Annotated in this window: 60 protein-coding genes and 1 tRNA gene (2 of these 61 running past the window's edge); 38 read left to right on the forward strand and 23 right to left on the reverse strand. The window is 63.0% G+C overall.

The genetic code is table 11. The features are described 5' to 3' along the window. The 5 genes from NKH43_RS16785 to cyoA form a co-directional block, all read right to left on the reverse strand. Nucleotides 1-143: the start of a DUF3182 family protein gene (locus tag NKH43_RS16785; RefSeq protein ID WP_352859075.1), read on the reverse strand. It extends 1129 nt beyond the left edge of the window; the window shows 143 of its 1272 coding nt (coding positions 1-143); its start codon is at nt 141-143; its stop codon lies off the left edge, out of view. A 201-nt stretch (nt 144-344) separates the two neighbouring features. Beyond that, nucleotides 345-773, reverse strand: coding sequence for a cytochrome o ubiquinol oxidase subunit IV (gene cyoD, locus NKH43_RS16790; protein WP_352859076.1), 429 nt, complete (start codon nt 771-773; stop codon nt 345-347). Beyond that, nucleotides 770-1423: a cytochrome o ubiquinol oxidase subunit III gene (gene cyoC, locus NKH43_RS16795; protein WP_352640329.1), complete on the reverse strand. Its 654-nt coding sequence runs from the start codon at nt 1421-1423 to the stop codon at nt 770-772. The genes cyoD and cyoC overlap by 4 nt, the downstream gene beginning before the upstream one ends. Further along, the gene (gene cyoB / locus NKH43_RS16800) at nt 1420-3426 is read right to left on the reverse strand and encodes a cytochrome o ubiquinol oxidase subunit I (protein WP_352859077.1); all 2007 of its coding nucleotides are present in this window, start codon (nt 3424-3426) and stop codon (nt 1420-1422) included. The genes cyoC and cyoB overlap by 4 nt, the downstream gene beginning before the upstream one ends. A 2-nt stretch (nt 3427-3428) precedes the next feature. Then, nucleotides 3429-4352 (reverse strand): ubiquinol oxidase subunit II, encoded by a 924-nt coding sequence (gene cyoA / locus NKH43_RS16805; protein WP_352859079.1) that lies wholly within the window; start codon nt 4350-4352, stop codon nt 3429-3431. A 596-nt stretch (nt 4353-4948) separates the two neighbouring features. Between cyoA and NKH43_RS16810 the strand changes: the two genes are divergently transcribed. The 11 genes from NKH43_RS16810 (at nt 4949) to NKH43_RS16860 (ending at nt 17081) form a co-directional block, all read left to right on the forward strand. Next, entirely contained in the window at nt 4949-6091 is a 1143-nt protein-coding gene (locus tag NKH43_RS16810; RefSeq protein ID WP_352859081.1) for an extracellular solute-binding protein, read from the forward strand. Continuing rightward, nucleotides 6091-6942: an IclR family transcriptional regulator gene (locus tag NKH43_RS16815; RefSeq protein WP_352859082.1), complete on the forward strand. Its 852-nt coding sequence runs from the start codon at nt 6091-6093 to the stop codon at nt 6940-6942. The genes NKH43_RS16810 and NKH43_RS16815 overlap by 1 nt, the downstream gene beginning before the upstream one ends. Nucleotides 6943-6965: 23 nt before the next feature. Then, the gene (locus NKH43_RS16820; protein ID WP_352859084.1) at nt 6966-7997 is read left to right on the forward strand and encodes a sugar ABC transporter substrate-binding protein; all 1032 of its coding nucleotides are present in this window, start codon (nt 6966-6968) and stop codon (nt 7995-7997) included. Nucleotides 7998-8135: 138 nt separating this feature from the next. Beyond that, the gene (locus NKH43_RS16825) at nt 8136-9119 is read left to right on the forward strand and encodes an ABC transporter permease (RefSeq protein ID WP_352859086.1); all 984 of its coding nucleotides are present in this window, start codon (nt 8136-8138) and stop codon (nt 9117-9119) included. Further along, a complete protein-coding gene (locus NKH43_RS16830; RefSeq protein WP_352859088.1) occupies nt 9109-10641 on the forward strand; it encodes a sugar ABC transporter ATP-binding protein in 1533 nt (510 codons plus the stop codon). The genes NKH43_RS16825 and NKH43_RS16830 overlap by 11 nt, the downstream gene beginning before the upstream one ends. A 30-nt stretch (nt 10642-10671) precedes the next feature. Continuing rightward, on the forward strand, nt 10672-11667 hold the full coding sequence (locus NKH43_RS16835; RefSeq protein ID WP_352859089.1) for an ABC transporter permease: 996 nt from the start codon (nt 10672-10674) through the stop codon (nt 11665-11667). Nucleotide 11668: 1 nt separating this feature from the next. After that, nucleotides 11669-12454 (forward strand): SDR family NAD(P)-dependent oxidoreductase, encoded by a 786-nt coding sequence (locus NKH43_RS16840; RefSeq protein WP_352852189.1) that lies wholly within the window; start codon nt 11669-11671, stop codon nt 12452-12454. A 17-nt stretch (nt 12455-12471) separates the two neighbouring features. Further along, nucleotides 12472-13677 carry a CaiB/BaiF CoA transferase family protein gene (locus tag NKH43_RS16845; protein ID WP_352495078.1) on the forward strand — a complete coding sequence of 402 codons (1206 nt, stop codon included), beginning with the start codon at nt 12472-12474 and terminating at the stop codon, nt 13675-13677. Between the two features lie 2 nt (nt 13678-13679). Further along, nucleotides 13680-14465, forward strand: coding sequence for an enoyl-CoA hydratase/isomerase family protein (locus NKH43_RS16850; RefSeq protein WP_352495077.1), 786 nt, complete (start codon nt 13680-13682; stop codon nt 14463-14465). After that, nucleotides 14462-16234, forward strand: a complete 1773-nt coding sequence (locus tag NKH43_RS16855; RefSeq protein WP_352591941.1) for a CoA-transferase — start codon at nt 14462-14464, stop codon at nt 16232-16234. Before NKH43_RS16850 ends, NKH43_RS16855 begins: the two co-directional genes overlap by 4 nt. A 13-nt stretch (nt 16235-16247) precedes the next feature. Next, complete coding sequence (locus NKH43_RS16860) at nt 16248-17081, forward strand: SMP-30/gluconolactonase/LRE family protein (protein WP_352791056.1); 834 nt, start codon at nt 16248-16250, stop codon at nt 17079-17081. 31 nt (nt 17082-17112) lie between these two features. Here the strand turns inward: NKH43_RS16860 and NKH43_RS16865 are convergent, their stop codons facing one another. After that, on the reverse strand, nt 17113-17454 hold the full coding sequence (locus tag NKH43_RS16865) for an antibiotic biosynthesis monooxygenase family protein (protein WP_352791057.1): 342 nt from the start codon (nt 17452-17454) through the stop codon (nt 17113-17115). A 206-nt stretch (nt 17455-17660) separates the two neighbouring features. Between NKH43_RS16865 and NKH43_RS16870 the strand changes: the two genes are divergently transcribed. Then, the gene (locus NKH43_RS16870) at nt 17661-18584 is read left to right on the forward strand and encodes a DUF3606 domain-containing protein (protein WP_352859090.1); all 924 of its coding nucleotides are present in this window, start codon (nt 17661-17663) and stop codon (nt 18582-18584) included. Nucleotides 18585-18616: 32 nt separating this feature from the next. On the opposite strand, the gene NKH43_RS16875 is transcribed toward NKH43_RS16870, so the two are convergent. After that, entirely contained in the window at nt 18617-19165 is a 549-nt protein-coding gene (locus NKH43_RS16875; RefSeq protein WP_352859092.1) for a DNA-3-methyladenine glycosylase, read from the reverse strand. A gap of 85 nt (nt 19166-19250) precedes the next feature. Continuing rightward, a complete protein-coding gene (locus NKH43_RS16880; protein WP_352859094.1) occupies nt 19251-19580 on the reverse strand; it encodes a hypothetical protein in 330 nt (109 codons plus the stop codon). 254 nt (nt 19581-19834) lie between these two features. Between NKH43_RS16880 and NKH43_RS16885 the strand changes: the two genes are divergently transcribed. Together NKH43_RS16885 and NKH43_RS16890 are read left to right on the forward strand one after the other, a co-directional pair. Continuing rightward, nucleotides 19835-20353 (forward strand): metallophosphoesterase, encoded by a 519-nt coding sequence (locus tag NKH43_RS16885; protein ID WP_352859096.1) that lies wholly within the window; start codon nt 19835-19837, stop codon nt 20351-20353. 75 nt (nt 20354-20428) lie between these two features. Next, nucleotides 20429-20737 carry a hypothetical protein gene (locus tag NKH43_RS16890; protein WP_352846834.1) on the forward strand — a complete coding sequence of 103 codons (309 nt, stop codon included), beginning with the start codon at nt 20429-20431 and terminating at the stop codon, nt 20735-20737. Nucleotides 20738-20747: 10 nt separating this feature from the next. Here NKH43_RS16890 and NKH43_RS16895 read toward each other — a convergent pair whose 3' ends face one another. From NKH43_RS16895 to NKH43_RS16915, 5 genes are all read right to left on the reverse strand, one after another. Continuing rightward, nucleotides 20748-20981 (reverse strand): hypothetical protein, encoded by a 234-nt coding sequence (locus NKH43_RS16895; RefSeq protein ID WP_352846835.1) that lies wholly within the window; start codon nt 20979-20981, stop codon nt 20748-20750. A gap of 125 nt (nt 20982-21106) precedes the next feature. Next, nucleotides 21107-21424 carry a M48 metallopeptidase family protein gene (locus NKH43_RS16900; RefSeq protein ID WP_352859098.1) on the reverse strand — a complete coding sequence of 106 codons (318 nt, stop codon included), beginning with the start codon at nt 21422-21424 and terminating at the stop codon, nt 21107-21109. Nucleotides 21425-21433: 9 nt separating this feature from the next. Continuing rightward, on the reverse strand, nt 21434-24364 hold the full coding sequence (locus NKH43_RS16905) for a type I restriction endonuclease subunit R (RefSeq protein WP_352859100.1): 2931 nt from the start codon (nt 24362-24364) through the stop codon (nt 21434-21436). Further along, nucleotides 24361-25584, reverse strand: a complete 1224-nt coding sequence (locus NKH43_RS16910; RefSeq protein ID WP_352859104.1) for a restriction endonuclease subunit S — start codon at nt 25582-25584, stop codon at nt 24361-24363. The genes NKH43_RS16905 and NKH43_RS16910 overlap by 4 nt, the downstream gene beginning before the upstream one ends. Beyond that, complete coding sequence (locus NKH43_RS16915) at nt 25581-27407, reverse strand: N-6 DNA methylase (protein ID WP_352859106.1); 1827 nt, start codon at nt 27405-27407, stop codon at nt 25581-25583. Before NKH43_RS16915 ends, NKH43_RS16910 begins: the two co-directional genes overlap by 4 nt. Before the next feature lie 181 nt (nt 27408-27588). On the opposite strand from NKH43_RS16915, the gene NKH43_RS16920 reads away from it, so the two are divergent. After that, entirely contained in the window at nt 27589-28794 is a 1206-nt protein-coding gene (locus tag NKH43_RS16920; protein WP_352859107.1) for a ComEC/Rec2 family competence protein, read from the forward strand. A gap of 328 nt (nt 28795-29122) precedes the next feature. Here NKH43_RS16920 and NKH43_RS16925 read toward each other — a convergent pair. Both NKH43_RS16925 and NKH43_RS16930 read right to left on the reverse strand, forming a co-directional pair. After that, nucleotides 29123-29199, reverse strand: a tRNA-Arg gene (locus tag NKH43_RS16925). A 163-nt stretch (nt 29200-29362) separates the two neighbouring features. Further along, complete coding sequence (locus tag NKH43_RS16930) at nt 29363-30283, reverse strand: zinc-binding dehydrogenase (RefSeq protein WP_352859109.1); 921 nt, start codon at nt 30281-30283, stop codon at nt 29363-29365. A gap of 195 nt (nt 30284-30478) precedes the next feature. Here NKH43_RS16930 and NKH43_RS16935 point away from each other — a divergent pair, with 195 nt between their 5' ends. Beyond that, the gene (locus NKH43_RS16935; protein WP_352859111.1) at nt 30479-31288 is read left to right on the forward strand and encodes an AraC family transcriptional regulator; all 810 of its coding nucleotides are present in this window, start codon (nt 30479-30481) and stop codon (nt 31286-31288) included. Nucleotides 31289-31322: 34 nt separating this feature from the next. Here the strand turns inward: NKH43_RS16935 and NKH43_RS16940 are convergent, their stop codons facing one another. Continuing rightward, nucleotides 31323-32213 (reverse strand): D-alanyl-D-alanine carboxypeptidase family protein, encoded by an 891-nt coding sequence (locus NKH43_RS16940; RefSeq protein ID WP_352859112.1) that lies wholly within the window; start codon nt 32211-32213, stop codon nt 31323-31325. Nucleotides 32214-32462: 249 nt separating this feature from the next. On the opposite strand from NKH43_RS16940, the gene NKH43_RS16945 reads away from it, so the two are divergent. The 3 genes from NKH43_RS16945 to NKH43_RS16955 all read left to right on the forward strand — a co-directional run bounded on the left by NKH43_RS16945 (nt 32463) and on the right by NKH43_RS16955 (nt 34975). After that, complete coding sequence (locus tag NKH43_RS16945; protein WP_352859113.1) at nt 32463-33569, forward strand: hypothetical protein; 1107 nt, start codon at nt 32463-32465, stop codon at nt 33567-33569. Between the two features lie 345 nt (nt 33570-33914). Continuing rightward, nucleotides 33915-34535 (forward strand): nucleoside triphosphate hydrolase, encoded by a 621-nt coding sequence (locus NKH43_RS16950; protein WP_352495059.1) that lies wholly within the window; start codon nt 33915-33917, stop codon nt 34533-34535. A gap of 86 nt (nt 34536-34621) precedes the next feature. Beyond that, entirely contained in the window at nt 34622-34975 is a 354-nt protein-coding gene (locus NKH43_RS16955; protein ID WP_352859114.1) for a hypothetical protein, read from the forward strand. 21 nt (nt 34976-34996) lie between these two features. Here NKH43_RS16955 and NKH43_RS16960 read toward each other — a convergent pair whose 3' ends face one another. The 3 genes from NKH43_RS16960 to NKH43_RS16970 all read right to left on the reverse strand — a co-directional run bounded on the left by NKH43_RS16960 (nt 34997) and on the right by NKH43_RS16970 (nt 37293). Beyond that, on the reverse strand, nt 34997-35701 hold the full coding sequence (locus NKH43_RS16960; protein WP_352859115.1) for a glutathione S-transferase family protein: 705 nt from the start codon (nt 35699-35701) through the stop codon (nt 34997-34999). 124 nt (nt 35702-35825) lie between these two features. Next, entirely contained in the window at nt 35826-37034 is a 1209-nt protein-coding gene (locus tag NKH43_RS16965; RefSeq protein WP_352859116.1) for a beta-ketoacyl-[acyl-carrier-protein] synthase family protein, read from the reverse strand. 4 nt (nt 37035-37038) lie between these two features. Further along, nucleotides 37039-37293 (reverse strand): acyl carrier protein, encoded by a 255-nt coding sequence (locus NKH43_RS16970; protein WP_352859117.1) that lies wholly within the window; start codon nt 37291-37293, stop codon nt 37039-37041. Nucleotides 37294-37504: 211 nt separating this feature from the next. Between NKH43_RS16970 and NKH43_RS16975 the strand changes: the two genes are divergently transcribed. Genes NKH43_RS16975 through NKH43_RS16995 form a run of 5 tightly spaced genes read left to right on the forward strand, consistent with a single transcriptional unit; the run spans nt 37505 to nt 39893 of the window. Beyond that, entirely contained in the window at nt 37505-38338 is an 834-nt protein-coding gene (locus tag NKH43_RS16975) for an urease accessory protein UreD (RefSeq protein WP_502906486.1), read from the forward strand. 28 nt (nt 38339-38366) lie between these two features. Further along, complete coding sequence (locus tag NKH43_RS16980) at nt 38367-38669, forward strand: urease subunit gamma (RefSeq protein ID WP_023677011.1); 303 nt, start codon at nt 38367-38369, stop codon at nt 38667-38669. A 23-nt stretch (nt 38670-38692) separates the two neighbouring features. Continuing rightward, nucleotides 38693-38950, forward strand: coding sequence for a DUF1272 domain-containing protein (locus tag NKH43_RS16985; protein ID WP_023722547.1), 258 nt, complete (start codon nt 38693-38695; stop codon nt 38948-38950). Nucleotides 38951-38985: 35 nt separating this feature from the next. Beyond that, complete coding sequence (locus tag NKH43_RS16990; RefSeq protein ID WP_352859152.1) at nt 38986-39579, forward strand: HupE/UreJ family protein; 594 nt, start codon at nt 38986-38988, stop codon at nt 39577-39579. Between the two features lie 8 nt (nt 39580-39587). Then, entirely contained in the window at nt 39588-39893 is a 306-nt protein-coding gene (locus NKH43_RS16995) for an urease subunit beta (protein ID WP_023722545.1), read from the forward strand. A 26-nt stretch (nt 39894-39919) separates the two neighbouring features. Here the strand turns inward: NKH43_RS16995 and NKH43_RS17000 are convergent, their stop codons facing one another. Further along, a complete protein-coding gene (locus NKH43_RS17000) occupies nt 39920-40414 on the reverse strand; it encodes a hypothetical protein (RefSeq protein WP_023722544.1) in 495 nt (164 codons plus the stop codon). A 126-nt stretch (nt 40415-40540) separates the two neighbouring features. Then, entirely contained in the window at nt 40541-40924 is a 384-nt protein-coding gene (locus NKH43_RS17005; protein WP_023722543.1) for a hypothetical protein, read from the reverse strand. Nucleotides 40925-41103: 179 nt separating this feature from the next. Between NKH43_RS17005 and ureC the strand changes: the two genes are divergently transcribed. The 7 genes from ureC to NKH43_RS17040 all read left to right on the forward strand — a co-directional run bounded on the left by ureC (nt 41104) and on the right by NKH43_RS17040 (nt 46689). Continuing rightward, on the forward strand, nt 41104-42816 hold the full coding sequence (ureC, locus tag NKH43_RS17010; RefSeq protein ID WP_502906485.1) for an urease subunit alpha: 1713 nt from the start codon (nt 41104-41106) through the stop codon (nt 42814-42816). Between the two features lie 47 nt (nt 42817-42863). Next, complete coding sequence (locus NKH43_RS17015; RefSeq protein ID WP_352859119.1) at nt 42864-43457, forward strand: hypothetical protein; 594 nt, start codon at nt 42864-42866, stop codon at nt 43455-43457. Nucleotides 43458-43513: 56 nt separating this feature from the next. Continuing rightward, nucleotides 43514-44098: an urease accessory protein UreE gene (locus tag NKH43_RS17020; RefSeq protein WP_352859121.1), complete on the forward strand. Its 585-nt coding sequence runs from the start codon at nt 43514-43516 to the stop codon at nt 44096-44098. Next, nucleotides 44091-44762, forward strand: a complete 672-nt coding sequence (locus NKH43_RS17025; RefSeq protein ID WP_352859123.1) for an urease accessory protein UreF — start codon at nt 44091-44093, stop codon at nt 44760-44762. The genes NKH43_RS17020 and NKH43_RS17025 overlap by 8 nt, the downstream gene beginning before the upstream one ends. After that, nucleotides 44759-45199, forward strand: coding sequence for a DUF3995 domain-containing protein (locus NKH43_RS17030; protein WP_352481505.1), 441 nt, complete (start codon nt 44759-44761; stop codon nt 45197-45199). The genes NKH43_RS17025 and NKH43_RS17030 overlap by 4 nt, the downstream gene beginning before the upstream one ends. Continuing rightward, nucleotides 45196-45837, forward strand: coding sequence for an urease accessory protein UreG (gene ureG, locus NKH43_RS17035; RefSeq protein ID WP_352481506.1), 642 nt, complete (start codon nt 45196-45198; stop codon nt 45835-45837). The genes NKH43_RS17030 and ureG overlap by 4 nt, the downstream gene beginning before the upstream one ends. Before the next feature lie 84 nt (nt 45838-45921). Further along, nucleotides 45922-46689, forward strand: coding sequence for a class II aldolase and adducin N-terminal domain-containing protein (locus tag NKH43_RS17040; protein ID WP_352481507.1), 768 nt, complete (start codon nt 45922-45924; stop codon nt 46687-46689). A 15-nt stretch (nt 46690-46704) separates the two neighbouring features. Here NKH43_RS17040 and NKH43_RS17045 read toward each other — a convergent pair whose 3' ends face one another. Further along, nucleotides 46705-47337, reverse strand: coding sequence for an HAD family hydrolase (locus NKH43_RS17045; protein WP_352859126.1), 633 nt, complete (start codon nt 47335-47337; stop codon nt 46705-46707). Nucleotides 47338-47691: 354 nt separating this feature from the next. Between NKH43_RS17045 and NKH43_RS17050 the strand changes: the two genes are divergently transcribed. Further along, on the forward strand, nt 47692-48651 hold the full coding sequence (locus NKH43_RS17050; RefSeq protein WP_352716338.1) for a sugar-binding transcriptional regulator: 960 nt from the start codon (nt 47692-47694) through the stop codon (nt 48649-48651). Nucleotides 48652-48726: 75 nt separating this feature from the next. Here the strand turns inward: NKH43_RS17050 and NKH43_RS17055 are convergent, their stop codons facing one another. Continuing rightward, nucleotides 48727-48912 carry a hypothetical protein gene (locus NKH43_RS17055; protein WP_292662415.1) on the reverse strand — a complete coding sequence of 62 codons (186 nt, stop codon included), beginning with the start codon at nt 48910-48912 and terminating at the stop codon, nt 48727-48729. A 110-nt stretch (nt 48913-49022) separates the two neighbouring features. Between NKH43_RS17055 and gcvA the strand changes: the two genes are divergently transcribed. The 6 genes from gcvA to NKH43_RS17085 form a co-directional block, all read left to right on the forward strand. After that, nucleotides 49023-49934: a transcriptional regulator GcvA gene (gene gcvA / locus NKH43_RS17060; RefSeq protein WP_352859128.1), complete on the forward strand. Its 912-nt coding sequence runs from the start codon at nt 49023-49025 to the stop codon at nt 49932-49934. A gap of 222 nt (nt 49935-50156) precedes the next feature. Then, nucleotides 50157-51467: an ABC transporter substrate-binding protein gene (locus NKH43_RS17065; protein ID WP_023722530.1), complete on the forward strand. Its 1311-nt coding sequence runs from the start codon at nt 50157-50159 to the stop codon at nt 51465-51467. Nucleotides 51468-51580: 113 nt separating this feature from the next. Further along, complete coding sequence (locus NKH43_RS17070; RefSeq protein WP_031195183.1) at nt 51581-52453, forward strand: carbohydrate ABC transporter permease; 873 nt, start codon at nt 51581-51583, stop codon at nt 52451-52453. Nucleotides 52454-52661: 208 nt separating this feature from the next. Further along, nucleotides 52662-53486 carry a carbohydrate ABC transporter permease gene (locus tag NKH43_RS17075; protein ID WP_031195181.1) on the forward strand — a complete coding sequence of 275 codons (825 nt, stop codon included), beginning with the start codon at nt 52662-52664 and terminating at the stop codon, nt 53484-53486. A 50-nt stretch (nt 53487-53536) separates the two neighbouring features. Further along, entirely contained in the window at nt 53537-54541 is a 1005-nt protein-coding gene (locus NKH43_RS17080; RefSeq protein ID WP_352859130.1) for an ABC transporter ATP-binding protein, read from the forward strand. After that, on the forward strand, nt 54538-54655 hold the beginning of the coding sequence (locus NKH43_RS17085) for an L-iditol 2-dehydrogenase (protein ID WP_352859132.1). 653 nt of this gene lie beyond the right edge of the window; the window shows 118 of its 771 coding nt (coding positions 1-118); the start codon lies at nt 54538-54540; the stop codon falls past the right edge of the window. Before NKH43_RS17080 ends, NKH43_RS17085 begins: the two co-directional genes overlap by 4 nt.

Below are 54655 nucleotides of genomic sequence, written 5' to 3' on the forward strand. Positions count from 1 at the left end.
ACACCTTTTGCTCCGCCCGGTTGTGTGCCGCTTAGCCCGGTCATGTCGCGCCGCCCTTCGTCCATTGCCGAGCCCATTGCCGTTATTCCGCGGCGATGCGTCCGAACCGAAAAACCCGCTTCCTCGGCGAATGTTCCGGGCAACGGCCGGCTATCCGGTTGACCAGGGCGGCGACCGGAACATCGGCGGCTCATGGTTTTTATGCGGGAGCCTCAGACAGGGTGGATGTGCTCAAGGAGGCCGCGCCCCGCGCCCTGGGAGAGGCCGAGGTCGTCGGCACATTCGAACGGGCTTGAGACCGAGCTCGCTGTCGCATGAACTGCGGCCAACGGCCGGAACTGTCACTAGCGGTTCATGTTCATGATCGCGTTCATTGGCATCAAATTGTGGTCGAGGTTGGCCATGATCCAGATCGAGCCGCCGATCACCAGGACGACGATCAGCACGCCGAAGGCAAGCGCCAGGGCGTTGTTGGTGTTGTCCGGTCCCGTCGTGATGTGCAGGAAGAAGACGAGATGCACGCCCATCTGCGCGATCGCAAGGACGACCAGCGCCACGGGAATGCCGGGTGCCCATATCAGGTTCGTTCCGAGCAACCAGAACGAGGCGATGGTCAACAGCGTTGCCAGCCCGAGGCCGATCACATAGCCGCGTAACCCGGATCCGACCTCGGCGTCGCCGAGGTATTCGTCACCCGGCGCCGTATCGATGTCGTAGCGCTCCAGGCCATCGGTGTCGCGCCGTTGCGCATGGCGGTCGTCAGCATTGCTCATCGACTTGCTCCCAGGAGATAGACCACAGTGAACAGGGCGACCCAGATGATGTCGAGGGCGTGCCAGAACAGGCTGAAGCACATGAAACGCCGAAGAATATCGTCGCGGAATCCCTTGGCGAAGATCTGCGCCATCATCGTGAGCAGCCACAGCAGCCCCGCCGTCACGTGCAGGCCATGGCATCCCACCAGCGTGAAGAACGCCGACAGGAAAGCACTGCGCGTCGGTCCGGCATCGCGGGCAATCATATGCGCGAACTCGCGCAGCTCGAGCAGGATGAAGCTGGCGCCGAGCACGAAAGTGACAGCCATCGCAACATAGAACCAGGAGCTTCGCCGCGCGGTCACGGCGAGGCTGGCGAGACCGCAGGTAAAGCTCGACAACAGCAGGGCCGCCGTCTCGATCGCGACGTTGCGCAGGTCGAACAGCTCGGCTCCGCTTGGTCCGCCCGCCGTCTTGCCCGCCAGCACGGCGTAGGCCGCAAAGAAGGCCGAGAACATCACGATGTCGCTCAGAAGGAAGATCCAGAAGCCGTAGCCGACGACGATCCGGATCGGTGCCGGTCCGCCGTCGCCATGGCCGGGGGCATGGCCGTGCCCGCGATGGCCGAGGTGGTAGGGGTCACGCTCTCGAACGTCGATCGCGGTCATGGCCTTGGCCCCGTATACGTGGCCAGCGCCTCGCGGCGGGCACTTCGGTTGGCGCGGTCGATCCGGGCGACTTCGGCGGCAGGAATGACGTATTCGGGTATGTCGCGCCACGCGAATACGACGAAGGTGGCGAAAGCACCGAGCGCGCCGAGCGCCACCATCCACCAGATGTGCCAGATGAGGGCGAAACCCATCACGGTCGCAAAGAAGGCGCAGATGAACCCGGTGGGGCTGTTGCGCGGCATCTCGATCGGCTCGTATTCAGGCTCGTCGCGCAGCCGGTTTTGCTCGCGTGCCCGCTGCTTGATGCTCCAGTAGGGCTCTTCGCCCTCGACATGCGGAAGCGCGGCGAAGTTGAAGACCGGCGGCGGCGAGGGCGTGGCCCATTCCAGCGAACGCCCGTCCCAGGGATCTCCGGTGGCGTCGCGAAGCGCCGCGCGCCGCCGAATGCTGACGACGAGCTGAATGATCTGCGCGACCACGCCGGCGGTGGTGATTAACATGCCGGCGCCGGCAACCAGCACCCAGGGATACCAAGCCGGCACATCGAAATGCTGCATGCGGCGGGTCATGCCGAGCAGGCCGACGGCGTAGAGCGGCACGAAGGTGGCGTAGAAGCCGATCAGCGTCAGCCAGAAGGCCAGCTTGCCCCAGCCCTCGTGCAGCCGGAAGCCGAATGCCTTGGGAAACCAGTAGGTATATCCCGCGAAGGCGCCGAACAGCACACCGCCGATGATGACGTTGTGAAAATGCGCCACCAGGAACAGGCTGTTGTGGAGCAGGAAATCGGCCGGCGGCACGGCCAGCAACACACCCGTCATGCCACCGATGACGAACGTCACCATGAAGCCAAGCGACCACAGCATCGGCGTCGCGAAGCGGATGCGGCCGCCATACATGGTGAACATCCAGTTGTAGATCTTCACGCCGGTACCGACAGCGATGATGCTGGTGGCGATGCCGAACGCGGCATTGACGTCAGCACCGGCGCCCATGGTGAAGAAGTGGTGCAGCCACACCATGAAGGAGACGATGCAGATGAAGAGCGTCGCGGCCACCATCGAGCGGTAGCCGAACAGCGGCTTGCTGGAGAAGGTGGAGATGACCTCCGAGAAGATGCCGAACGCCGGCAGGACGAGGATGTAGACCTCGGGATGGCCCCAAGCCCAGATCAGGTTCACGAACATCAGCATGTTGCCGCCGGCTTCGTTGGTGAAGAAATGAAAGCCGAAATAGCGGTCGAGCGTCAGCATCGCGAGCGTGGCGGTGAGGATCGGGAAGGCGGCGACGATGAGCAGGCTGGCGGCGAGTGAGGTCCAGCAGAACATCGACATGCTGAGGTAGCTCATGCCGGGCGCCCGCATCTTCAGGATCGTGGTGACGAAATTGATGCCGGTGAGCAGCGTTCCGACGCCCGCTATCTGCACCGCCCACAGATAATAATCGACGCCGACGCCCGGCGAATAGGCAGTCTCGCTGAGCGGCGGATAGGGCAGCCATCCGGTGCGCGCGAATTCGCCGATCACCAGCGAGATGTTGACCAGCAGCGCACCGGTGGCGGTGAGCCAGAAACTCACCGAGTTGAGCGTTGGAAAGGCAACGTCGCGGACGCCGAGCTGCAGCGGCACGACCAGGTTCATCAGGCCGATGACGAACGGCATCGCCCCGAAAAAGATCATGATGGTGCCGTGGGCGGAAAAGACCTGGTTGAAGTGGTCGGGCGGCAGATAGCCGGGCGCCTGGAAGGCGAGGGCCTGCTGGGACCGCATCATGACGGCGTCGCTGAAGCCGCGCAGCAGCATCAGCAGCGCCAGCAGCGTGTACATGACGCCAATCCGCTTGTGATCGACACTGGTGATCCATTCGCGCCACAGATAGGGGAAATGGCCGGCCAGGAAGACCCAGGCCAGCACGCCGAGGATTGCCAGGGCGACGACCGCCGAGGCGATCATCGGCAGAGGCTGATCGAACGGGATGACGTCCCAGCTCAATTTTCCGAGCATTGTCAGCCTCCTGTCTTGGGCGATACGCTCGGCTCGGGGCGACCGGCCTGGGGGCCGGGCGCGGGCGGAACGCCCTGCGTCGCGATTTCATGGAAAAGGTCCGGCTCGACCGAGCGATAGGTCGAAGGCGGCACGTCCAGGCTCTGTCTGGCCAGTTCCTGGTAGCTGGCTTTGTCGAGTGCCTGGCCCTGGCTTCGCGCCGAATTGACGAACGCGTCGAAGGCGTCCACCGCGACGGCATGCAGCACGAATTGCATGCCTGGAAAGCCGTCGCCGCTGAAATGGGCCGACCGCCCATAGAATTCGCCCGGCTGATCCGCCTGCAGGTGAAGCTGCGTCGTCATGCCGTTCATCGTGTAGATCATGCCGCCGAGCTGAGGCACGAAGAACGCATTCATGACACTTGCCGAGGTAAGCGAGAAATGCACCGGCCTGCCCGCCGGCACCACGAGCTGGTTGATGCTCGCGACATTCTGCTCGGGGTAGATGAACAGCCATTTCCAGTCGAGCGAGACGACCTGCACCTCAAGCGGCTTTTGCTGGGAATCCAGCGGCTTCATTGGATCGAGGTCATGCGACCCGATCCAGATGATGCCGCTCAGAAACAGGATGACGAGGATGGGGATCGACCAGACCACCAGTTCGATGCGTCCGGAATAGGCCCATTCCGGCAGATACCGCGCTCTTGTGTTGGTCTCCCGGAACCACCAGGCAAAGCCGAGCGTCGCCACGATCGTCGGGATGACGATGGCCAGCATGATGGCAACCGAATTGAGCAGGATCGTCCGCTGCGCCGCCCCCACCGGCCCTTGCGGGTCGAGCACGCCGCCCTGGCACCCGGCAAGCAGCCCGGCAAGAAGCATCGTCGCGCCGACGCGGCCGGGACGGATAGCGGCACAGTTTCGAACGATCGCCCTCAGCAACATGAGATCTCGCCGTTTCCTGTTGCAGGCAGCGTGGCTGCCAACCCCGAATGTGCGCGCCGGTGTGCTCCTGGCGACAGTTTCTTCACGCGCGCGGCTCCGGCTGGCAGAACCACATGCGGCGGATGTCATCGTTAAGCGGTCGACCTGTCGAGAACCCCTCCAAACCCTAGAAACCAGAGGCAAATCCTAGCAAACCAGAGCCAAATCTTAAGAAACCAGAAACAGTACCCCAGATCGAAGTTATCGCCAGAAACGTGGCGAATGCCAAGGCGGTAAACCGGTTCATGGCCGCGCTCACAGTTGGTCCATTTCGTCCGCTCCCTGCGACTCGGCGCTGAATCCAGTGACGCTGCCCAATGATGCTGCTCAAAAATGTTGCGCCAACCGAACGAATGTTCGTCGCGAAAGTTCCAAAAAGCCAGACCCGTCGCAGCCTTTGGTTGAAGGCCGGCGACAATGCGATGCGCACCAGCGGCGGTTGGGGCGGTTTCCCTGCCAAACGAAGTCGAGACTGGTTTTGCGTATGTAAAAATTACTTGTCTAGGTGAAAATAGTTGCTACTAATCGGCTGGGTGGTTCAGGGAGGAATTTCGGGCATGACAAGACTGCGCGGTCTCGCGTGGGATCACCGACGCTGCTGGGGTCCGCTCGACGCCAGCATCGGGCCGTATTGTGCCGCCAATCCCGGTCTTGAGATCGAATGGGACCGCCGCAGCCTCTACGAGTTCGGCGAGGGCGCGCTTGGTCCGGTGCTCGGCGCCTATGATCTTGTCGTGTTCGACCATCCGTTCATCGGCGATATTGCCGAAGGCGGGCTGATGGTGCCGTTCGATTTGTCGGCTGAGCAGCGCCGCGGCTTCGAACGGGATTCGGTCGGCGCATCCTGGCAATCCTACGCAAGGGACGGGCGCCAATGGGCGTTGCCGATCGATGCTGCCTGCCAGGTTGCCTCGTATCGCCCCGATCTCCTGGAGCGCTACGGGCCGCTGCCGCGCAGCCATGACGAGGTGCTGGAGCTCGGCCGGCGCGCCTTGAAGGACGGCAAATGGCTTGGGCTGCCGTTGGTGCCGACTGACGCCATGTGCCTGCTTTTGACGCTGGGCGAACCGCGGGAAGACGGCGACGAGTTCATTGCCAGGGAAAAAATCGAGCAGGCCGTTGGGCAATTGCGCCAGCTTGCGGCGCTGTCGCATCCGGACTCGCCGAAATGGAACCCGATCCGCTGCTACGATCATATGATCGCGCATGACGATGTGGTCTACGTGCCGTTCGCCTTCGGCTATGTGAACTATGCCTTCAAGGCAGACAGGCCGTATCTGCGCTTCGCCGATGTGCCGACGCCGCGATCCGCCGGCGCCTTGCTCGGCGGCGCCGGCATCGGCGTCAGCACGCAATCGCAACACAAACAGGCAGCCATCGACTACGCGCTGTTTCTGTGCTCGCCCGGCTATCAGCGCGACGACTATGTGAAATCCGGCGGACAGCCGGGGTCGCTGGCGGCGTGGCAGGATACCGAGGTCAACGCGCTCTCGGGCGGCTTCTTCGCCTCGACGCTGGCGACCATCGAAGCCTCCTATCTACGCCCGACCCATCCGGGCTTCATCAGCTTCTTCCGCCAATGCGCCCCTCATGCCGCGGCGGCGCTCGCCGGCGAATTGCAGGCGGCCGAGTTGGCAGACCGGCTGAACCGGATCTATCGCGAGACCAGGCATGGCCAGCCGCAATGGAGCGTCGCGTAATGGCCGCCGATATTGCTCAGATCGTCGACGAGGGCGAAAGCGGCCGCAACGGCTACCGCGTGCCGGCGGTGGAGAAGGCGCTCGATATCCTGGAATTCATGGCTGCCAGCGGCGAGCCGCTGACCCAGACAGAGATCGCCACCGGAATGGGGCGCTCCATTCACGAGATCTACCGCATCCTGCTGCTGCTGGAGAAGCGCGGCTACATTTTCCGGACGCAATCGGACCGCTTCCGCCTGTCGCTGAAGCTATTCGAGCTGGCGCATATGCATCCGCCGGTAAACCGCCTGGTCGAATGCGCGCTGCCGGTAATGCGCGGCCTCGCCGCCAATGCCGATCAGAGCTGCCATCTGGTCGTGCGCGAAGGCGAGAGCGCGCTGGTCGTGCTGCAGATCGATTCGCCTTTGCCGATGCGTTATTCGGTTGCCCTTGGCTCGCATTTTCCGATCCTCGAGACGAGCTCCGGCGCGGTGCTGCTCGCGCATTCGAGCCGCGCCGAGCGCGACCGTATCGTCGAGCGGATCGTCGCTGCGGGCGAAGGCCAAGGCAGCCGGGCGGAAATCGAAGCGCGGCTGAACGACGTCGCAAGGCTCGGCTATGAAATGCGCGCTTCGCTGGCTGTCGAGGGCTGCACCAACATCTCGATGCCGGTGCGCGACCATACCGGCGCGGTCATTGCCGCGCTCACAGTCCCGTTCCTGCCGCAAAAGGCCGCCCGCTTCGATCGCAAGACCGTCTTCGAACGGACGAAGGCGGCGGCCGAGACGATATCGGCGGCGCTGGGCGCGGGCGAAGCTGCCAACTCTCCACGTGCCGACCCGGAACGGCGGGACTATCCGTTCAGCAACTGACAAGAAATACAGGGAGAAGAAACATGAACTGGTCCAAATCAATGCTGTTTGTCTCGGCGGCCGCGCTGGCTCTGAGCGCCGCCGCGGCACACGCCGAAAACATGCCGAAGCGCATCGGCTACGTCACCAATTACGCCACGCATGAGTGGTACCAGAACGTCATCAAGGGCATGCAGGCCCGCGCCAAGGAACTCGGCATCGAGCTCGAGGTGCAGGACGCCAATCTCGACATCGCCAAGGAGGTTTCCGCCGCCGAAGACTTCATGGCCAAGGGCGTCGACGTGCTGATTGTCACGCCCGTCAACGAGGAGGGCGTCGTACCGCTGCTGCGCCAGGCGAAATCCAACAACGTTCCGGTCGTGCTCGAAGGCAACCCGGTCAAGGGCATGACCACCATGGTCGCGATCTGCGACTACGACACCGGCTACACCGCCGGCGTCGAAGCCGGCAAATACGCCAAGGAAAAGCTCGAAGGCAAAGCCAAGGTGATGAATGTCGGCCTGCCGCTGCTGTCCGCCACGGTGCTGCGTTCGCAGGGTTTCATGGACGGCCTGAAGACCATCGTCCCCGACGCCGTCATGGTCCACGACCTCGACGGCGGTGGCAATCCCGACCGCGCGCTCGAAGTCTCTTCGGCGGCACTTGCCAAGAACGCCGACATCAACATCATCTACGGCATCAACGATTCCTCGTCGCTCGGCGGCCTTCAGGCCTGGAAAGCGGCCGGCAAGTCGCAGGATGGCCTGTTGACGGTCGGCACCGGCGGCGAGGGCCTTGCCTTCATCAATGCCATGCAGAACGAGCCGTCCTATCACATCGAGGCCGCGATGTTCCCGGAAAAGGAAGGCTACACCGCCATCGATGCAGCGGTTAAGCTCTTCAACGGCGAAGAGGTGCCGGAACACATCGTCAGCCCGACCGCGCCGATGAACGGCGACGACTGGAAGAAGTTCTACGACTACGACGGCACCACACGAACGATCAAATGGGATGCCGTCAATGCGCTTCAGCCACCGGAAAAATGCATGAAAACTTCCGCCGACCTGAAGAAGTAAGGATTCCGGGTAGCCCTTCCCACGCCGCGGGAAGGGCATCGGATCGGATGCAGGCGGCAAAACAGGTCAACCGCCCTGTTTTGGCCGGCAGTTTCCAAACGGCGACGGCACCCGATGCGGCCCGGAAATGAAATGGACATGAGCGAGCTTACGCAATCCTCCGCGCCAAGGCGTTTCATCGGCGGCCAGCTGCTGGGCAGCAGCCAGCTGGTGCTCGGCGTGATCCTGGCCGTGCTCTGCATCGCCATCTCGATTGCGGCGCCGCAATTCTATTCCGAGGCCAACATCATCGCAATCCTGCGCCAATGCGCGCTGGTGCTGATCGTCGCCTCCGGCATGACGATGCTGATCATCACCGCTGAAGTCGACCTGTCGGTCGGTGCGTCGCTGGCCTTTGTCGGCTGCATCGGCATGGCCGTACTCAATTCGACGCACAGCCTGACGCTCGGCCTGCTGGCGGCACTCGCCTTTTCCGGTGCGGTCGGCCTGTTCAACGGGCTGGTTGTCACCAGGCTTAAGGTGAACTCGCTGATCGCCACCATCGGCACCATGATGATGCTGCAGGGCGGCGTCTATCTGTTCACCCGCGAAGCGGTGCAGAACCACCACCGGCTTGCAAGCTTTACCGATCTCGGCGCCGGCCATATCGGCGCGATCCCGCTGCCGGTGGTGATTGCCGCGCTGATTTTCGCCCTAGCCGCGGCAACGCTGCGCTTCACCACGCTCGGCCGTTATCTTTACGCGGTCGGCGCCAATGAGCGGGCGGTCCGCCTCTCCGGCGTGCGCTCGCAACGCCTGAAGCTGTTCGCCTTCGTCGTCACCGGCCTTTGCGTCGGCATTGCCGGCATGATCCTGTCGTCGCTGATGAATGCCGGCCAGCCGACCGCCGGCCGCGGCTTCGAGCTGACCGTGATTGCCGCCGTCATCCTCGGCGGCACCAGCCTGCTTGGCGGGCGCGGCTCGCTGCTCGGCACGCTGCTTGGAGTGCTGGTGCTGAAGGTCATCGACAACGGCATTATTATCCTCGGCTGGAACCAGGACCTGCAGATGGTGGTGCCTGGCATCGTCATCATCATGGCAACCTATCTCGACATCGTCCGGAACAGAGCCAATGTCGGTTGATTTCCTCCACCCCGGCAAAACCGCGGCCGTCGATAAAAGCGTGCCGGCGCTCGAGATGCGCGGCATCGGCAAGCGCTTTCCCGGCGTGGTGGCGCTGGACAATGTCGATCTGACCTTGGAACCCGGCAAGATCCACGCTTTGATGGGCGAGAACGGCGCCGGCAAGTCGACGCTGATCAAGATCATGGCCGGGGTCTACGGCAAGGATGCCGGCACCATCCGCGTGCGCGGCCGTGAGGCCGACATCAAGTCGCCGCGCGACAGCCTGAAAGACGGCATCAAGGTGGTGTTCCAGGAGATCGCGCTGATCGCCGAGTTCAGCGTCGCCGAAAACATCTTCCTCGAGGGCTATCCGACCGGCAAGGGCGGCTCGATCGACTGGAAGAAGATCCGCGCCGACGCGGCCGCTCTGTTCAAGCGCATCGGCTTCAACGTCGACCCGGCGGCGCGCACCGGATCGCTGCCGGTCAGCCAGCGGCAGATGGTCGAGATCGCCCGCGCACTCGCCCATGAGGCCCGCGTCGTGGTGATGGACGAGCCGACCTCCTCGCTGACGCCGAACGAGGTCTCGCTGCTGTTCACCGTCATCCGCCGGCTGGCCGCTCTCGGCATCGCGGTGCTCTATGTCAGCCACAAGCTCGACGAGGTCTTCGAGATCGCCGACACCGTGACCGTGCTGCGCGATGGCCGTCACGTCTCGACCAGGCCGATCGGCGAGCACACCAACGACACGCTGATCCAGGACATGATCGGCCGGCGCATCGAAAACCTGTTCCCCCGCAAGCGCGGTGCGCCGGGCAGCAAGGTCGCGCTTTCCGTTGAAGGGCTCAGCACCGCCAAGAAGCTGAAGGACGTATCGTTCGAGGCGCATGCCGGCGAGGTCCTCGGCTTCTTCGGCCTCATGGGGGCCGGCCGGACCGAGCTCGCCAAGGCCATCGTCGGTTACGACCCGATCACTTCCGGCGCCATTTCGGTCGATGGCAGCCGGCTGCTGCCGCACGACACCCACACCGGCGTCCGGCTCGGCATCGGACTGCTCACCGAGGATCGCAAGAGCGAAGGGCTGATGGGCGAGCTGCCGGTCTACCAGAATGCCAGCCTCGCCTCGCTCGGTGCCTTCGCCAGAATGGGCTTCGTCGACAAGGCCAGGGAACGCAAGGCGGTGCAGGACTATGTCGACCGTTTTCGGATCAGGACGCCCAGCCTGTTCCAGCAGGTCAAGAATCTGTCCGGCGGCAATCAGCAGAAAGTGCTGATCTCGCGCTGGCTGATGCGCGGTCTCAAGGTAATCGTCGTCGACGAGCCGACCCGCGGCATCGACGTCGGCGCCAAGTCGGAGATTTTCGCGCTCATCGACCGGCTCGCCGGCGAAGGCCTGGCGGTCGTCATGATGACGTCCGAAATGCCCGAACTGCTGGGCCTTGCCGACCGCGTCGCGGTGATGTGCGAAGGCCGCCTCACCGCGATCATGCCCCGCGACGAGGCCACGCAGGAGAACATCCTCAATGCGGCGATCGGCTAAGATGATGACGCTTCGCAAAGGGAGCAAGCGATGAGCCTTGCAGCCAGCCACTCCACCAAAGCCGGCCCGTCCATGCTGGCACGGCTGCTGGCGCGGCAGGAGCTCGCCCTGCTGCTTTGCCTGATCCTGGTGATTGCGTTCTTTTCCTTCACAGCGGAGAACTTCTTCTCGGTACGCAACATCACCAATGTGCTCGGTCAGGCGTCGCTGGCGCTCACCGCCGGCATCGGCTGCGCCATCGTCTTCATGTCCGGCGAGGTCGACATCTCGATAGGGTCGCTGCTGGCGACCATCGCCCTGCCGCTGATCATCATCATGAACGAAACCAACTCGCTGCTGCTCGGCATCAGCGGTGCGCTGCTGTTCGGGCTGATCATCGGCGTGGTGAACGGCTATCTGACGGCCTATGCCGGCATCAACTCGCTGATCGTGACGCTGGGCACGATGTTCATCATGCGCGGCGGCGTCTATCTCTACACCGGCCAGCGCGCCATCCCCGACGATGCCGCGCTCGACAGCTTCATTGCGCTGTCGGACGGCCGCCTGTTCAATGTCATTCCCTATTCGGCGGTCATCGCCATCGTCCTGCTCGCCGTCTTCGCCTACATCATGCAGCACCGGCCGTTCGGACGGCAGATCTATGCCGTCGGCGGCAATCCGGAAGTGGCACGGCTGGCAGGCTACGACGTGCGCCGCGTCAAATTCATCTGCTTCATCATCAGCGCACTGCTGGCAACGGTTGCCGGCATCATCCTGGCCGCCCGCGTCGGTTCGGCCCAGCATACGGCCGGGCTGAATTTCGAGTTCCAGGTCGTTGCCGCCACCGTGCTTGGCGGCGTGAGCCTTGCCGGCGGCATCGGCAGCCTGACCGGCATGGCGCTTGGCGTGCTGATCCTGCAATTCCTGTCCAACGGCCTGCGCGGTCTCGGCCTGCCGACCGAGTGGCAGCTGGTCATCACCGGCGTGATCATCATTGCCGCCGTCGCCTTCGACGAAGCGAAGCGCCGGCGTGCCATTGGAGGCTGATATGGATCGTCTCAAAGGGAAAACCGCGATCGTCACCGGCGCCGCCGACGGCATCGGCCATGCGATCAGCGAGGCGATGGCGCGTGAGGGCGCGCACGTCGTCCTCGGCGACATCGCCGACGAGAAGGGTGAAAAATTCGCGGCGGAACTGCGCGCCGCCGGCCACCGCGCCGACTACGTCCATTGCGACGTGGCGGAGGAGGCCGATATCGCCGCCCTCATCGCCGCAGCCGTCGCCAAGACCGGCCATCTCGATATTCTGGTCAACAATGCCGCTATCGCCATCGGCGGCATGCCGGTTCACGAAATGACCGACGAGCAGTGGCACCGGCTGATCGCGGTCAACCTGACCAGCGTGTTCCGCGGCTGCAAATATGCGCTGCCGCACATGATCGCGCAGAAATCCGGCTCGATCATCAACATGGCCTCGGCGCAAGGTCATATCGGGCTCGACGGCTGGACCGCCTATGCCGGCGCCAAGGGTGCGGTGATGGCGATGACGCGCCAGATGGCGGTCGAGTTCGGCCCGCTCAACATTCGCGTCAACTCGATCTCGCCCGGCACCATCAACACGCCAATGAACGACAAACTGGTCAAAGAGATCGGCGGCAACCTCGCCAAGGCCTGGGTGAAGATGCATCCGCTCGGCCGCATCGGCAAACCGTCCGAAGTGGCCGAAGCCGCCGTCTATCTCGCCTCCGACGCCGCCGGCTTCACCACCGGCACCGACCTGCGCGTCGACGGCGGCCTCACCGCAGCACCCCGCTACGTACCCGACCTGCTTTGACAACCAACGAGACAAAAATGAACAAGGCCCTCGAAGGCGTCCGCATTCTCGATTTCAGCCATCTGCTGCAAGGGCCGTTCGCCACGCAGCTGCTCGGCGACATGGGCGCCGACGTCATCAAGATCGAGCGTGCCGGCGCCGGCGACATGTTCCGCGGCATGACCTTCTTCGCCAAATGGGTCGGCGGCTCCGAAAGCCCGAATTTCCTCGCCTGGAACCGCAACAAGCGCTCCATCGCGCTCAATCTGAAGAGCCGCAAGGTGCATGCCATCATCATGGACATGGCGAAGAAGGCCGATGTGGTGGTGCAGAATTTCCGCCCCGGCGTGCTCGCCAGGCTCGGCTATGGCTACGAGGATTTCAGGGCGGTCAATCCCGCCATTATCTATTGCTCCGGCTCCGGCTATGGCGAGGAAGGCCCCTATGTCGAGCGCCCCGGCCAGGACATGCTGATCCAGGGACTGTCCGGGCTGATTTCCAACACCGGCCGCGGCGATCAGGCTCCTGTTCCGGCCGGCGCCGGCCTCGCCGACCAGATCGGTGCCATGAACATGGTCTACGGCATCCTGTCGGCGCTCTACTATCGCGAGAAGACCGGCAAGGGCCAGAAGATCGAGGTCAATCTGCTGGCCGGCATGCTGGCGCATCTCAACCAAGAATATGTCGCCGTGCTCAATCTCGGCGAGGATTTCGTGCGCCCGAATTCAGGCATCGGCCACCCCGGCATGCAGGCGCCGTTCGGTATCTACGAAGCGAACGACGGCGGCTATGTGTCGATCGCCATGAGCCCGTTCAAGGCGCTGTACGAGGTGCTAGAGGCGCCGCAGCTTGCTGTTTACGACGATCTGAAGACGCTGTTCGACAAGCGCGACGAGGTGTTCGACAAGGTCAACGCCGAAACCAGGAAGTTTGCCACGCAGGATCTGCTGGCGCGGCTGCTGGCGGCCGACATCTGGTGTGCCGAGGTGAAAGACATCCGCCGCGCAGCCGAAGACCCGCAGGTGAAGCACCTGGGCATGATCACCAGCTACGATCATCCGCGCGGCGGCAAGGTCAGGGTGGTCGCGCCGGCGGTCAAGATGAGCGAGACGCCGGCTACCATAGAACGGCCGGCGCCGCTGGTCGGCCAGCATGGCCGCGAGATACTGGCCGAGTTCGGCCTCTCCAGCGATGAGATTGCAGCGCTTGAGGCGTCCGGCGACATGACCGTGGATGCTGCCTGACGATGAGCGGTTACCAGACACTCACCTTGGAAATATCCGGGCGCGTCGCGGTCGTCACCTTCCGGCGCGCCGATCAGCTCAACGCCATGAACCGGCTGATGCAAAGCGAGATCACCGAGGTTTTCGAGGCGCTGTCGCAGGATGACGGTATCGGCGCGATCGTGGTGACCGGCGAGGGGCGCGGCTTTATGGCCGGCGCCGACATCAAGGAATACGCCGCCCAGACAGCTGCCGAGTTCGACGCCTTCCAGATGGCGGGCACACGCATGTATGCGGCGGTCGAGAACAACCGCCAGCCGGTCATCGCGGCGGTCAACGGCTTTGCGCTCGGCGGCGGCATGGAGCTGGTGCTGTGCTGCGACATCGTCATCGCCAACCAGTTCGCGAAGCTCGGCCTGCCCGAGATCAAGCTCGGGCTGGTGCCCGGCGGCGGCGGCACCCAGCGCAGCGTCCAGAAGCTCGGCCGCAACCGCGCCAATCTGCTGCTGATGACCGGCGCCATCGTGCCGGCTTCCGAGTTCGTCGGCGCCGGTCTGGTCAACGAGATCGTCGATGCCGAAAGGCTGATGCCGCGGGCGCTGGAACTCGCCGAGATGATCGCCGCCGAACCGGCCGCAGCGATCGACGGGCTGAAAGGGCTGACAGCGCATGCCGTGTCGGGCGATCTGGCCGACGGTCTTGCCATGGAACGCGATGTCCTGGGTGGTCTCTACCGCAGCGAGATCGGCCAGCGCCGCGTCAAGGCGTTCGCTGAAAAGAGCGCGGCACGGGCCAAGGCTGCGAAATGACGTCTCTGGTCAAGCCGAACCGGCCGCGCTTCACCGATGTCGAGGGGCTGGCCGCGATGGTCGGCGGCGGCGACGTCTTCGGCGTCGGCGGCCATCATTTTGCCCGGCTGCCGATCGCCCTGCTGCGCGCCATCGCGCGGTTGGGCGTACGGGATTTGCGCTACGTCTGCTGGGCCGGCGGCCTGCCGCTCGAGCTGCTTCTCGAAGCGAATGCCGTGGCGGAAATCGACCTCTGCTTTTCCAGCCTCGATATTTTCGGCCTGCCGCCCCGCTTCCGCGCGGCTGCCGAGACGAATGCCGTGCCGGTTCGCGACTGGACCGCGCTGGCCATGATCCAGGCGTTGCGGGCAGCGCAGCAGAACCTGCCGTCAATGCCGTTTCAGCTTCCGCAGGGTTCGGATATGCTGGCTCGCGTGCCCGGCGCGATCGCCGCGCCCGATCCGGTCGACGGAATCACGACCGGGGTCATCCCGGCCTTGCGGCTCGATACGTTCGTCGTCCATGCTCAGCGTGCCGACCAGAGCGGCAATGTCCAGATCATCGGACCACGGGCGCTGGACTTCGCCATGGCCGGCGCGGCGCGCCAGGTGCTGGTCACGGTCGAGGAGATCGTCCCTGTCGGAGCGCTGCGTCATGACGGCCGCCAAAGCATTTTGACCCGCAACCAGGTGTCGGCCATAGCGCTGGCGCCAGGCGGCGCCTATCCCGCCTCCTGCCTGCCATTCTATGTGACGGATTATCAAGCCTTGGCGGCAGCGGCGGCCAAGGAGATACCTTTGGCGGACAGCCTGAGCGTGCCTTCGGAGGGTGTGCCGGAGCGGGTTCAAGACGCTGCGAAAGTCCGCGCTGAAACAGTCCTCGCAATGCCCGGGCTCGTGCACGGCGAAAAGAAAGCATCCATCGACCAGATCATTGCTGCCCGCATCGCCGCCGAGCTCGACAATGACAGCTTTGCCAGCGCCGGCGCCGTGTCGCCGCTGGCCAATGTCGCCTACCGGCTGGCCAAGGCGACGCACGCGCCGGACATGATCATCGCGACGATGAGTTGCGGCCATCTCGACATAGCGCCGAGCCCGATGATCCTGTCGCTGATCGAAAGCCTCGATTGCGGGACGGCGGTGGCCCATGCCGGCGGCGACGACACCTATTCGACCTATTATCAGGCCGGCGCCGTGACGCATGAGATCGTCGGTGCCGCGCAGGTCGACCGACGCGGGCGCGTCAACACCATTGCGCTGCGCAAGCGCGACGGCAGCCTCATCCGGCTGCCCGGGCAGGGCGGCATGGCTGATGTCGCCAACATGCATCGCGATTATCTGCTCTACATCCCGCGCCACTCCCCGCAGTCGCTGGTCGACACCGTCGAGATCGCCAGCTCCGCGCGCGGCTTGCTGACAGAGGCCGAACGCGACCCGATGGGCTATCGGACCGGGGCGGCGCTGGTGTTCACCGACCTTTGCATCTTTCGGCTCGACCGGGAGAGCCGGCAATTGGTTATCGTCGAGACCATGCCGGGCGTGACGCGCCAGCAGATCCAGGATGTCACCGGCTTTGCCCTGACATTCGATGCCGATTGCCGCGAGGTTCCGCTGCCCTCGAACGAGACGCTCGACATCCTGCGAAACCGGATCGACCCGCTCGGCCTGCGCCGTCTCGAATTCGTCAGCGCCAAGGAGCGTGGCGCGCTCATCGCCGAGATCCTGGCGGCCGACCGGCTGATGGTCGAGCGCTGTATTGCCGTGCAGCGGTCGCATACCGCAACAGGCTGAAGAGGGGTGGCGCATGGCAAAGCCGTTGCTCGAAATGTCGGCCGCGAAGGTCTTCTTCGACGGCATCTTCACCAGCCCGCGCGTCGCCCATCCGGAAGGCGTGGCTATCCATCGCGACGGCTCGATCTGGTGCGGCACCGAAACCGGCGACCTGCTGCGCCTCGCCGCTGATGGCGGCTCCGTCGAGCACATGGGCGGCACGGACGGCTTTCTGCTCGGCATCGCCTTCGATAGCGCGGGAAACTGTTTTGCCTGCGATTTGAGACATTCGGCGATCTTTCGCTGGAATGCCGGAACGGGTCATATGGAGCGCTTCGCCTCGGCTGGCATCCGCGTGCCGAACTATCCGATCGTCGACGAGACACGAGGCTGGCTCTACGTTTCCGACAGCCTCGGCGAAGACAACCGCTCCGGCATCTTCCGCTATGATTTGCAGATGGGCGAAGGCGGCCTGTGGTGTAGCGAGGCCATGGCCTTCGCCAACGGCATGGCGATGGCGCCGGATGGGAGCGGGCTTTATGTGGTGGAAAGCCATGCAGCCTGCGTCAGCTATGTACCGATCCTTGCCGACGGCAAGGCAGGGTCTCGCCAGCTCGTTGTGGAGGGCGTGAACAATGTTCCCGATGGCGTCGCCTTCGCGCCGGACGGTTCGCTGTTCATCTCATGCTACGAGCCCAGCCGTATCTATCGCTGGCGAAAAGATCGCGGGCTCGAGGTGCTGGTCGAGGATCCGGCGGCAACGACGCTCGCCCATCCCACCAACATCGCCTTCAAGGGCGACAGGCTTTACACCTCAAATCTCGGCCGCTGGCACATTACCGAAATCGACCTGACGGCGATTTATTAGGTCGGGCCGAACAGGGCGGCGCTCCTCAGGGCTATTGCAGGCGGCCGTGACTGGAGCGGATGCGCAACACCTGCACCCGCGACGGCAGCTCGATCAGGAACTCTTCGTCCCGCTCGAGATGGTGGATTTTTGTCGGATCGCCACCGGTAAACGCCGCCATCGCCTCGACATTTTCCCAATAGGAAATCGTCACGAATTCCGAATGGGTCGGCGTGTCCTCGCGAAAGGTCTGCACGCCCAGCGCCTTCTCGACCAGCGGCTTGATGCCGGCCTCGTAATTGTAGCTTTCATAGGCGTCGGCCTTCTCAGGCAAGGTTCTGCCACGCCAGACACGGGCGATCGTGGGGGTTTTCTGTGTAGCTTTCTCCGTCATTGCCAAATTCCTGCTGTCTCGAATGGTTCCGACCCGGCATTCAGCCTGGCAAGGCCAGCCAAGCAACGCATCTTCCCTGCTGGGCAACCCGGTATCCGGTTGCCAGCGGCGGTTTTCATCCTCCCGGTCGACGTAGGTGGGCTGCCCAGATAGGGCTTCCTTGCCGACCGCTAGGAGACTTACTCCTGATCCTCGGCGCCCCCTCCATGGAAGAAGGATCGGATTTCCTGCATGTCGACGCTGTCGTCGCCGTCCTCATCGACGGCGTTGAATATCCGCCCGACGAAATCCTGGACTTCGCTCTGAGAAAGCGCGCCGTCGCCGTCGGCATCGACTATGGCGAACATCATTCGCATCCTCGCGCCATGCATCCCCCGTCCCATGCCACCGCGGCCACCCGTCTCCCAGCCTCGGTCAGGCGGGCCCATCCTGTAGTCGCGATGCCAGCGGTCGCGACCGCGCCGTTCCGCCCGGGGCGCGCGATCCTCTTGCATTCTCTCCTCCAGCATCTCGGTCATCATCTGGCGCATCATATCGCGCATGGCATCCTTGCTCTGCCCGTTCATTCCGGGCGACTGTTCCGCGCCACGATCCGGTGCCGGCGCCGCGGGCGGGCTCGTCTGGCCGAATGCCGGCGCGGTCAATATGGCCAGCGCGGCTGCAATTACAGTGGTTTTGCTTGCGAGCGTCATCGTAACCTCCATCGGTATGAATTGGTGGCCGAACGTGGTCTGCATCCAAGCCAAACCGGCTGCTCGCCTCATGGTTCCTGGGCAGTCGGCACGGCCGCACAAAAGTCCGCCCGATCGCGGCAACGAAAGCGGCTTGCCCACGTTGCCATTGATGCGAAGCTCCACCAGGAGGAAAAAATGGCTGACGATAAGAGCAAGCGAGATTTCCGCGACCGCGATCGCGTTTCCGCGGAAGATGAACGTGAAGTCGAGTATTTTGCCCAACAGAACGGCATCACCGCCGACCAGGTCCGCCGGCTGATCAAGAGCTTCGGCAATGATCGCGGGCGCCTGACCGAAGCCGCGAAGGCGTTGCGAGGGATTTCACCTGCCGGAGCCGACGAGGTGACCAGGGAAGCCCGCCAACAGACAACGCCCATGCATCTCGACAAGGAGTGATGCGTGGCAGCTACTCTGCCGCTGCCGCGGCGTCAGAACTTGCGGCTCAAATAATCCGAACCGCGAAGGCCGAACCGCCACTCCGCATCGACAGCCTTGGAAATGCCGATCCGGCGGCCTGTTAGAACGGCGCTGGCGTCGCCCGGCTGCCTGAATTCGAATGGCGGCACGTCCAGCGGCAGCCCGTCATGGGATTTGTCGATTGCCAGCGCCTGGCAAAGGCGACCTGGTCCCGAACAAAGCAGCCGGGGATCGTCAAGGCCGCGATTGGCCCGCATCACGTCCAGCCCGGATTGCGGTTCGATTGCGCGGACAAGAACGGCACTGCCGGGCAGGCAGACGGCATTGAGGCACCAATGCAGGCCATAGGAGCGATAGACATAGGCGCTGCCGGGGGCGCCGAACATTGCGCCGTTGCGCGCCGTCCTGCCACCGAAAACGTGCGAAGCCGGGTCATCCGGGCGATAGGCCTCGGTCTCGACGATGATGCCGCCAACGCCATGCAAGAGCAGCGTGGCGCCAATCATGTCGCGCGCGACGATGGTAGCGTCTCGGGCAAAGAATTGATGGTTGGTGGTCAATGTGCTGCAGACTCGATCGCGCCTGAACGTTGCGCGGCAACAAGGTCCCGGACCGGAAGCAAAATGTCCAGCCACTGCGTTGTATTCAGCGCAGCATCGCTGCGCCGATGAAAACCGCAGCGGCCAGCACGACGATGGCGGCAATCACCAGCACCGGCCCATATCGGCGCGGCTGGACGTCGGGCTCATCCTTCAGCGGACGCATCGCATTGGCATAGCTCGCCTGGTTGGTAAACTTCGGCGTTTCATGGCGCGGGGCAGGGCTCTTCGGCGGAGCGTTGCCGGCGGATTCCGCGTCCGTTTCCATGGGAGCCGCAGCCGGATCGATCCCCGGTGTCTTATCCCTTCCGCGCCCGGCGTCGATATCGCCCCGCGCTTGAGCCGGGCTTCGCCCAACAGGTGCTGCGTCGGTCATCGTCGAGGTCCTTTCAGAGCATCGGCCTCAAGCATTCTAACCTGCGTCTCATTTCAAAGTTCCCACGTTTCAAAGTTCCCCCTTCTTAAAGTTCCCCCTTCTTAATGTTCCAACGAGCGGAAGCCGCCCAGGCCTGTTTACAGGAACAACCGACGATCGAGCGGGTTGAGCAAGCATTGGGGAGAGCAAGATGGACTTGGTGCGCCACGCGCTTACATGCGCGGCAGTTCGACAACAGGCCCCAACGAGCGCGCATGATCTACTTCACCGCCGACACGCATTTCAGCGACCCGCGCATTCTGCGCATCGACCGCCGCCCGTTCGGCTCGCTGGCGGAGCATGACCGGGCCCTCATTGCGTTGTGGAACGAGACTGTCGGGCCGGACGACGACATCTGGCATCTCGGCGATTTTGCCAGGGGATCGGCCGCATTCGTGTCGTCGCTTCTGGCGTCTCTTCATGGCCGCAAGCATTTGATCATCGGCAACAACGATGCTGCGGCCACCATCGACGCCACGGGTTGGGCGAGCACGCAGCACTACAAGGAGCTGACGCTCGACGGCAGCCTGCTGATCCTTTGCCATTACCCTTTCCGCACCTGGAACCAGATCGGCAGGAAATCGATCGACCTGCATGGCCATTCGCACGGCAGGCTGGCCCCCGTCACACGCCAGTATGACGTCGGCGTCGACAGCTGGGATTTTCGTCCGGTCACGCTTCCCACCATCCTCGCCAGCCGAGGCCGGCGGCCGGCTCGGCGAAAACCCGGCTGAAGGCGGCTGGCCGCTACCGGAACCTCCGCAGAGCTGAGGCGTTCGAAAAAATTGCAAGGCGTAGAGGCAACGGCAATGGCTCAGAAGATCACGACAGGCGCGAACGACCGGCCGCGCAATGAAACCATCGGCCAATCCGGCGAAGGCCTGCCGGACGACAGCAGCAAACCGCTCGAGGTCGACGAAGGCTGGGTCGCCCGGCTGAGAAACAAGCTGCTGGGCAACCCCGGGCAAGCCGGCCAAACCAACGCGGACGAAGTTCCCGCAGGCATTCCCGGCGCTGGCGAGAATATTTGCCGCCGCTGTGCGGGGTCAGGCATGATCGACGGCCGCACCTGCCCCGAATGCGGCGGAACCGGCAAGGTGATGACGCCGATAGGCTGAGAAGCGCCGGTCAGATCGCCGGCACCCACTTCCAGAACACGCCCTCCTTGCGGTCGGGGTAGTGCTTGAACTCGCATTCGAAAAGCCAACCGTAATTCTTCGCGGCGGCAAGCGCCTCCTTGCTGACCGGATTCATGCCCGTCCCCGGCGCAAACCAGTCCTCCAGCAAGTCGTCGGGGATATAGGCGCCGATCCTCAAAGGCAGCTTTTCGAGGACGACATCCATTTCGGGTGGTGCGGGCACGGGGCGCTCCCTTCGAAGCTGCTGATGAAGAAATCGTTCGAGGTGGATTGGGTTCCGGTCGATCGTCGGGATCGAAGACGAGCGTGCCGGGCGAGGGCCGGGTGCGGACGGCAGAGTTCTGCCAATCAGAGAGAACGTCTGTTCTTGCGCGACACGTCAAGCAGCCGCCAACCGGGGACGTGCGCCGTCATCAATGCCTTGAACAGGCGGCCATGATTGGGCACTCGAAGGTGCAGAAGTTCGTGGGCAACCACGAAATCCTGGAAATCATCGGGCTCGTTCGAGAGATCAGTGGCCAGCGTGATGGTGCCCGCGGTCGAACAAGAACCCCACTTACGGGTCATACGTTGCACGCGGACACGGCCAGGTTTGATTTTGAGTTTGGCCGCCCATCGTTCGACGCGGTCCTTCAATACGTCCTGATCAGAAACCAGTTTTGCCATGGGCGGACACTAGCCCAGCACGTTTGAAATGATCAGATCGACCACCCCGGCGCGGGCCTCTTTCGGAAGCCCTATTAGCGGCCGATAGAGCAACGCGCGCAATTGTCGCTGCTCATCTGGATTCACCTTGGCGTTCTGGAATCGAGCAAGTAGCTTTTCGATCTCCTTGGCAAGCTCGAGCGGATCAATCCCGCTGGTTTTCAGAACTGAGTTCTCTCGAAGCGCCCAGAACGCGGCGAACGCCTTGGGTGTCAGGCCCGTATCCTTCGCTGCCTTTTCAGCCGTGTCTTTCTCGGCAGCCAAGGCCGCGAGAAGGTCCATCGCGGCAAGCCCGGTTGTGTTGCGGTTTTCGAGATCCTTGAGGATACGCTCGGCCCGGTCCTTCAGCGGCTGAAGCACGGGCGCCGCATCGGCGTGGTCGTCGATTTCCTTCTGCAGCCCGCGCACAAGGTTGAACACCTTGCCTTCGTCGGATCCCTTGTCGGAGCGCAAGGCTTCAAGGGTTTTCACATCAAACGTTACACTCTTGGTTAGTCGGCCGAGGCCGTCTTGCGTGGCGTTTTGTTCGACCAGTTGCCGGGTCTTGTAGGCCAGATCGGCAATGAAACCGATCTTGTCGGCATAGGCGTTGCGAACCGCGGCATAGAGCTGTGCCAAGCGCTTGTAGGTGCTGATGTGGTCGACGAGTTCCTTCGACGGCGACAGGATTTCCCAGAGGTTTTCGATATCCTTATAGGCCTCGAAAAACGCCTTGCGCGGTTCTGGTTCGAGGAAGCGTCCATAGACGAGGCGTTCCAGGCGCTCGTCGGCGTCGCCGCCTTCGCCAGCATCGAGATAGTCGGCGGACGCCTTGGCGATCTTGTCGAGGAAGTCCTGCATCAGGAGATCGAGGTCTTCGATCACGCCATCGACATCCGACGAGTCGAATTGCAGCGCCTTCTTCAGTTCGCGCAGCACGCCGACGAAATCGACGACAAGACCAACCTGCTTGCGGATGCCCTCCTTGTCCACGTAAGGGCGATTCACGCGCGCGACCGCCTGCAGCAGGACGTGATCCCGCATCGGCTTGTCGAGATAAAGGCAATAGAGCAGCGGCGCGTCGTAGCCAGTCAGCAGCTTGTCGGTGACGATCAGGATTTTCGGGTCTTTGTCTGCCTTTTTGAACAACAGGCGGACATCTTCCTCGCGCTCTTCGGTCAGCTGAAGCTCGGCCACGAGCGGGTGATCCACAGCATCGGCCGCGCTCTCGGTATAGACGGCCTCCGTCCATTCCGGCGGCAGCAGCTTGTCAAGAGCTTGCTTGTATTTGGCGCAGGCTTCGCGATCGACTGCAACGACGAAAGCCTTGTAACCGAGCGGCAGCACGTTTTCCCTGAAGTGCTCGGCAACGAAGGCCGCAACCTTGGCAACGCGATCGTCCGACTTCAGGAAGGCGCGCAGGCCTATCGCCCGGTCGAGAACCTTGTTCAGTTCTTCGATATCGGTCACGCCCTCGGCGGCGGCGAGTTCGAAGAATTCCTTGTCCAGCCGGTCGACCGGTATCGTTATCTCGCTCGGCGCGAGAACATGCTTGATAGGCAACGTGGTTTCGTCGGCAATCGATTCCTTGATCGAATATTTGTCGAGATAGCCAGTCTCGTCCTCATAGCCGAATATCTTGAATGTGCCTCTGCCCTGTTCCGTTTCGGCGATCGGCGTTCCGGTGAAGCCTATGATCGTCGCGTTCGGCACCGAAGCCATGAGATACGTGCCGAGATCCTTTGCGACCGACCGGTGCGCCTCGTCGATGAAGACGAAGATATTGTCGCGGATGGAGGAATCCTTTCGGATCGCCTCGAACTTGTGGATCATCGCGATAATCAACCCGCGAAAATCCGCGTCAAGAAGCTCCTGAAGCTCGGCCTTGGTGTTCGCTCGCTTGATGGCGATGTCCTGGTTCTGCATCTCGCCGAGCACGCGCTCGACCCAGCCCTTCAATTGCCCTTCGAGCTCCGTGCGATCGACGACGAGGATGACGGTGCTATTCTGAAAACGATCCTTCTGTTCAAGGATCAGCTTTGCCGCTGTCAGCAGGGTGAAGGTCTTGCCCGACCCTTGCGTGTGCCAGACGAGGCCGCGCGTTTTGGTCGGATCGGCGCAGCGGGCGACGATCGCGTCGATGGCGCGGCGCTGATGCTGGCGCAGGATGGATTTGCGCGTCTCGCTGTCCTGAACATAGAACAAAATCCAGTGCTGCAGCGTGCGCAGGAAATCCGTATGCTCGAAAAATGACTGAACCGCGAAGCGATAGGCTTCGTCGGGCGTCTGCTTCCAGCGCGCCATGTCGCGGCGCGTGGCGTTCCAGGTGACGCCGTACCAATAATCGAGGAGGTGCGTGACGTTGAAGATTTGCGGCGCGCCGATCAGTTCCGGCGTCTCGATCTCGTAGCGGCGTAACTGCTTGATGCCGCGCTCGATGGCGTCGCCATCCTTCGGGTTCTTGTGCTCGACGATGCACACCGGCACGCCATTGACGCAGAACATCACATCCGCCCGGTTTCCCTTGCGGGCGGGCGGCTTCAGCGCCCATTCCCATGAGACGTGAAATTCGTTGGCGTCGGGATGCTCGAAATCGATGAGCTGCACGCGGCGATGGCGCTTTTCGGCCTCGTCATACCAGCCGCGTTCGCCGCGCAGCCACATCAGCATTTCGCGGTTACCGTCCACCGTCGCCGGGATTGCATCGAGCGTCTCGACGATCGAGCGCATCGCATCGGGGACAAGCCACGCGTTGAAGTCCGAAAGCTTGGCTTCGAGTTCATCGCGCAGCAGCATGCCGGCTTCGCCGCCGCGCTTCTGCTTGGCGACTTCCGGAGCGAGCGGCGTCCAGCCGATCTCAGCGGCGTGCTTCACCATCGGGAACTGAACGGTACCGGCTTCGCTGATCTTGAGGTCGCTCATGCGGCGGCTTCCTCAGTCGGGCCCCTCGCAAGCGACGACAGGTCGAGATCAGCCACGCGAATTTCGCCGGTCATCAGCTTGTGCAGCAACGCCCTGAACAGGTCTTCGAGCACGGTATGCTTGCGCTTGTGAAGGTCAATCTTTCGATCGATTGTGTCGAGGATTTCAACAATCTCGCGCTGCTCGTCCAACGTGGGCGGAATCAGGACGGGGAATGCCTTCAGCTTTGTGCTGTTGATGGAAGCGAGATTGGTCGTCTTGTGAGCGACCTTTAGGAAGTAAGCTTTCCCGTAGGCGCTCTGTGCGAGGTAGGCGAAGAACTCGGGCAGAAGGCGGGTCCGATCCGGCCGCACGGCGAATACGTGGTTCTGATGAATGCAGAGGTCGAGCTCTCCACGCCAGATGAAGCCGCGGCCGAGCTTGTCGAAGTCGCCGCCTTCCGTAAGAACCACATCACCAGCTTGAAGTCGGTAGCGATCCACCTCGGATCGGCGAATACGGATTTCTTTCATTTCCGAGAGATCAAGGTGTCCGTCTTGCACGTTGGCAACGCGAAGGTAGGGCACACAGACCATCTCCGCGTCCGTGAGTTTTCGTCCTTTCGTAACGCCGGTCTGGACTGTAGCGCAATCATCCAGAGCCTTTGTTTGCCACGTTTCGGGAACAAGGCCGAACTCCGTCTCGACTTGCACTTCGCCGCGCAGCCCTCGCGTAAATAATTCGCGCATTGCTGCGCGCTTGAGTTCTCGCGACTTCAACAAGATCTCTGATTGTAGCCTGATGCTCACTTCGATCGCCGTCAGGGCAATGGATATTTTTCTCTGATCGTCAGGTTTTGGGAGAAGAAATTGAACGTCATTTATACTATTCCTATTGAGCGTTGGAACACTAACGCCCTCAGAGTACTGCTTGAACGGAAAGAGTCGAAGCCAAAAACTTAGAAACAGAGGGTCATTTCCATGAAAGTCTTTAACATAAAGTACTGTATTTAATGGCCAGTATTCCGTGTCCCAAAAAGTGATCTCTCCAACGCTCCCGCTTCGTCCAACCATCAACCCAGGAATTGGTACGTCCGTTGGTACCGAATTATGAAAGCCCACCAGGCCATTTGAGCCAATAACGGCGATCGCCCCGTCGCTACGCGATTGGACAGGAAGGTCAAAGCCCCTTTGAAGGGCGACAATTTGACCTAGCGGTTTTGTTTCCCAGGCTTCCATCATAACCGGGCCAGCAATTTGGCAAGCGATGCATCGACAATACGCATTTGGCCATCAAGTTGGATCACATCTGCGACGATATCTTTGATAGACCTGTGGGTGGCTTCGTCCGCCTGCCCAACCCATCGGCTGGGGCTTAAATTGTAGTCCGCTTCTTCGGCCCGCTGCCGGGTGATCACCGCGATCTCGCTCTCGACCGGTTCACCTTTGAGGTAAGCCGCCGCGAGTGGTCGGATGGCATCCTCAGGAATGTAGTTCTTCGGCTTGCCCTTCATCAGCCGTTTGCTGGCATTCAGGAGCACGATCTTATCCTTGCGCGCGGCCGACTTGCGCTTGTTCAGCACCACGATTACACCGGCGGCACTGGTGTTGTAGAAGAGGTTATCCGGCAAAAGAATCACGCCGTCGATCAGATCGCGATCGACGAACCATTTGCGGATGTTGCGCTCCCTGTCCTCGTTCTTCGAGCCCGAGCCGCGTGTGACTGCGCCGGTGTCGAGCACGACCGCCGCGCGGCCATGATCGTTCAGGCAGGCGAGTGTGTGCTGAAGCCAGGCCCAATCGCCCTTGCCGGTGGTGACGCCGCCGGCGGTGCGGAAGCGGTCGAACGGATCATTGGCGAACACATCCGGCGCGAATGGCTGGTTCCACATCGGGTTGGCGACGACGATATCATGGCCGCGCACCTTGCCTTCGTTGGTGCGGAATTTCGGATTGATCATCGTATCGCCGCGGGCGATCTCGATCTCCATGTCGTGGATGATGCCGTTCATCTGCGCCACGGCGTAGCTTTCGGCCTGAAGTTCCTGGCCAGTGAGCTTCAAGGGCACCTTTGCCGTTGGATCGAGTTCACGCGCCACCAGTTGCAGCTTCACAAGTAGACCCGCCGATCCACAGGCATAGTCATGGCAATCCTCGCCAGGACGTGGCCGCATGATGTGCGCCATCAGGAAGCCGACCTCGGTCGGGGTGAAGAACTCGCCCGCGCTCTGGCCCGAGCCTTCCGCGAACTTGCGCAGCAGATATTCATAGGCACGCCCGAGGAAATCGGGCTGAACATCGGCAAGGCCGAGACGATAACGCGGATCGGAAAACGTCTCGACCACGAGGCGCAGCTTCGCCGGGTTGATATCGCGCTCGCCGTTTCGCTCGGCGGCGAAATCCACGACATCGATCACGCCGGAGAGCTGCGGGTTTTGTTTGACGACCGCGCGCACCGCCTTGGTCAGGTGCTCGCCGATGTCCTTGGGCCGGGTAGACTGGCCCTTGTCGTTCAGCGGCCACTCGATGGCCTCACGCCCGCTGATCGCGCCCCATCGAGCCTCGGGCGGCAGGTAAAAACGCAGCAGGGAATGATCACTCTCAGCGATCTCAAGCGCCGTATCGCGCTCGCCGTAATCTTCGGCAAGGCGCGCGATTTCGTCGTCGAACACATCCGAAAGCCGCTTCAGGAAGAGCAGCGGCAGCAGATAATCCTTGAATTTTGGCGCATCTTTCTCGCCGCGGATCGAGCAGGCCGCGTCCCACAGCATCTGCTCCATGGGTTTCGTGGAAGGGGCGGCGGCTGTGGACGCCCGGCGCCGGCGAGTGACGCCCGCTGCCGCGTCCATCGAATCCGCAGTAGGGTTTGTCATATCGATTCCCGCCTCGGCTGCGAGGGAAGCGATGGTCGTTCGGGCCGCTTTCTGTGGCATGTTGGAGCCACCCTCCCAGCGGTTCACCGTTGCGAAGGAAACACCCAGCCGCTCCGCAAGCTGCTCTTGAGTGAGATTGAGACTGGCGCGGATGGCGCGCAGGACGACCGAGATATCTTGCTGGTTTGTCATTTTTGCGATATTTGCTATATCGCAGACATTGTCAACCTCGTCCGTGCTGGCAGTGAGTCGACCGTCCACCGTCGGCGGGCTCTCTGCCTAATAGGAGGCTATCTTTCACTTCTTCTTTTTCACTGAACGTCCACCGGAATTTCCGGCAAGGCGGCTTTATGCCCGGCTGTCTCGCGTCGACATGCTCAGTATCGGCGCTGCCGCCCGCGCCTCGTTTGAATTTGACTGCGTCGATGCAGATTTCGCGGATAGCGTAGAAGGAGCAATCGACAATGCGTTCGACGAGGCCGTGACGAAGCCCTTCGCAATCATTCGCATCGTGACAACACCCCGTAGGTTTGAAGAGGTTGCAGGCGGGGCGGGGATACTGGGAGCTTGGTTTGCACTGGAGGTTATGCCGAAAAGTTCTGCAGAGTCGCTGCCCACCTGGCACTCACAGCTGCAGCCCAACGGCTATCCAGCTCATGCCCGAGGCGTAACGAGCAATATCACTTATCTGGGATCCGATGGGCCTATCGAACCGAGGCGCCCCAGACCTCAAAGTGTTGGCTCGGCGGTATCAAAGCAAGTCACTGTGCCAAGTACTATTATTGCGGCCTGCGCAATCGTCCCCTCGCCAAATTCCGCACAGGCCATCTCACATGTGCTCGGATCAGTAACAGGGGTCGCGTCGCTGCTCGTCAGGGACGTTGGGCAGGCAAGCTTTTCGTCCCTTTGCGATAAGGATGGTAAGGCGCTGCTTCACTATGATGTGGGTTTCCCGATATCCTTCAATGGACATACCTCACCCAAGAACTTTGACCTCGATTCCACCGAGAAGCCTCCAGTCATCCTGTCACACTGGGATTGGGATCATCTCCATGCCGCGTTCCTGCGACCCCACTTGATGGATTGCATCTGGATTGTGCCGGATCAGAAGTTGGGTCCCGGCGCCGCACGTCTTGCTCGAATCCTGGCGGCGAAGGGTAAGCTGTTGGTTCATCCGGCGGCAACCTTGACGTCGTTTCCTATCGGTGAACTTGCCCAGGCGAGTGGGTCAAGGGCCAGTATGAATAACGCAGGACTGACCGTTTCGATGACGCTATCGAGTGGCCGTACAGTGCTCCTGACTGGCGACGTAGACTGCGCCTTTCTGTCTCATTCGAGCGTTGGGCCGGTGGACTTCCTTGTCGCAACGCATCATGGCGCCAGGTTCGCCTCAGGTCGCGCTGCCATACCGGTGCCCACACCGGGAGCGGAAACGCTCTTGCTGTCCTACGGCAAACGCAACATCTATCGCCACCCACATATAGACGCGCTGAACCTACACGGTAGTGCAGGTTGGACGAACCAAATCTCGACAGCGCGCACAACCGGGTTCCCGCGCGGCGACAGAATGGTCATCTAAATGCTGTGAAACCTCACATGTCGCTCTCCAAATTTCTAGATGAGCGCCTGCCCGCTGGCCATCACGCAATCCGAGGGATCGGATGTCCCGGGCGCGAGCTGTGCGAATCTCCTCAATTCAACCGCTTACCCGGCGCTTCTACGTGCGGGAAAGCTTTCTCTCCGATCCAGATCCGCCAATGCGGCTATTTCGGCCAATGGCAGATCTGGCAGGTGGACCGCGCCGAAAACCCGCGAAAACGCGAAGCAGCGCTCTAATTGTTGGTGACTTGTTGATGCGTTTGCCGCCCAATGGAGATCATTAATAACTCGGCTAAATCATTGATTATTGGCGCACCCGACAGGATTCGAACCTGTGACCTCTGCCTTCGGAGGGCAGCGCTCTATCCAGCTGAGCTACGGGTGCCTTCAGGATCGGCGATCCGGAAAACGAACCAGCCGGTAAACTGGCCAGCCACGGCTTCTTAGCGGAAGCCGGGCCGGGCTTCAACGGGCAATCGCGGACGGACTCACGTTGCCGTAGCGGCCCCTGGGATAGATACCTGTCCCGTCCGGCGGTCGCCGCCTGCTCATTGCATCATGGTAAGCACGGCCTTGCCGCTGATGCTGCGCTGTCGCAGCGCGTCCAGGGCCTGGCCGACGTCCCGCCACGGCACGGTCAGGACCACACGCGTTTCTAGCCGGCCGGCTGCGATCAGCGCGAGCAGCGAGCCGATGTCGGCGCCAACCTCCGGACCGGAAGCGTAGTAGGCGAAGGTCTGCAGCCGCGCGCCTTCGTGACCCGGAACGAACTGGCGGAAGCCGATCGGCGTGAGTTCGCCGCTGCTCGAACCGAACATGACGATGGTCCCGCCGGGCGCCACCCGTTCGATCGCGTGGGCGAGGCTATCGCCGCCGACCGATTCGGTAATCAGCGAGAACAGTCCTTCGGCGAGCTCGATCGTTTCAACGACCTGCTCGGCTCCGAGGCCGCGGAGATCCGCGGCATGCCGGGCGGCGGCGACCGCGACCACCGACGCGCCCTGCTGGCGGGCGATCTGGATCTGGAAACGGCCGACCGCGCCGCTTGCGCCAGTAATCAGGACCCGCTGGCCAGCCAGGTCGCCGCCGAGGCGCAGGGTCCGCAGCGCGGTCGTGCCCGCAACCGGAACAGTGGCGGCGGAGACGAAGCTGGCATCGTCCGGCAGGACGGCGAGATGGTCGGTTGGAACGGCGACGCGTTCGGCCCACCCGGCCTCGTCGACCAAAGCCGCTACCCGGGCGCCGCCGGCCGGCCCGGAGCCGTCGGCCGCGGGGCGCTCGATAATTCCGGCGACGTCCTGGCCAGGCACCCAGCCGTCGGGGCGGATGTTGAGCAGGCGCAGTTCGCCGCGATTCAGCGAGACTGCCCGGACCGAGACCAGCGCCTCGTGCGAAGCGGGCTCGGGCTCACCAAGCTCGGCGAGCTTCAGCCCGGTGGCGCTATCGGAAGATGTGATTAAGCCGAGCATGGTTCGTACCTTCCTGCTGCCTGGCCGACGCCAGCCTGTTTCGTGCGCCGGGCCTGTTGGTCCGACGTTCAGAACGCAAGCAGGGCACTGAAAGCCCGCCCTGCCGTCTTCTGAGTTACTCAAGGCCCTAAACTATCGACTTTCCCGTTTGAGTAATTTAGATATCTTGGCAGTTGATCGCTAAAATCAGTCAATATGAGACAGCCTCTCCGCTACCCCTGGCCTTTCGATCCGGATGATGTCCTCGCCTCGGCAATCGCCGTGCGCGTTGAGGTTACCGAAACCAGGGCAGAGGTGCCGGACCACCACCACCGCAAAGGGCAACTCGTCTTCGCGCTCGGCGGTGGCGTCACATGTCGCGTCCCCAGCGGGCTGTGGATGGTGCCGCCGCATTGCGCGGTGTGGATTCCGGGCGACATGGAGCACAGCAATATCGCGACCGCCAATGCCCGGATTTTCTTCGTCTATATCGAGCCGGGAGCTGCCGAACTGCCGGCCCGGTGCTGCACGCTGTCGATCTCGCCGTTGCTGCGCGAGCTGATCATCGAGTTGGCGGATCGCGGTGAGGACGATGACGCGAGGGGCGAGCTCCTGGCCAGGATTCTGCTCAATGAGCTGCCGCGCATGCCTGTCCAGCAGCTGCATCTGCCGATCTCGTCCGAGCCGCGCTTGAGGCGCATTGCGGCGGCACTGGCGGACGATCCTGCCGATCGCAGCACCCTGGCGGAATGGGCCAATCGCGTCGCGCTCAGCGAGAGCAGTCTCGCACGTCTCGTGGTAAAGGAGACAGGGCTGACCTTCGGGCGCTGGCGCCAGCAATTGCACTTGATCGTCGCATTGAGCGAGCTGGCCTCCGGCGCCAGCGTGCAGCAGGTTTCGGCCGATCTCGGTTACGAATCGGTCACCGCCTTCATCACCATGTTCAAGAAAGCGCTTGGCAAGCCGCCGGCAAAGTATCTCAGCAGTGTCGCGCAAAACGGCGGTTCTGCGTTTGTCGCCCGATGAGCGCCCTGATCCGCCGCCCGCCGGACGTCAGCCGTCACTGCTCCTCGGCGTACAGCAGCCGCGTCTTTGCCGCCGATGCCGTCGACAGGCTGCGCTGGATCAGCGCCTCGACATGGTCGTTGCGCTGGCGCGCGCTGTCGGCGCCCATCACCACGATGATCAGCCGGTGCCCGTCCGCATCATAGGAAGTAACGATGTTGAAGCCGGAAGCGCGGATGTAGCCGGTCTTGATGCCGTCGACGCCGCGCACCCGGCCGAGCATGTCGTTGTGGCCGCGCACCAGCCTGCCGCGAAACATGAAGTCGCTTTCGGAGAAATAGTGGAAATGCTGCGGGAAGCGGGCGTGCAGCGCCATGCCGAGCACCGCCATGTCGCGCGCGCTCGTGTGCTGGTCGCCGTCCGGCAGGCCCGAGGCGTTGCGGAATACGGTGCTGCTCATGCCGATCTGGCGCGCCTTGGCGGTCATCATGCCGGCGAACGCCTCTTCGCTGCCGCCGAGATATTCGGCAACGGCGACCGCCACGTCATTGGCCGATTTGACGACGATGGCGCGGATCGCCGAATCGACGTCGATGGTCTCGCCGCGCCTGAACCGCAGCTTGGTCGGCGGCTGCCGGGCGGCGTTGTCCGACACCGGAATTTGCGTCTCCTTGCTGATACGGCCCTGGTCCAGCGCCTCGAACAGAAGGTACAGCGTCATCATCTTGGTCAGCGACGCCGGATAACGCGGCGCCGTCGAATTGACCTCGAACAGCGTCTTGCCGGTGCCGGCATCGATGACCATCGCGGCATATTTCTGCGGCGGCGCCGGCACCGCCAGCACGCTGTCAGGGGGCGTCACCGTCGTACAGCCGGCCGCAAACAGCAGCAGCATCAGCACCGCGACGAAATTGTGGATGAGCGGAAAGAAGCGGAAGGCGGACAAGTCGGTTCCGAAGGCAGGCTGTTTCTGAGACGAGGCGAAGCTATCTTAACGCAAAGGCACAGTCCATTTGGTTAATATCGTCGCGCCCTGGAATGGTGCCCTGTCCACAGGCCAACGTGGCGGCTGTGCCAAGCCGTCCGATGCGAATTGCCGGCCGCCGCGCTTGCGCAAGGGGCGGCGAGTGGGCTTTGCTGGCGCCGGCAGAATCGGGCCGCCAGAATCGGGCTGGCAGAATCGGTAGGTGCGCACATGGATACGGTCACGATTACGGCAAAGGGGATTTCGGTATCGGTTGATCTTGCCGTCGGCCATCTCGCCGACATGGCGATCGAGATCGACGGCCGTCGGCTGAAGCCGCTGCATCAAGCACCCTGGGTCGAAGAGCCGCGCGAGACGCTGCCGAAAGATCTGCCTGAAGGGACGGTCCACCTGTCCGGCGATTTCCTCTGCGCGCCGTTCTCGACCAGCGACGTCGAAGCGGCACCTTTGCATGGCTGGCCGGCCAATAGTCGCTGGGACGTCGTCGACAGCGCAGCAACGGCCGATGGCTGGCGCGCCGTCTTCCGTCTGCAGCGTCCGGTCATGGGCGCGACCGTCGACAAGATCCTGACCTTGCGCGACGATCATCCGTTTCTCTATCAGGAGCACGTCTTTTCCGGCGGCGCCGGCGCCATTCCCGTCGCCCATCACCCAATGACGGGGATGAAGGCCGGCGGCAGGCTGGCCTTCTCGCCGAAGCGCCTTGCCGCGACGCCGAGCGAGGCGCCGGAGCCCGATCCGGCCCGCGGCCGCTCTTTGCTCGCCTACCCGGCACGGACAGCCGACCTGACGCGCTTTCCCGCCGCCGGCGGCGGCACGATCGACCTGACCGGCTATCGCATGGACCAGCAGCGTGAGGACTTCGTGACGCTGGTCGAGGCCGATCATGGCGGGCCGGGCTGGACCGCGCTGGCGCGCCAGGCGGAAGCCGATCTGGTGCTGGTGCTGAAGAACCCAGCCGAACTGCCGGTCACCATGCTGTGGGTCAGCAATGGCGGGCGCGATTATGCGCCATGGAGCGGCCGCCACCGCGGCGTGCTCGGCATCGAGGACGGCCGCACGGCCGTCGGCCATGCCGCATCGCTCGGCGACAACTGGCTGAAGCATGAAGGCGTGGCGACCGCGTTTGCCCTTTCTGAAGGGCGCAGCTTTTCGTTCCGCCATGTCATCGGCGCACTGCCGTGGCCATCCGGCGAGCCGCCGCGCGACGTCGCGAGCTTACCGGGCCGCATGCGCATCCTGGCCGCCGACGGCGCCGTGCGCGACATTGGCTTCGACAGCGATTTCCTGCGGATCGGCAGGTCGGCCCCAGCTTGAGAGCTCGCCTCCCCACCTTCGTCATCCCAGGGCGGAGCAGGAGCGAAGCGACGTCGCGGAGACCCTGGGATCCATGCCGCGACCGTCGTCGAGGAATGCGGCGGAACAGAATTCTGCGCCGCTGAGGCGCCCTGATGTCACGGCATCGATCCCGGGGTCTGCGCTGCGTCGCTTCGCTCCTTGCTCCGCCCCAGGATGACGAAAGGGACGATCGTTTCGGGCAATCTCAAAGCTTTGCGATTTGCCGACGGACGGTCAAAATCCCTGAGCGAGGAAACTAATCTCGGGTTTGAAATTCCCGCGAATTGTCGCCAAGATCGAAAACACTCAGCCAGAAAGGCTCCAATGTCAGAGATAGCCCATATTGCTGCTGCCATCTTCAAGCGCGCCGGCAAGGCGCCGCGCTTCATCGTTGCCATTGCCGGTCCGCCCGGCGCCGGCAAATCGACATTGTCGGCAGGCTTGCACGACCTGCTGCCGGAAGGCACGGCAGAAGTCGTGCCGATGGATGGCTTCCATTACGATGATGTCGTGCTCGAGCGACGCGGCCTTCGCCAACGAAAAGGTGCCCCGGAAACCTTTGATTTTGCCGGCTTCGAAACGCTGCTCAAGCGCATCCGCGCCGGCGAGCCGGATATCGCGATCCCGGTCTTCGACCGCAGCATGGAGCTGTCGCGCGCCGCCGCTGCGATCATCGCCGCCGACACCAAATTCATCCTGGTCGAAGGCAATTATCTGCTGCTCGACGAAGAGCCATGGACGCGGCTGGCGCCGCTGTTCGACTTCTCGATCTTTGTCGATGTGCCGCGCGCCGACCTCGAGCGCCGACTGCTGGAGCGATGGCACGAGCACGGCCGGTCCGACGAGGACGCGCGCGCCTGGATTGCTTCCAACGACATGCCGAACATCGATCGCGTGCTTGCCCGTCGGCGGCCCGCCGACCTGGTGGTTGGTGAACAGGCCTGATCTGTAAGGACTGTTCGGCCGGAACCTTAACACTTTCAGGCCGTTATCCCGGACACGGCAATCGTGCCGCATGAGGGAACAGTTCGATGGAAACCATGGCAAGAAAGCCTGCGCCCGCCAAGGGCAGGGCAACACGATCAAAAGCAACGCGAGCGAAAACCAGCGCCGGCCCGGCAGCGGCCCGCTCCAAGGACGCGGCAAAGCCCAGCTTTGGCAAGGCGGCGCCGAAGAAGGTGGTGCCTGCCGCGGCCAAAGCCGCTGCACCCAAGCCCAAAAAGCCGGCAAGCAGCAGAGGATCGATCGCAGGCAGCGCAATGCGCACCGTCAAAACGACGGCCAACGTCGCCGCCGGTGCCGTGCTTGCGACCGCCAAAGGTGCGGCCTCGCTTGCCGCTTCCGTAGTCGGCAAGGGCTCGAAACCCCGGACCAAGGCAAAATAGCCGGGCCAGTCTGGCTTTCGATCAGGCTCTGGCCGGAATGGTGAGGCCCCTCTGCACCGCCGGCCGGGCAAGGCCGCGCTCCAGCCATGCGCCGACGCTGGGGAAATCGTCGAAACCGACGAGTTCCCGTGCCTCATAAAAGCCGATCAGATTGCGCACCCATCCAAGCATCGAAATGTCGGCGATGGTGTAATCGTCGCCCATGATCCAGCTGCGGCCCTTGAGCCTCGTTTCGAGGACGCCGATCAGCCGTCGCGATTCATCGCGGTAGCGCTCCAGCGGGCGCTTGTCGGCGATTTCGCGCCCGGCGAATTTGTGGAAGAAACCGACTTGGCCGAACATCGGCCCGATCGAAGCCATCTGGAAGAACACCCACTGGATCGTCTCGTAACGCAGCGTTGCGTCTGCCGGGACCAGCTTGCCGGTCTTGTCGCTGAGGTAGAGCAGGATGGCGCCGGATTCGAACAGGCCGATCGGTTTGCCGCCCGGGCCGTCCGGATCGATCATCGCCGGTATCTTGCCGTTCGGGTTCAAAGACAGGAATTCCGGGGTCCAGCTCTCGTTCTTGCCGATGTCGACGGCATGCGGCTCGTACGGCAGGCCAAGTTCCTCCAGCGCGATCGATATCTTCACCCCGTTGGGCGTCGGAAACGAATAAAGCTGAATGCGGTCGGGGTGGCTCGCCGGCCAGCGCCTGGCGATCGGAAACGCGGACAGATCGGTCATCGAAACTCCTGGTCGGGGGGCGCCCCGAACGGCGCGGTCATGGCGGGTCGCAGAGAGTTAGGCGCGACGCTTGGCGCGATCAATATGCGCATGGAAAGTTTCACCGGCCCCGAAAGGGGCGCGGTCAGACGGCCTTGACCGCCAGCACCGCATTGGTGCCGCCGAAGGCGAAGCTGTTGCTGATCGCGGTGCGCACCGCGCGCTCGCGCGCCACGTTCGGCGTGATGTCGAGATCGCAGTCGGCGTCGGCTTCCCGATAGTTGGCGGTCGGCGGCACGATGTCGTCGCGGATCGCCATCACGCAGGCGATCATTTCCAGCGCGCCGGACGCGCCGAGACAGTGGGCGTGCATCGATTTGGTCGAGGAGATAGAAAGCTTGTAGGCATGGCCGCCGAAGACACGCTTGATCGCCGCCGTCTCGATCTGGTCGTTGGCCTTGGTGCCGGTGCCATGCGCGTTGAGATAGTCGACGTCTTCCGGATTGAGCCCGGCATCGACGAGGCAGAAGCGCATCGCCGCCTCCGGCCCTTCGATGGTCGGCGCAACGATGTCGGAGGCGTCGGCGGAAAGGCCGACGCCGGCGATTTCGGCAAGGATGGCGGCGCCGCGCGCCATGGCATGCTCATAGGTTTCCAGCACCACCATGCCCGCACCCTCGCCGAGCACAAGGCCTTGGCGATCGGCCGAAAACGGCCGGCAGGTGTCCGGCGACAATACCCGCAGGGCCTCCCAGCCCTTGAGGATGCCCCAGACCAGCGGCGCATCGGTGCCGCCGGCGACCATGACGTCGGCACGGCCGAGCCTGATCTGGTCGACTGCCGAGGCAATGGCGTGGTTGGATGACGAGCAGGCAGAGGTGATGCCGAAGACCGGCCCGCGTAGACCAAGATTCATGCTGACGTGGCCGGCGGCAGCGCCCGGCATTACTTTCGGCACGGTGAAGATGCCGGCGCGGTTCTTGCCTTCGAGCAGGATGGCGCGATAGCTCTCTTCGATTGCCTCCCAGCCGCAGACGCCGACGCCGACGATGGTGCCCGCCCGATAGGTGTTGGCCGCGTGCGGGTTCAATCCCGCCTGCTGTGCCGCCTCCCGCGCGGCGATCGTCGCCAGAAGGCTGAAGCGGTCCATCGACACGACCTGCTTGCGGTCGATGCCGTGCTCGGGAAGCGTTTTGATTTCGCAACCGACCCTGACCTTGAGGTCATACAGCTCGGAATTGACGATCGCACCGATTGCTGAACGGCCGGTGCGCATCTCGTTCCATATTGCTGGTGCATTGGTGCCGAGCCCGCATAACCCGCCGATGCCCGTGATGACGATGCGCTTGTGCATTCAGTCAGGCTTTTTTCGCGATCAGCGCGCGAACCGCCTCGACCATGTCGCCGACATTCTTCAGATTGCTCCAGGCATCGACCGTGTTCATCTCGATTTCGATGCCATACTGTTCCTCGAGATCGAAGATGATCTCCGTCAGTTCCAGCGAATGGATGCCAAGGGCGGTCAGTTCGGTACTGGTGGTGATTTCCTCGCCGCCCGGCTCGGCATGAGCCTTGATCTTGGCGATGATATCGTTTGCCAGCTGGTCAGCCATTCGGTTTCTTCCCCAACTCTGTCGTTTCCCGACGCCAACTGATCAGCGCCCCTTTTGTCCTCGATTACGTCGTCATCGTCGCCTTTTACCCCCGCCAGGCGCCGGTGACCGTACCAAGGTGGCTCCCTCTATAGAAACCGAAACGCTGTCAAGCAACAAGCTATATATCGACAAAGCCGCCGCAGTGCTTAACGTTGGTGTCGTGGATACGATCGCATATAGCTTGAGCTCAGTGTCGCCGGCCCAGCGCGTTGCCGGCGTCGCGCGGCTTGGCTGCGACTGGAACGGAGGCCGCACGCGTCTTCGGCGCTTGTACCAGGACGGCTCGGCCAAGATCCGCATGCCGGCAGTCTCGGCCGATCCGCTCGAAGCTGTCCTGATCAACACTGCCGGTGGGCTGACCGGTGGCGACCGTCTCGCCTGGCAGGTCGATGTCGGTGCCGGCGCCTCCGCAACCATAACAACGCAGGCCTGCGAGAAAATCTACCGCGCCGCATCCGATCGCGCCGAAGTGCGGGTGCAACTGACCGTCGGCGAAGGCGGCCACATTGCCTGGCTGCCGCAGGAAACCATCGTCTTCGACCGCTCGGTCTTTGCCCGCACGCTTGACGTGGAGCTTGCCGCCGGAGCCGAGGCGCTGATCCTGGAGGCTACTGTCTTCGGCCGCCTGGCCATGGGCGAACGGGCAACGCAAGGCTATTTCCACGACCGCTGGCGCGTCCGCCAGGACGGAGCGCTGGTCCATGCCGAGGAGTTCCGCATCGGGCCCGACATTGCGGCCACCTTGAACCGTAGGGCCGTGGCCGGTGGCGGCATCGCCGTGGCGACGCTGCTGATGGTGTCGCCGCGGGCAGAGGCTTTGCTCGAGCCGGCCCGGGGCATGGTCGGCGGCCAGGGCGGCGTCAGTTTCTGGAGTGTGCGGAAATCTGGCAAGCTTCTTGCGAGGCTGTTCGCCGAGGACGGCTACCAGCTCCGCAAGCGGCTGGTGCCGCTTGTCGAATTGCTCAACGGGCGGGCGGGCCTGCCCAAATTATGGTCACTCTGATTTCGATTATGCCACTGCAGGAAGAAGCATGAATCTGACGCCGAGGGAGAAAGACAAGCTGCTGATCGCCATGGCGGCGATCGTGGCCCGCAAGCGGCTCGAACGCGGCGTCAAGCTCAACCACCCGGAAGCGATCGCGCTGATCACCGATTTCGTCGTCGAGGGTGCCCGCGACGGGCGCGCGGTCGCCGAGCTGATGGAGGCCGGCGCCCATGTCGTGACCCGGGCGCAGGTGATGGAAGGCATTGCCGAAATGATCCACGATGTGCAGGTCGAGGCGACGTTTCCCGACGGCACCAAGCTGGTGACCGTGCACGAACCGATCAGATAATCACCAAAGGCGAGGAGAGGAAAATGCTTGAGCTGCGTCCCAACTGCGAATGCTGCGACAAGGATCTGCCGCCCGATGCGACAGATGCGGTGATCTGCACCTTCGAATGCACCTTCTGCGCGGACTGCGCCCAAAACGTGCTCGGCGGCGCCTGTCCGAATTGTGGCGGCAACTTCTCGGCCCGCCCGATCCGTCCGGCAGCGATGCTGAAGAAATATCCGGCCTCGACCCAGCGCATTCTCAAGGCAGAGGGCTGCGGCCCGGCCCGCAAGGCCGCGTGAGAGGCATGATGATCTCGAAGATGGAAGGTACGCCGATGATCCCCGCTACGATGAAACGCACAACGCTGTCGGCGGTCCTGCTGCTGGCGGCAGCTGGGCCAACCTATGCCCATGTCGGCGACGGCACGGTTTCGTCCTTCACCGCCGGCTTCACCCACCCGCTCTCCGGCCTCGATCACATGACGGTGATGATTGCCGTCGGCCTGTGGGCAGCGCTCAAGGGCGGCAAAGCGATCTGGGCATGGCCGCTGGCTTTCGTCGGCGTCATGCTGGCCGGCGGCGCGCTCGGCATCCTGCATGTGCCGATCGCTTTCGTCGAGCCGGCCATATTGGCGTCCGTCGTGGTGCTCGGGCTGCTGGTTGCGCTCGCCGTCGACCTTCCGGTCTCGGCCGGCGTCGCCGTCATCGGCCTGTTCGCGTTGTTCCACGGCTATGCCCACGGCACCGAGGTGCCCGAAAATGCGGGTGGGCTCGGCTACATGGCGGGCTTTGCCGCCGCCACCGCGCTGCTCCACGCCGTCGGCATCACTGCCGGTTTCAACCTCGGCTGGCGCTTCCGCGGACTTGCCCGCGTCGCCGGGGCCGCCTGTGCCACGATTGGCGCCGGCCTTGCTTTCGGCGTCCTGTGAGGGCCGCAATGATCCCAGGTGAAATCATCACGGCAAGCGGCGAGATAGAGCTGAACAAGGGTCTGGCGACCGTCACCTTGAAGGTAGCCAACAGCGGCGATCGGCCGATCCAGGTCGGCAGCCATTATCATTTCTTCGAGACCAATGAAGGGCTGAGATTCGATCGCGACCAGGCCCGCGGCATGCGCCTCGACATCGCTGCCGGCACCGCCATGCGCTTCGAGCCGGGGCAGGAGCGTGACGTTACCCTGGTGCCGTTCGGCGGCAAGCGCGAGGTCTACGGATTTCAGCAGAAGATCATGGGCAAGCTGTGAGATCGAAGGCGTCGAGCAGTTTCGGCTCAGCCGGGCGGCTTGGCCGCCGCATAGATGACGACCTTTCCCGGATCGTCGAATTCCACCGCCAGAACGTCCTCGGTTTGCACTCTCCGCGAGTCGATGGCGTTGAACAGCAATGCGTTCGCCTCGATCTCCTTACGCAGCTCGGCAATGTCGTCCCGATGTTGCCTGACCTTGTTTTCGATCGCCGGCGGCGGGCCGCCTTCGGTGCGCGCGGCGTCGGTAAGAAACACGATATCGACCTTGTCGAGCTTGGATGTCTTGCGCACGACAGCGATGTTTTCACGCGTGCGGTCGATCGCCGAGCTGACCTTGCCGGCTTCCGCATTTGTCTTGGTCTCTTCCTGGCCGACCTCCGAGCCGACGATCCGGTTGACGGTCTCGGCGCTATCGAGGCTCTGCGCGTTCAGCGCGGCGTGCGGAATGCTGGCTGCCAGAAACGCGGTCGCAGCAATCCCATGCAGCCATCTGGTGTCGGAGAAGGTGGTGATCGCCATCGCTCGTTCTCAGGCTCCTTTTCGAGGCTTGTGTCAGGGCGACAGGACCGAAACGTAACTTCCCCTGTGAAGGTTCCCTTTGCGATGCGGCGGGCTGACCGGGCGCCGGCCCGCCGCCTCGCCTCGTCAGCTGGCTTTCTTGGTGATCAGCGTCAGCGCGCCATTGGTGCTCATGCTGGCGGCGATCACCTGCGCCGAGGTGAGTCCTTTCGCTTCGAGCGCGGACTTGACCTCCGGTGTCGCGTCGATCGAGCCGCGCAGCTTCTGCAAATCGGCATCGCTGCGCTTAGCGATCACCTCGTTGACCTTGGCTTGAGTGTCCGCCGGCAGATCCTTGATATCGACGACATTGATCGCCTGAATGGTGGGCGCCTGCGGCTGCGCCCCGGGCGCGGCAGGAGCAGGAGCGGCCGGCGCCGGACTGGGCTGCTGCGCAGGCTGTTGCTGGGCGCTGGCGGCGGTTGCGAGCACCAGCGTGGCGGCGGCTGCCAGAAGGGTCGTTTTGCGCATGGATGTTCCTTTCCATCGATTGGCAAATGGTCGTTTTGGGGTGGCCCGCCCACCTCAACCGCCAAATGGGATCGGAAAGTGTCGCTCAGCGGGTCATTGCGTGACCATAGGATGGCGGCAATGTGGGTCCCGGCTTCGACAAGCGGTATTTTCGGGCTGTATTTCGGGAGCAATTGCTGATGGCTAAAATCACCCGCGCCGCCTATGCGCAGATGTACGGCCCGACCGTTGGCGACAAGGTCCGGCTCGCCGACACCGAACTGTTCATCGAGGTCGAAAAGGATCTCACCCTTTACGGTGAGGAGGTGAAATTCGGCGGCGGCAAGGTCATCCGCGATGGCATGGGCCAGAGCCAGGTTTCGCGCGCGCAAGGCGCGGTCGACACCGTCATCACCAATGCGCTGGTCGTCGATGCCACCGCCGGTATCGTCAAGGCAGATATCGGCCTCAGGGACGGCCGTATCGCCGCGATCGGCAAGGCCGGCAATCCGGATACTCAAGACGGCGTCACCATCATCATCGGCCCGGGCACCGAGATCATCGCCGGCGAGGGCAAGATCCTGACCGCCGGCGGCTTCGACGCGCATATCCACTTCATCTGCCCGCAGCAGATCGAGGAAGCGCTGATGTCGGGCATCACCACCATGCTCGGCGGCGGCACCGGCCCGGCGCACGGTACGCTGGCCACCACCTGCACGCCTGGGCCGTGGCATCTGGCACGCATGATCCAGTCTTTCGATGCCTTCCCGATGAATATCGGCCTGTCGGGCAAGGGCAACGCGTCGCTGCCTGCCGCGCTCGAGGAGATGGTGCTCGCCGGCGCCTGCTCGCTGAAGCTGCATGAGGACTGGGGCACGACACCGGCTGCAATCGACTGCTGCCTGTCGGTCGCCGACGATTACGACGTGCAGGTGATGATCCACACCGACACGCTGAACGAGTCCGGCTTCGTCGAAAACACGGTGGCGGCGATCAAGGGCCGCACCATCCATGCCTTCCACACCGAAGGCGCCGGCGGCGGCCACGCACCTGATATCATCAAGGTCTGCGGCCTGCCCAACGTCATTCCGTCCTCGACCAATCCGACCCGCCCCTACACGGTCAACACGCTGGCCGAACACCTCGACATGCTGATGGTCTGTCACCATCTGTCGCCGTCGATCCCCGAAGATATCGCCTTTGCCGAAAGCCGCATCCGCAAGGAAACCATCGCCGCCGAAGACATTCTGCACGACATCGGCGCCTTCTCGATCATCTCGTCGGACAGCCAGGCCATGGGCCGCGTCGGCGAAGTCGCGATCCGCACCTGGCAGACCGCCGACAAGATGAAGCGCCAGCGCGGTTCGCTGCCGCAGGAGACCGGCGACAACGACAATTTCCGCGTCCGCCGCTACATCGCCAAATACACCATCAATCCGGCCATCGCGCATGGCCTGTCGAAGGACATTGGCTCGGTGGCGGTGGGAAAACGCGCCGATCTCGTGCTGTGGAATCCGGCGTTCTTCGGCGTCAAGCCGGACATGGTGCTGATCGGCGGCATGATCGCCGCCGCCCCGATGGGCGATCCCAACGCCTCGATCCCGACGCCGCAGCCGATGCACTATCGGCCGATGTTCGGCGCCTATGGCAAGGCGATGACCAATTCGTCGGTGACATTCGTTTCGAAAGCCGCGCTCGACGCCGGCCTGCGCGGCAGGCTCGGCGTCGACAAGCAGATGGTGGCGGTCGAGAATACCCGCGGCGGCATCGGCAAGCATTCGATGGTGCTCAACGACGCCACGCCGCATGTCGAGGTCGACCCCGAAACCTACGAGGTCCGCGCCGACGGCGAGTTGCTCACCTGCGAGCCGGCCACCGTACTGCCGATGGCGCAACGCTACTTCCTGTTCTGAACCATAGGCGTTAGAACGACCGATGTAGAACATGCCGCGCCAGGCCTATGGACCAGCAACTCCCTTACGCCCACGACATTTTCCCGCATATCCGCATTGTCCTGGGCATGGTGATCGGCCTTGGCGTCACACGGCTGCTGTCGGGGCTCGCCCGCATCGTCCAGCATCCCGGCCAGTACCGGCTCTATCCCGTGCACCTCGCCTGGGTTGCGTCGGTGCTTCTGATGCTGGTGCATTTCTGGTGGTGGGAGTTCGGCCTGTTCCAGATCGAGAATTGGACCTTCGGCAAATACCTGTTCATCATCTTCTACGCCGTCACGCTGTTCCTGCTCTGCGCGCTGCTGTTCCCGGATTCGATGCTGGACTACACCAGCTATGAGGATTTCTTCTATTCGCGCCGGGCCTGGTTCTTCGGCCTGCTGGCGGCGATCTATCTGCTCGACGTGATCGACACGCTGCTGAAAGGGCCGGCGCATTTCGCCCATTTCGGCACCGAATATCTGATCCGCACGCCGGTTTTCGTCGCGCTTTGCGTCATTGCGATCCTGCTGCGCGATCGCCGCTTTCACATCGCCTTTGTCGCCGGCGCGCTCGTCTATCAGATATCGTTCATCCTGCGGCTCTTCGACACGATCGTCTGAGCCCCATTGGGGCGGATGATCGGATAGTCTAGGCTTTTTGCGAAAGGCAGTCTTACATGAAGCTCGATATTCGCACCGACTTCACCAAATTCCCGCGCGCCGTCTCCGTCCTGGCCGCAGGCGAAGCCGGAACCACTACGCCATATGACAGCGCAGTGCTTGCTCATGACGAGCGGCATCTGCGCCGTCGCGCCATCGAAACGGCCCGTAGCGACAAGGTGCTGGTCGACCTGCCCGAACCGGTGACGTTGAACCATGGTGACCGGCTGGTGCTGGAGGATGGCCGCCAAATCGAGATCATCGCGGCCGACGAGCCGCTCTACGACATCAGGGCCAGCGATCCTGTCCATCTGGCCGAGCTTGCCTGGCACATCGGCAACCGCCATCTCGCCGCCGCAATCGAAGCTGGGCGCATCCTCATCCTGCGCGACCATGTCATCAAGGCGATGCTGGAGGGATTGGGCGCCATTGTGAGCGACGTCTCCGAGCCGTTCAAGCCGGTGCGCGGCGCTTATTCCGGCCATGGCGGGCACGGCCATGCTCATGCCGAGGCGCATACGCACAGCCACGCCGAAGCGCATTCTCATAGCCATAGCGAATCGCATTCCCACAGCCATTCGCACGACCATGACCATGACTGACCAGCCTTCCAACATTGCATTGTTGCGGCTGATGGCGTGGCTGTCGCCTTCCTTCCCGGTCGGCGGCTTTTCCTACAGCCATGGCTTGGAACAAGCCGTGCATGCCGGGCTGGTTGCCGACAGCAAAGACCTTGCAGCGTGGCTGGAAACGCTGGTCGAGATGGGTTCCGGCTGGAACGATGCGGTGCTGTTTGCCGAAAGCTGGCGCCGGGCGCGCGAAGCCGGCGATCTGGTCGAGGTCGCTGCGCTCGCCGAGGCCCTAGCCGGCTCGCGCGAGCGTCATGCCGAAACCATGCTGCAGGGCGCCGCCTTCCTGAAGGCGGCCTCGGCCTGGCCGTGCCAGGTGCTGGACCGCCTGCCGGCCGAATGTGCCTATTGCGTCGCCGTCGGTGCCGTCGCCGGCGGCCACGGATTTATGCTGCGGGATGCGCTGGCCGGCTTCCTGCAGGCCTTCTTTTCCAACCTCGTCCAGGCCGCGATCCGGCTTGGTGTCGTTGGCCAGACCGGAGCGACCGCGCTGCTCGCCGCCTTCGAGCCGCTGGCCTTGGCGACTGCAGCCCGCGCTGCCGACTCGACCCTCGACGATCTCGGCGGCTGCGCTTTTATCTCAGACATCACGGCGATGAAGCACGAGACCCAGTACTCGCGGCTGTTCCGCTCATGATCGTCCTCGCTTTCGCCCTCTCGCTGGTCCTGCTGCTGATCACCGCGCTGCATGTCTATTGGGCTATTGGCGGCATCTGGCCGGGCATGGATGCTGCCTCCTGCGCCCGCGCCGTCATCGGCTTTCATGGCGTCGACGAAATGCCGGCACCCTTCGCCAGCTTTGCCGTTGCCGCCTGCCTCGGCCTGGCGACACTGTGGCCGATGGCGCTCGAGGGCATCTTTGCCACGCCCTTTCCCAAGGCCGGGCTTGCCGCCACGTCGCTGCTCATCGCGCTGGTTTTCCTGGCGCGCGGCATTGCCGGCTTCACGCCGTGGTGGCGCCGGCTGACTCCCGAGCAACCTTTCGCGCGGCTCGATCTGCGTTATTATTCGCCGCTGTGCCTGCTGATCGGCCTCGGCTTCGCCATCCTTGCCTTCACGGAGTTCCCCGCATGATATCCCCGAACGGCCCTCTTCGCATCGGCATCGGCGGTCCGGTCGGCTCCGGCAAGACGACGCTCACCGAAAAGCTCTGCAAGGCGCTGCGCGACGAGTTCTCGATCGCCGTCGTCACCAACGACATCTACACCAAGGAGGACGCCATGATGCTGGCGCGCCTCCAGGCGCTGCCCGAAGATCGCATCATCGGCGTCGAGACCGGCGGCTGCCCGCACACCGCCATCCGCGAGGACGCCTCGATCAATCTGCAGGCGATTGCCGAAATGACCAAAAAATTCCCGGATCTCGACATCATCTTCATCGAATCGGGCGGCGACAACCTCGCCGCCACCTTCTCGCCGGACCTTGCCGACCTGACGCTCTATGTCATCTCGGTTTGCCAGGGCGAGGAGATTCCGCGCAAGGGCGGACCGGCGATCACCCGGTCCGATTTCCTGGTCATCAACAAGAGCGACCTTGCGCCCTATGTGAACGTCAATCTCGATGTCATGGAACGCGACGCTGCCCGCATGCGCGGCAAACGGCCGTTCGGCTTCACCGACCTGTCGCGCGGCAAGGGGCTGCAGGAGGTCATCGATTTTATCGTCGAGCATGGCGGCCTAAGGGTCGGCGCCGCCGCCAGTACGGCAGCATAGCAATCGCGTTCGCCTGCACCAAACGAAACCGGTTGCGCGTCTTCCCGCCGCGCGGCATCCTCGCCTCTTTCACGGAGGTCTACGATGAGCATCACGCGCCTGCAGAAGGAAGTGCTGACCAACCTGCCGTTCTATGAAGAACGTGTCGATCTCGCTTGCGCCTTCCGCTGGACGGCGCGGCTCAACATGCACGAGGCGGTGGCCAATCATTTCTCGCTGGCGGTCAACGACGATGGCTCGCAATTCCTGATGAATCCCAATCAGGTGCATTTCTCGCGCATCAAAGCGAGCGACCTGCTGCTGATCGACGCCAACGATCCCGACACGCTCTCCGGCCCGAATGCACCTGACCCGACGGCATGGGGCCTGCATGGCGCCATCCATCGCAATGTGCGTCATGCACGCTGCGTCATGCATGTCCACTCGATCCACGCCACGGTGCTTGCCTCGCTCGCCGACTCGACGTTGCCGCCGGTCGACCAGAACTCAGCGATCTTCTTCAACCGCCATGTCGTCGACGGGCATTACGGCGGGCTGGCCTTCGAGGAAGAAGGCGAGCGCTGCTCGCAGCTTCTTGTCGACCCGAAGGTCAAGGTCATGGTGATGGGCAACCATGGCGTGCTGGTCATCGGCGACAGCGTCGCCGACACCTTCAACCGCATGTTCTATTTCGAGCGCGCCGCCGAAACCTACATCAAGGCGCTGTGGACCGGCCGGCCGCTGCGGGTATTGTCGGACGAGATCGCCGAGAAAGCGGCAAGGGAACAGGAAGATTATCCCGGTCAGGCCGAGCGCCACCTTTCCGAACTGAAGGCGATCCTCGACGAGCAGGAGCCTGCCTACCGGAACTGAGCGCCCGTTAAAGCTTTAAAGTCCCAGATGGGCCCGCAATTCCTCGGCCCTGTTGATGACAATCGCCCCCGGCGGCCCTTCCATCGGCGCCTCCGGCCAGAAGACCGTCTTCATTCCCGCCGCCAGCCCCGCCGTGGCGCCGGTCATGCTGTCGTCGACCGCTACGGCCTCGGCGGGATCGACGCCGGCCAGCCAGGCGGCGCGCAGGAATGGCTCGGGATGCGGCTTGCCTTCGCGCACGTCGTTGCGGCTGATGGTCTTCATGCCGGGGTAGAAAAGGCCGACCGCGCGCAGATTGGCGTCGACGATCAGCCGGTCGGAATTGGACACCACCGCCTGCTCCACGCCAAGCTTGCGCAGCTCGTTGAAAATCTCGATCGCGCCGCTGCGTGGCCTCAGCGTTTGCGCCATCGGCAGATAGTGATCGTATTTGCGCACGATCCAGTCGTCGAAAGGCAGGTCGAGGCCGAACTCGTCGCGCAGCATCTCGTAGACCGGCCATGCGGCGATGCCGAGCACGCGCTCATGCAGGTCGGTTGGCGGGGCGATGCCAACGCTGTGCAGCGCCGCAATCAGCGCCGCCTCGTGCAGCGGTTCGCTGTCGACCAGCGTGCCGTCCATATCCCAGAAAACCGCTTTCGGCGTCATGCAAGGCTCCATTCTCCAAAATCCCTTAAAGCGTTTAGCTCCGGAGATAAACCGCCGCGTACCCGCTAATGCATGTCGCACAAAAGTATGCCGCGGTTTTGCGATATCGACATACATAAAAAAGAAGCGCGTCGCATGAGGCCGATCGAACACGTCGCGCTTTGGAACCGAGATTGGTGCGACCTCGACAGCCTTGCTGTTGCGACGAGACTAGGTCGACCCCGTCATTTCGTTCGAAGCACCAAGTCCGGACCTTAAGCAATTGCTCGTACAATAGGCAATTGCGCACAACCCCATTCCCTGCGAAACTATGGTGCTCCGCCTCTTATGCTCGGCGGGCTGGGAGGCAGGACCTTGAATTCGCGGCAGGATAGCGGCGGCAACAGGCTGGACGACGCGGCGCGCGCCGGCTGGCTCTATTACGTTGCCGGCAACACCCAGGACCAGATCGCCGCCACGCTTGGCATCTCCCGGCAGACGGCGCAGCGGCTGGTGTCGCTCGCGGTCTCCGAAGGGTTGATCAAGGTGCGCGTCGACCATCCGATCGCCAATTGCCTCGACCTTGCGGCACGGCTGAAATCGCGCTTTGCGCTTGATCTGGTCGAGGTGGTGCCGAGCGACCCGTCTTCGTCCTCCACCGTCATCGGCGTCGCCGAGGCGGCGGCGGCCGAGATCGAGCGGCGGCTGCGGTCGCCGACGCCGATCGTCATGGCGATCGGCACCGGCCGCACACTGAAGGCGGCGATCGAGCAGCTGCCGCCGATGGAATGCCCGCAGCACAAGGTGGTGTCGCTGACCGGCAACATCTCGCCGGACGGCTCGGCCGCCTTCTACAACGTGATCTTCACCATGGCCGACAGGGTCAAGGCGCGCTCGTTTCCGATGCCTTTGCCGGTCATCGCCTCCTCGCCCGAGGAGCGCGAGATGCTGCTCAGCCAGCCGATGATCCAGCCGACGCTGGCGCTTGCGGCCGAGGCCGACGTCACCTTTGTCGGCATCGGCGATCTCGGCCCGAAGGCGCCGCTTTACGAGGACGGCTTCATTTCGGAGGGTGAATTGAAGGCGCTGCAGAAGGCCGGCGGCGTCGCCGAGATCGTCGGCTGGGTGTTCGATCGCGACGGCCGCATGATCGACGGTATCACCAACGACCGGGTCTCGTCGGCGCCGCTGCCGTCGCGCGAAAAGTCGCTGGTGATCGCGCTCGCCATGGGCGACCGCAAGCTGCCGGGCATCTTCGCCGCCGTCAACCGGCGGCTGGTCAACGGCCTCATCACCGATGAGCGGACCGCCGCCGCCCTGCTGGCGGGCGCATGATCTCCGAGCCGCTGGCGGTCGGAAACGATCATGTGAAGTCGAAACGCATCTGAACACCCGATAAAAAGAGCGACACTACTGGCGACGTCCGCAAGGATCATTGCCGTCGAGGAAGCCCATGTCGCGCTGCAGATGCGGCGGCAGTTCCCGGACGTCGAGATAGGCCCGTTTCCGCGCCGCGTGCCTTGCCAATCCCCGCGCCAGCCGTGAAAACCAGCCGTGGGCTGGAGCAAGAAGCAGCTTTTCCTGTATTGTGGTCATGATCGTCAGCCTTCGCTATCTCTAGGCGTAATTGATCTTCAACAGGGAATATCGGTAGGACCGGCCGGTGCCGCCAATCAAACGTCGATCACTGCCCATAAGGAGGGCTTATGCCGGAGCTCAATTCACGACAGCTGGTTTCGCAGCTTCCTCCGCTTCAGGCGATCCGGGTGTTCGAGGCGGTGGCGCGGCATCTCTCGTTCACCAAGGCCGCCCAGGAGCTTGGCATGACGCAGGCGGCGGCAAGCTATCAGATCAAGCTTTTGGAGGAGCGCATCGGCGCGCCCTTGTTCCTGCGCCAGCCAAAACAGATCGTGCTGACCGAACCTGGCCAACGCCTGGCGCCCGCGGTCAGCGAAGCGTTCGCGCTGTTGAGCGGCGCCTATGCCGCCGCGCGCACCGGCGCCGACGGCGTGCTTTGCGTTTCGACGCTGCTGACCTTTGCCTCCAATTGGCTGGCGCAGCATCTCGGCTCGTTCCAGGTCGCGCATCCGTCGCTGGCGGTGCGCGTCGATACTTCGAACAGGGTTGTCGACTTTGCCAGAGAGGATATCGACATCGCCATCCGCTCCGGCGGCGGCAACTGGCCGGGCGTCGAGACCCATATGCTTTTCAGGGCCGATTTCACGCCGGTTCTCAGCCCAAAACTCGCGGCCAGCATCGGCGGCGTCAACGAACCGGCCGACCTGCTGCGGCTGCCGATCCTCGACCCGGGCGACATCTGGTGGCGGGACTGGTTTGCCGCCGCCGGCCTGCCGGTCGCGGAATTGGCCAAACGCACCGGCACCAGCATGGGCGCGCAAGCCTACGAGGCCAATGCCGCGATTGCTGGCCATGGCGTGGCGATCGTCACCAAGGCGCTGTTCAAGACCGAACTTGCCGACGGCCGCCTGATCCAGCCCTTCGATCTGGTTGGTGACGACGGCCATGCCTATTGGCTGGTCTATCCGACGGCGCGGCGCAACGTGCCGAAGATCCGCGCCTTTCGTGATTGGATCCTGAGCGAGATCGCTTGCCAATAGGCCGAATCCAGGCCACCCGGACAGCAAAGCTCCGGCTTTTGGCGGCGCGATGGGCCCGATCCAACCCTTCTCCACATATACCGCGAGTGTCCCAGGCTTGCCGCTGCACGAGACCAGCGTGCTGCGCTGCAGCAACGAATCCGGCTTGACATAATTCACGGTAAGTGAGTAATTGCTCACAGCCAAGGCAAATGCTCATCTTGGTTCATGGGAGGAATTTTGATGAAACTTCGCACGTTCACCCTAGGCCTGTTGTCGGCCAGCGCGCTTGCTTTCGCCGCGCATGCCGAATCCATCACCATCGCCACGGTCAACAATGGCGACATGGTCCGCATGCAGAAGCTGACCGACGACTTCACCGCCAAGAATCCCGACGTCCAGCTGCAGTGGGTCACGCTCGAGGAAAACGTCCTGCGCGAGCGCGTCACCACCGACATCGCCACCAAGGGCGGCCAGTACGACGTGATGACCATCGGCACCTATGAGGTGCCGATCTGGGCCAAGCAGAGTTGGCTCCTGCCGCTCGACAAGCTCGGCGACGACTATGACGTCAAGGACATCATCCCGGCTATTGCCGGCGGCCTGTCGGTCGACGGCAAGCTCTACGCCGCGCCTTTCTACGGCGAAAGCTCCTTCGTCATGTACCGCAAGGACCTGATGGAGAAGGCCGGGCTCAAGATGCCCGACGCGCCGACCTGGGACTTCATCAAGCAGGCTGCCGACAAAATGACCGACCGCGCCAACGGCGTGAACGGCGTCTGCCTGCGCGGCAAGGCCGGCTGGGGCGAGAACATGGCCTTCCTGACCGCCATGTCGAACTCGTTCGGCGCGCGCTGGTTCGACGAGAACTGGAAGCCGCAATTCGACCAGCCCGAGTGGAAGAACACACTGCAATTCTATGTTGACCTAATGAAGGCCGACGGCCCCGAGGGCGCTTCGTCCAACGGCTTCAACGAAAACCTGGCGCTATTCCAGCAGGGCAAATGCGGCATGTGGATCGATGCCACCGTCGCCGCTTCCTTCGTTTCCGACCCGAAGAACTCCACCGTCGCCGACAAGGTCGGCTATGCGCTGGCACCGGACAATGGCCTCGGCAAGCGCGGCAATTGGCTCTGGGCCTGGTCGCTGGCCATCCCCGCCGGCACCCAGAAGGCCGACGCCGCTCAAAAGTTCGTATCCTGGGCAACCAGCAAGCACTATGCCGAGCTCGTCGCCTCGAAGGAAGGCTGGGCCAACGTTCCGCCGGGAACGCGCTCCTCACTCTATGCCAATCCCGAGTACCAGAAGGCGGCACCTTTCGCCAAGATGACGCTGGACTCGATCAACTCCGCCGATCCGACGCACCCAACCGTCAAGCCGGTGCCTTATGTCGGCGTACAGTTCGTCGCCATTCCTGAGTTCCAGGGCCTCGGCACCACTGTCGGCCAGCTCTTCTCGGCGGCACTTGCCGGCCAGTCGAGCGTCGACGATGCCCTGAAGCAGGCGCAGGACGCCGCCACCGCGACGATGACCGAGGGCGGTTACATCAAGTAGGCTCCTCCCGGTGCCGGTTGCCAATGGCGACCGGCAACGGCCGCCCGAATCCCAGTTCGGGCGGCCGGCTATCACACCGCTGAAAACTTGGCTGACCTCGAAGGGTGACCGTCATGGCTACTCAGCAGACCCGTTCGCTTGCCCGCTTCATGATGGCGCCATCCGTGGTGCTGCTGCTGGTTTGGATGATTGTACCGCTGGCATTCACGCTGTGGTTCTCCTTCCAACAGTACAATCCGCTCAATCCGATGCGCGACGGCTTCGTCGGGTTTTCGAACTACGCGCTGTTCTATTCCAACCCGGCATTCCTGCAGTCGATCCTCAACACGCTCACCATCGTCGTCAGCGTGCTTTTGATCACGGTGATCGGCGGTATCCTGCTGGCCCTTCTGCTCGATCAGCCGATGTGGGGACAGGGCATCGTCCGCATCCTCGTCATCTCGCCGTTCTTCGTCATGCCGCCGGTGGCGGCACTGGTCTGGAAGAACATGATCATGCATCCGCAATACGGCGTCTTCGCCGATATTGCGCGCTTCTTCGGCGGGCAGCCGATCGACTGGTTCGGGCAGCACCCGCTTTTGGCCATCATCATCATCGTCGCCTGGCAGTGGCTGCCGTTTGCAACGCTGATCCTGTTGACCGCGCTTCAGTCGCTCGACGGCGAGCAGAAGGAAGCCGCCGAAATGGACGGCGCCGGCTTCATCAGCCGCTTCATCTATTTGACGCTGCCGCATATGTCGCGCGCCATAACCGTGGTCATCCTGATCCAGACCATCTTCCTGCTGTCGGTCTATGCCGAGATCCTCGTCACCACCAATGGCGGCCCGGGTTATGCCTCCACCAACCTGCCCTTCCTCGTCTACCAGAAGGCATTGCTGGAGTTCAAAATCGGCCAGGCGTCCGCCGGCGGTATCATCGCAGTCATTCTCGCCAACATCGTCGCCTTCTTCGCCATGCGCGCCGTGGGCAAGAATTTGGACAAATAAGGGAGGATAGGATGGCACGTGCGCTGAACCACCCCCACTCCGTCCCGCTGCGCGGGACACCTCTCCCCCTGCCCGGGGGAGAGGAAACGCCTGCATCGAAGCCGCGCCCTTCCTCTACCCCGTCGATCGGGGGAGAGGTGGTTTGCGCAGCAAACCGGAGTGGCGGGTCGACCCTGCCACCAACATCGCCGATAGGGAGGACCTGACCATGGCACGTGCAGTCACCACCCAGCACAAGACGATTGCGACCGCGGCCGCCTGGATCGTCGCGCTGCTGATCTTCTTCCCGATCCTCTATACGATCATCACTTCGTTCAAATCGGAGCAGGAGGCCATCCAGGGCTTCAACCTGTTCCCGTCGGGAACCACGGAGAGCTATTCCGAGGTCCAGGCGCAGAACGGTTATTTCAAATTCTTCCTGAACTCGGTGTTCCTGTCGGTCGGCTCGACCGTCCTGGCTCTGCTCGTCGCCGTACCGGCGGCATGGTCGATGGCGTTTTCGCCAGGCAAACGCACCAAGGACATCCTGATGTGGATGCTTTCCACCAAGATGATGCCGGCCGTCGCTGTGCTGTTTCCGATCTATCTGATCTTCCGCGACACCGGACTGCTCGACAGCCGCATCGGCCTGATGGTCATGCTGATGCTGATCAACCTGCCGATCGTGGTCTGGATGCTCTACACCTATTTCCGCGAGATTCCGGGCGAGATCCTGGAAGCGGCGCGCATGGACGGCGCATCGCTCTGGAACGAGATCATCTACGTGCTGACGCCGATGGCGGTGCCGGGCATCGCCTCGACCATGCTGCTCAACATCATTCTCGCCTGGAACGAGGCGTTCTGGACGATCCGGCTGACCACCACTGAGGCAGCGCCGCTCACCGCCTTCATCAGCTCCTTCTCCAGTCCGCAGGGGCTGTTCTGGGCCAAGCTTTCGGCCGCCTCGACGCTGGCGATCGCGCCGATCCTGATCATGGGCTGGTTCAGCCAGAAGCAGCTGGTCCGCGGCCTGACGTTTGGGGCGGTAAAGTAACGGGCATCGCCTGACGCAAAACGAAAAACAGCCCTTCGGGGGAGGAAATCATGGGAAACATCACGCTCAAGAACGTCTCCAAATCCTTCGGGGCGACGTCCATCATCCCCGGCCTCGACCTGATCATCGAGAACGGCGAGTTCGTCGTCTTCGTCGGCCCGTCGGGCTGCGGCAAGTCCACGCTGTTGCGTCTGATTGCCGGCCTGGAGGACACCAGCGGCGGCACCATCATCATCGATGGCCGCGACGTCACCGGCGAGGCGCCGGCCAAGCGCAAGCTGGCCATGGTGTTCCAGTCCTATGCGCTTTACCCGCATATGACGGTGGCCAAGAACATCGCTTTCCCCCTGAAGATGGCGGGCGAGGACCAGGCGACCATCGACAAGAAGGTGAAGGACGCCGCCCGCATCTTGAACCTCACCAACTACCTAGATCGCCGCCCCGGCCAGCTCTCCGGCGGCCAGCGGCAGCGCGTCGCCATCGGCCGCGCCATCGTGCGCCAGCCTTCCGCCTTCCTGTTCGACGAGCCTTTGTCCAATCTCGACGCGGCGCTGCGCGGCACCATGCGGCTGGAGATCAGCGAGCTGCATCACCAGCTCAAGACCACCATGGTCTACGTCACCCACGACCAGATCGAGGCCATGACCATGGCCGACAAAATCGTCGTGCTCAACGCCGGCAATATCGAGCAGGTCGGCTCGCCGATGGAGCTCTACAAGACACCGAAGAACCTGTTCGTCGCCGGTTTCATCGGCTCGCCGAAGATGAACCTGATCGAAGGCGAGCCGGCCGCCAAATATGGCGCCAGGACAGTCGGCATCCGCCCGGAGCATATGAACATTTCGAAGACGTCAGGCGACTGGAAGGCGACGGTCGGCGTTGCCGAACATCTCGGCTCCGACACGTTTTTGCACGTCCAGGCGGATGGTGTCGGGCAACTGACGGTGCGCGCCGACGGCGAGCTTGCCGCCCATCACGGCGACACGATCTATCTGACACCGGACAAGACCAAGCTGCATCGTTTTGGCGCCGATGGGAAGGCGATGCTGCAATGAGGCTCGGAGGTAAATCGGCGCTGATCACCGGATCGGCGCGCGGCATCGGCAGGGCGTTTGCCGAAGCCTACATGCGGGAGGGCGCGACCGTCGCCATCGGCGACATCAATCTCG

Origin of the sequence: Mesorhizobium sp. M1163, from assembly GCF_040318415.1 — a bacterium.
Lineage (GTDB): Bacteria > Pseudomonadota > Alphaproteobacteria > Rhizobiales > Rhizobiaceae > Mesorhizobium.

Bases quoted from the DNA above. Each gene is read 5' to 3' on its own strand.
- cyoD (WP_352859076.1), bottom strand. From the start codon at position 773: ATGAGCAATGCTGACGACCGCCATGCGCAACGGCGCGACACCGATGGC.
- cyoC (WP_352640329.1), bottom strand. From the start codon at position 1,423: ATGACCGCGATCGACGTTCGAGAGCGTGACCCCTACCACCTCGGCCAT.
- cyoB (WP_352859077.1), bottom strand. From the start codon at position 3,426: ATGCTCGGAAAATTGAGCTGGGACGTCATCCCGTTCGATCAGCCTCTG.
- cyoA (WP_352859079.1), bottom strand. From the start codon at position 4,352: ATGTTGCTGAGGGCGATCGTTCGAAACTGTGCCGCTATCCGTCCCGGC.
- NKH43_RS16810 (WP_352859081.1), top strand. From the start codon at position 4,949: ATGACAAGACTGCGCGGTCTCGCGTGGGATCACCGACGCTGCTGGGGT.
- NKH43_RS16815 (WP_352859082.1), top strand. From the start codon at position 6,091: ATGGCCGCCGATATTGCTCAGATCGTCGACGAGGGCGAAAGCGGCCGC.
- NKH43_RS16820 (WP_352859084.1), top strand. From the start codon at position 6,966: ATGAACTGGTCCAAATCAATGCTGTTTGTCTCGGCGGCCGCGCTGGCT.
- NKH43_RS16825 (WP_352859086.1), top strand. From the start codon at position 8,136: ATGAGCGAGCTTACGCAATCCTCCGCGCCAAGGCGTTTCATCGGCGGC.
- NKH43_RS16830 (WP_352859088.1), top strand. From the start codon at position 9,109: ATGTCGGTTGATTTCCTCCACCCCGGCAAAACCGCGGCCGTCGATAAA.
- NKH43_RS16835 (WP_352859089.1), top strand. From the start codon at position 10,672: ATGAGCCTTGCAGCCAGCCACTCCACCAAAGCCGGCCCGTCCATGCTG.
- NKH43_RS16840 (WP_352852189.1), top strand. From the start codon at position 11,669: ATGGATCGTCTCAAAGGGAAAACCGCGATCGTCACCGGCGCCGCCGAC.
- NKH43_RS16845 (WP_352495078.1), top strand. From the start codon at position 12,472: ATGAACAAGGCCCTCGAAGGCGTCCGCATTCTCGATTTCAGCCATCTG.
- NKH43_RS16850 (WP_352495077.1), top strand. From the start codon at position 13,680: ATGAGCGGTTACCAGACACTCACCTTGGAAATATCCGGGCGCGTCGCG.
- NKH43_RS16855 (WP_352591941.1), top strand. From the start codon at position 14,462: ATGACGTCTCTGGTCAAGCCGAACCGGCCGCGCTTCACCGATGTCGAG.
- NKH43_RS16860 (WP_352791056.1), top strand. From the start codon at position 16,248: ATGGCAAAGCCGTTGCTCGAAATGTCGGCCGCGAAGGTCTTCTTCGAC.
- NKH43_RS16865 (WP_352791057.1), bottom strand. From the start codon at position 17,454: ATGACGGAGAAAGCTACACAGAAAACCCCCACGATCGCCCGTGTCTGG.
- NKH43_RS16870 (WP_352859090.1), top strand. From the start codon at position 17,661: ATGGAAGAAGGATCGGATTTCCTGCATGTCGACGCTGTCGTCGCCGTC.
- NKH43_RS16880 (WP_352859094.1), bottom strand. From the start codon at position 19,580: ATGACCGACGCAGCACCTGTTGGGCGAAGCCCGGCTCAAGCGCGGGGC.
- NKH43_RS16885 (WP_352859096.1), top strand. From the start codon at position 19,835: ATGATCTACTTCACCGCCGACACGCATTTCAGCGACCCGCGCATTCTG.
- NKH43_RS16890 (WP_352846834.1), top strand. From the start codon at position 20,429: ATGGCTCAGAAGATCACGACAGGCGCGAACGACCGGCCGCGCAATGAA.
- NKH43_RS16900 (WP_352859098.1), bottom strand. From the start codon at position 21,424: ATGGCAAAACTGGTTTCTGATCAGGACGTATTGAAGGACCGCGTCGAA.
- NKH43_RS16905 (WP_352859100.1), bottom strand. From the start codon at position 24,364: ATGAGCGACCTCAAGATCAGCGAAGCCGGTACCGTTCAGTTCCCGATG.
- NKH43_RS16910 (WP_352859104.1), bottom strand. From the start codon at position 25,584: ATGATGGAAGCCTGGGAAACAAAACCGCTAGGTCAAATTGTCGCCCTT.
- NKH43_RS16915 (WP_352859106.1), bottom strand. From the start codon at position 27,407: ATGACAAACCAGCAAGATATCTCGGTCGTCCTGCGCGCCATCCGCGCC.
- NKH43_RS16920 (WP_352859107.1), top strand. From the start codon at position 27,589: ATGCTCAGTATCGGCGCTGCCGCCCGCGCCTCGTTTGAATTTGACTGC.
- NKH43_RS16930 (WP_352859109.1), bottom strand. From the start codon at position 30,283: ATGCTCGGCTTAATCACATCTTCCGATAGCGCCACCGGGCTGAAGCTC.
- NKH43_RS16935 (WP_352859111.1), top strand. From the start codon at position 30,479: ATGAGACAGCCTCTCCGCTACCCCTGGCCTTTCGATCCGGATGATGTC.
- NKH43_RS16945 (WP_352859113.1), top strand. From the start codon at position 32,463: ATGGATACGGTCACGATTACGGCAAAGGGGATTTCGGTATCGGTTGAT.
- NKH43_RS16950 (WP_352495059.1), top strand. From the start codon at position 33,915: ATGTCAGAGATAGCCCATATTGCTGCTGCCATCTTCAAGCGCGCCGGC.
- NKH43_RS16955 (WP_352859114.1), top strand. From the start codon at position 34,622: ATGGAAACCATGGCAAGAAAGCCTGCGCCCGCCAAGGGCAGGGCAACA.
- NKH43_RS16960 (WP_352859115.1), bottom strand. From the start codon at position 35,701: ATGACCGATCTGTCCGCGTTTCCGATCGCCAGGCGCTGGCCGGCGAGC.
- NKH43_RS16965 (WP_352859116.1), bottom strand. From the start codon at position 37,034: ATGCACAAGCGCATCGTCATCACGGGCATCGGCGGGTTATGCGGGCTC.
- NKH43_RS16970 (WP_352859117.1), bottom strand. From the start codon at position 37,293: ATGGCTGACCAGCTGGCAAACGATATCATCGCCAAGATCAAGGCTCAT.
- NKH43_RS16980 (WP_023677011.1), top strand. From the start codon at position 38,367: ATGAATCTGACGCCGAGGGAGAAAGACAAGCTGCTGATCGCCATGGCG.
- NKH43_RS16985 (WP_023722547.1), top strand. From the start codon at position 38,693: ATGCTTGAGCTGCGTCCCAACTGCGAATGCTGCGACAAGGATCTGCCG.
- NKH43_RS16990 (WP_352859152.1), top strand. From the start codon at position 38,986: ATGATCCCCGCTACGATGAAACGCACAACGCTGTCGGCGGTCCTGCTG.
- NKH43_RS16995 (WP_023722545.1), top strand. From the start codon at position 39,588: ATGATCCCAGGTGAAATCATCACGGCAAGCGGCGAGATAGAGCTGAAC.
- NKH43_RS17000 (WP_023722544.1), bottom strand. From the start codon at position 40,414: ATGGCGATCACCACCTTCTCCGACACCAGATGGCTGCATGGGATTGCT.
- NKH43_RS17005 (WP_023722543.1), bottom strand. From the start codon at position 40,924: ATGCGCAAAACGACCCTTCTGGCAGCCGCCGCCACGCTGGTGCTCGCA.
- ureC (WP_502906485.1), top strand. From the start codon at position 41,104: ATGGCTAAAATCACCCGCGCCGCCTATGCGCAGATGTACGGCCCGACC.
- NKH43_RS17015 (WP_352859119.1), top strand. From the start codon at position 42,864: ATGGACCAGCAACTCCCTTACGCCCACGACATTTTCCCGCATATCCGC.
- NKH43_RS17020 (WP_352859121.1), top strand. From the start codon at position 43,514: ATGAAGCTCGATATTCGCACCGACTTCACCAAATTCCCGCGCGCCGTC.
- NKH43_RS17025 (WP_352859123.1), top strand. From the start codon at position 44,091: ATGACTGACCAGCCTTCCAACATTGCATTGTTGCGGCTGATGGCGTGG.
- NKH43_RS17030 (WP_352481505.1), top strand. From the start codon at position 44,759: ATGATCGTCCTCGCTTTCGCCCTCTCGCTGGTCCTGCTGCTGATCACC.
- ureG (WP_352481506.1), top strand. From the start codon at position 45,196: ATGATATCCCCGAACGGCCCTCTTCGCATCGGCATCGGCGGTCCGGTC.
- NKH43_RS17040 (WP_352481507.1), top strand. From the start codon at position 45,922: ATGAGCATCACGCGCCTGCAGAAGGAAGTGCTGACCAACCTGCCGTTC.
- NKH43_RS17045 (WP_352859126.1), bottom strand. From the start codon at position 47,337: ATGACGCCGAAAGCGGTTTTCTGGGATATGGACGGCACGCTGGTCGAC.
- NKH43_RS17055 (WP_292662415.1), bottom strand. From the start codon at position 48,912: ATGACCACAATACAGGAAAAGCTGCTTCTTGCTCCAGCCCACGGCTGG.
- gcvA (WP_352859128.1), top strand. From the start codon at position 49,023: ATGCCGGAGCTCAATTCACGACAGCTGGTTTCGCAGCTTCCTCCGCTT.
- NKH43_RS17065 (WP_023722530.1), top strand. From the start codon at position 50,157: ATGAAACTTCGCACGTTCACCCTAGGCCTGTTGTCGGCCAGCGCGCTT.
- NKH43_RS17070 (WP_031195183.1), top strand. From the start codon at position 51,581: ATGGCTACTCAGCAGACCCGTTCGCTTGCCCGCTTCATGATGGCGCCA.
- NKH43_RS17075 (WP_031195181.1), top strand. From the start codon at position 52,662: ATGGCACGTGCAGTCACCACCCAGCACAAGACGATTGCGACCGCGGCC.
- NKH43_RS17080 (WP_352859130.1), top strand. From the start codon at position 53,537: ATGGGAAACATCACGCTCAAGAACGTCTCCAAATCCTTCGGGGCGACG.